Below are 55,389 nucleotides of genomic sequence, written 5' to 3' on the forward strand. Positions count from 1 at the left end.
GCCGCCAAGAAGATCAAGGAAAGCGGCGCATCGGCCTGCGCTTTCACCTCGTCATGGCCGACCTGGACCCAGATCGAGCAGGTTGGCGCCATCCACAATGTCGGTGTTGCCAGCAAAGCCAATGGCTTTGGCGGTCCTGACGCCACACTTGATCTCACCAATCCGCTGTTCGTGCGCCATCTGACGACACTGGTCGAGATGGCCAAGGAGGGCACCTATCGCTATGGCGGGCGCGATGGGGCGGGCGATGCGCTGTTTGCATCCGGCGAATGCGCCATCACGCACGCGTCATCCGGCGCGCGTGCCCGCTATCTGAAGGAAGTCCCCGGTGGCATCGCCAATATCGGTTTTGCCTTCCTGCCCTACTATTCTGAGGTGACGGCGACACCCAATAACACCGTCATTGGTGGCGCCTCCTTCTGGGTGATGAATGCCGGCCCCAACAAGGTGCGTGCGAGGGAAGAACTCACAGGCATTGCTGAATTCTTCAAATATATCTCGCGCGTCGACATCGCCTCGAAATGGCATATCGACACCGGCTATCTGCCGATCACCAAATCGGCGTTCGAAGCGGTCAAGGCAACAGGTTACTACGACAAGAATCCGGGCGCCGATATCCCGATCACCGAGCTTCTGCGCGGCACGATGACGGCCAATTCCATGGGCTTCCGTCTCGGCAATTTCGCCGAAATCAGGGTTGCCATTCAAGAAGAGATGGAGCGCGCCATCCAGGGCCAGCAGACGCCGGCAGCGGCGCTCGAGGCCGCCAACAAGCGCGGCAACGAGATTTTGCGCGCTTTTGAACGCGCCAATCGCTCGTAATCACGCTAGGCTTCTGCCGCGCCACCTGTCTTGCCGGGTGGCGCGGCAGGAATGTCCAGTATGCACAAGCGCGTTATTTTCAACAACAGGCTTCTGCCCTATCTGCTGCTGCTGCCGCAGATGATGATCACGCTTGTGTTCTTTTTCTGGCCGGCCTTCGAGGCGATCCGCCAGTCGGTCTTGCTGCAGGACGCCTTTGGCCTGCGGTCGGAATTTGTCGGCTTTGAAAACTTCGCCCATATCCTGAACGATCCCAACTATTTGACGGCGATGGGCGTGACGATCGTCTTTTCCGCCACCGTCACCCTGCTTGCCATGGTGCCGGCGCTGCTGCTGGCGGTGTTGGCCGATAGCGGTATCCGCGGCGCGTCCCTCTACAAGACGCTGCTCATCTGGCCCTATGCGGTCGCGCCCGCAGTTGCCGCCGTGCTGTGGCTGTTCATGGCGCACCCTTCCATCGGCATCATCGGCAAGGCGCTGAACGCTGCCGGCATCGCCTGGAACTACCAGATCAATGGCGGTCAGGCGCTGACGCTCGTCATCCTCGCTTCGGCATGGAAGCAGATCAGCTATAATTTCCTGTTTTTTCTGGCCGGCCTGCAGTCGATCCCCAAATCGGTGATCGAAGCGGCAAAAATCGACGGGGCGCGGCCCGTGCGCCGCTTCTTCACCATCATCCTGCCGCTGCTGTCGCCAACCACCTTCTTCCTGCTGGTGGTGAACCTCGTCTATGCGTTTTTCGACACGTTCGGCGTCATCGATGCCCTCACCAAGGGCGGCCCCGGCACCTCGACGGTGACGCTCATCTACCGCGTCTACATCGACGGCAATCACAACCTCAATCTCGGTTCCTCATCGGCGCAATCGGTGATCTTGATGGTGATCGTCATCGCGCTCACCGTCATCCAGTTCCGCTTCATCGAAAAGAAGGTGCACTACTGATGGCGGGCGCCGGCAGAACCTGGGTAACCCATGCCGGGCTCCTCATCGGTGTGCTGGTGTTCGCCTTCCCGATCTATCTGGCGCTGATCGCCTCGACCTGGGACGCCAGCACCATCGGGCGTGGCGCCCTGCCGCTCTATCCCGGCCCCGATGCCTGGAAGAATTACAGCCGGATATGGTCGTCGGGCGAGGTCGGGCGGTTCGGTTCGGTTCCGGTTGCCACCATGATGGGCAATTCGCTCATCATGGCGCTGGCGATTGCTATTGGAAAAATAGCGATCTCGATTATTTCTGCCTATGCGGTTGTTTTCTTCCGCTTTCCGCTGCGCATGCTGTGTTTCTGGATGATCTTTCTCACCCTCATGCTGCCCGTCGAGGTGCGCATCATCCCGACCTACCAGGTGGTGGTTGATCTTGGTCTCTTCGACACACGCTTCGGCCTTGTCGTGCCGCTCATCGCCTCGGCCACCGCGACGCTGCTGTTTCGCCAGTTTTTTCTCACCATTCCCGACGAACTGACGGAAGCAGCCAAGATCGACGGCGCCGGTCCGGTCCGTTTTTTCATCGATATCGTCCTGCCGCTGTCGCGCACCAATATCGCCGCCCTTTTCGTCATTCTCTTTATTTTCGGCTGGAACCAGTATCTGTGGCCGCTGCTGATCACCAAGTCGCGCGCGCTCGAGACGGTGGTCATCGGCATTACCAAGATGATCGGCACGGGTGACGCGCAAAGCGAGTGGAACCTCATCATGGCGACCGCCGTTCTGGCCCTTCTGCCGCCTGTGATCGTTGTCCTCACCATGCAGCGCTGGTTCGTCAAGGGCCTGGTGGATCAAGAGAAATAGCCATGGCCACAGTCGAAGTCAGAAATGTCGAGAAGCGCTTTGGATCGGTCAGCGTTCTCAAACAGATCGATTGCGCTTTTGCCGATGGTGAATTCATCGTCATCCTCGGTCCGTCAGGATGCGGAAAATCAACGTTGCTGCGCATCATCGCCGGGCTCGAGCGCCAGAGCGCCGGCGATGTGATGATCGGTGAGCGGATCGTCAACGATGTCGAGCCGGCCGAGCGCGACATCGCCATGGTTTTCCAGACCTACGCGCTCTACCCCCATATGAGCGTTGAGGACAACATGTCCTACGGCCTCAAGGTGCGCGGTATGGGCAAGAGCGAGATCGCGGCGCGCGTCGCCAAGGCTGCCGGCATGCTGGAATTATCGAGCCTGCTGCAGCGTCGCCCGCGCGAACTCTCCGGCGGCCAGCGCCAGCGTGTCGCCATGGGCCGCGCCATCGTCCGCGACCCGCAGGTTTTCCTATTCGATGAGCCGCTCTCCAATCTCGATGCCAAGCTGCGCGTGCAGATGCGCCTTGAGATCAAGAAGCTGCATCAGGCGATCAAGGTGACCTCCGTCTACGTCACCCATGACCAGGTGGAGGCGATGACCCTTGCCGACCGCATCGTCGTGATGAATGCCGGCAGGATTGAACAGGTCGGCACGCCGCTTGATGTCTATCAGCGGCCTGCGAGCGTTTTTGTCGCCGGCTTCCTGGGTGCGCCGGCGATGAACATGATCCCGGTGGGCATCGGCGAGGACGGGCGCACGCTGCGCCTTGGCAAGGGCAATGACGGGCTTGGACTTGATCAGCCGGTGTGGGGAAAAGTGCGGGAAGGCGTTCTGGGCGTGCGTCCCGAGGCGCTGCAGGCGGGCCCTGGCAGCGCGCCCGGCCTCATCTGGGCGAGCGACGTTCGTTTGGTCGAGCCGCTTGGCGCTGAAAGCCTTGTTCATCTGGTGATCCCCGGCGGCCATGACATCGTCATGCGGGTCAACGGCGTGGCAAGCTATGCGCCAGGAGCAAAGATCACGGTCCATGCCCCCTTTGACGTCCTCCATCGTTTCGCCCGTGACAGCGGGCGCCGTCTCGGGGTATGAAGCCGATGACGCGCTCGCCGCGCTGCGCCATCCTGACGAGGGCAGGCCGATGAACATGGGGAGCGGTCTATGAAACGGATGGTGCGCCTGACGGTCCTGCTGGCCCTTGGGCTGAGTCTGTCGAACTGCTCCAAATGTGGTGAGATTTTCGGCTACAAGCTTCCCGGAGTGCCGGCTTCCTGCGGACAGAATGTGACGCCGGCGCAGTAATCGGCGCGCTCCGCCCTTTGCTTTTTGCCCTGTTGGGTGTATAGGCCCGCCGTTGGCTCTGCTGCTTTTTATGAAGCGCCGCGCTGATATCACCCGCCGACCCTGCTGGACGACATCCTGGCCGGGCCGTGACCATCACTCAATCCGCAGCGAAAGGATCGCCGATGTCGATTACCGACAGCCGCAAGGCCGAACTGATCAAGGACTATGCCACGGAGGCCAAGGATACCGGTTCACCGGAAGTACAGGTGGCCATCCTCAGCGAGCGCATCTCCAATCTCACCGAACATTTCAAGATGCATGTGAAGGACAATCATTCACGTCGCGGTCTGTTGCGTCTCGTGTCGCGTCGCCGCTCGCTTCTTGACTATCTGAAGCGCGTTGATCAGGCGCGTTATCGTACCCTCATCGAGCGGCTCGGCATCCGCCGCTGATGCACCGGACCGGCTCCTCCGGTCCATGACCACGTCCGACGCCCCGTCTCGTCAAGCGTCGGACACCGCCAAGACGCCCGCCGGCAATGGTGCCTGCGGGCCTTTGCTGCGTCGTATGAATGCGGCGCGCACCACCCGGGCCCAGAGGCCATGGCAGGATCGTTGGCGGCTTTCATCAGTGCGTGCCTTGCCGCACCGCCGAGAGCCGCTTGCCGTCTTGCCCATGGTAGCCGGGCCATAAGGACAAAGAGCAATACATGTTCGATATTCATCGCGAAGAACTGAACTGGGCGGGCCGCAAGCTCGTTCTGGAAACCGGCAAGATCGCCCGCCAGGCGGATGGCGCTGTATGGGCAAGCTATGGCGAGACCACCGTGCTTGCCACGGTCGTTTCGGCAAAAGAGGCAAAGCCTGGCATCGACTTCTTCCCGCTTACCGTCAACTATCAGGAAAAGACCTTTGCTGCCGGCCGCATTCCCGGCGGCTATTTCAAGCGTGAAGGCCGCCCCTCCGAGCGCGAGACGCTGATCTCGCGCCTCATCGACCGCCCGATCCGCCCGCTTTTCGTTGACGGCTACCGCAACGAAACCCAGGTCGTCGTCACCGTCATGAGCCATGACCTCGAAAACGACACCGACGTGCTTGCCATGGTGGCGGCTTCCGCCGCGCTGACCCTCTCAGGCGTGCCCTTCATGGGGCCGATCGGTGGCGCCCGCGTTGCCGTCATCAACAATGAATTCGTTCTCAATCCGACGCTCGACAAATACGATGAATCAACTCTCGATCTCATCGTCGCTGGCACGAGCGATGCCGTGCTGATGGTTGAATCGGAGGCCAAGGAGCTTCCCGAGGACGTCATGCTGGCCGCTGTCATGTTCGGGCATCGCGCTTTCCAGCCGGTGATCGCCGCCATCACGCGCCTTGCCGAAAAGGCCGCCAAGGAACCGCGCGACGTTACCATTCCTGACATGAGCGCGCTCGAGAGCAAGATGCTCGCTCTCGTCGAGAAGGATCTGCGCGCTGCCTATCAGGTGACGCAGAAGCAGGAGCGCTACAAGCTGGTTGATGCGGCGAAGGCCCGTGTCATGGCCGAGATGCTGCCGGACGGGGTGGAAGCCCCTGCCTACAGCAAGCAGCAGGTCGCCGACGTGTTCAAGGAGTTGCAGGCAAAGATCGTGCGCTGGAACATCCTCGACACCAGCGCGCGCATCGACGGGCGTGATCTGAAAACCGTGCGCCCGATCGTGGCCGAAGCTGGCATTCTGCCGCGCACCCATGGCTCGGCCCTCTTCACCCGCGGCGAGACGCAGGCGCTGGTGGTGACGACGCTGGGCACGGGCGATGACGAGCAATATATCGATTCACTTGAAGGCACCTACAAGGAAACCTTCCTGCTGCATTACAATTTCCCTCCCTTCTCGGTCGGCGAGACCGGCCGCATGGGCTCGCCCGGCCGTCGCGAGATCGGCCACGGCAAGCTGGCCTGGCGCGCCTTGCGCCCGATGCTGCCGCCGGCACATGAATTCCCCTACACGCTGCGGGTCGTCTCCGAGATCACCGAATCAAACGGCTCGTCCTCGATGGCAACCGTGTGCGGCGCTTCGCTGTCGCTGATGGATGCCGGTGTGCCGCTGCGCCGCCCCGTGGCTGGTATCGCCATGGGCCTCATCCTGGAGGGCGAGCGCTTTGCCGTGCTCTCCGATATTCTCGGTGATGAGGATCATCTGGGCGATATGGACTTCAAGGTTGCCGGCACTGAAAAGGGCATCACCTCGCTGCAGATGGACATCAAGATCGCCGGCATCACCGAAGAGATCATGAAGGTGGCGCTCACCCAGGCAAAGGATGGACGCCTGCATATTCTCGGCGAAATGGCCAATGCTTTGACCGGCGCCCGTACTGAAGTTGGCAAATACGCGCCGCGCATCGAGACGATGAAGATCCCGGTCGACAAGATCCGTGAAGTCATCGGCACCGGCGGCAAGGTCATCCGCGAGATCGTCGAAAAGACCGGCGCCAAGATCAATATCGAGGATGACGGCACCATCAAGATCGCCTCGGCCAATGGCGAATCGATCCAGGCGGCCATCAACTGGATCAAGTCGATCGCCTCCGAGCCGGAAATCGGCGTCATCTATGACGGTACCGTGGTCAAGACCATGGAATTTGGCGCCTTTGTCAATTTCTTCGGTTCACGCGACGGCCTCGTCCACATCTCGCAGCTTGCCCCGCGCAAGGTTGCCAAGGTGACGGACGTGATCAAGGAAGGCGACAAGGTCAAGGTCAAGCTGCTGGGCTTTGACGAGCGCGGCAAGGTGCGGTTGTCGATGAAGATCGTTGACCAGACGACCGGCGAGGACCTTGAAAAGACACAGGGTGATTCAGGCGAGCAGCCAGCCGCCGAATAACTCACCTGGACGGTTGAGCGGCAGGGTCGATGCGCCACACGCGCATCGGCCCTGTCGTGTTTTGGGGGGCAGCCACGCCGGGGCCGCGGATCTGGTAGAGCGTGACGGCAAGGCAGGCGAGCGCGAAAACGAACAGGGTCAGCCAGGCAGGGCGCCAGCCGCTCCGCCAGGACCGGTTCGACAACGAGGCTGAGGGCGGTGATCAGCGCGGCAATCGGCAGATCGATGAGCCGCGACCAGTGCATGGCAAGGTCGGCAGGAGGCATGACGCGGTGCAGGACAAGATCATGCCAGGCCTGGCCGGCCATGAGGCCGCGCACCATGACCGTGCGCTTGGCATCATCCGTGTCGTTGAAGCGGCCGGTGAGGAGGATGTCGCGCGCCTGCGGCCATTGCAGGGCCAGCGCCATGAGGCACGCCACACCAATTGCACCAAGAATGATCGTGCCCTCACTGCTAAAGGCAACCCGTTTGGTGGTGGATTGGGCGAGGGCAGGCGACATGGGCGGCTCCGTCGCCCCCTTGTCGCGCATCGAGGTTGCGGCCGGGTTATCGCCAGCCGGTCAGGAGACGGCTGGCAGCGGCACGCCAGGGGGAATGATCTGGGCTTCAACGCGGCGCGGGGCCGCCATATCGGGGGCGTGGGTGAGGATCATCACCAGTCGTGCCAGAATTGCCGGCAGCTCATGGCGTTCCACCACCATGTCGACCATGCCGTGATCGCGCAGATATTCCGAACGCTGGAAACCTTCGGGTAATTTCTCCCGGATTGTCTGCTCGATGACGCGCGGGCCGGCAAAGCCGATCAGCGCGCCAGGTTCAGCCAGATGGATATCACCCAGCATGGCGTAGGAGGCGGTCACGCCGCCGGTCGTCGGATTGGTGAGCACGACGAGATAGGGCAGGCGTGCCGCGCGCAAGGACTGGATCGCCAGCGTCGTGCGCGGCATCTGCATCAACGACAGGATGCCTTCCTGCATGCGCGCACCGCCCGAGGCGGTGAAGATGATGAAGGGCGTGCTGCGTTCAACGGCAGTCATCATGCCCTTGACGATGGCTTCGCCCGCAGCGGTGCCAAGCGAGCCGCCCATGAAGTCCATGTCCTGTGCCGCGATGGTCGTCAGCGCGCCACCAACGAGGCCAACGCCGATTTTGAGCGCGTCCGGCATGCCGGTCTTTGTGCGTGCCTCCTTCAGCCGGTCGGCATAACGCTTCTCGTCGCGGAATTTCAGCGGATCGAGCGGTGCCTCGGGCAGGGCGATCTCTTCGTATTTTCCATTGTCAAACGTGTGGGCCAGCCGCTTCGCCGCGCCCATGCGCATGTGGTAGCCCGACCCCGGCACCACCATGTGATTGGCTTCAAGCTCCTTGATGAACACCATCTGCCCACTCTGCGGACATTTCACCCACAGGTTTTCTTCCGTTTCGCGGCGCGACAGCAGATTCTTGATGCGCGGGCGGAGGGTGTCGGTAATCCAGTTCACAGGGCACCTGTTTGAAAAACCAGAGATGTCATCAGTGTATTGGCCAGAAAATGTGCCTATTCGGCGGCAAGCAATCGGGCGCTGCGAACACCCTTTGCCAGTGCACTGACGAGATCAAGGACCGCATCAACGGTCAGCGGACCCGCCTGGCCGTTGTCGTCGAGACTGTCGCGGATGGCGCTGACAAGGGCGGACCCGACCACCACACCATCACCGACGCGGGCGAAGGCTGCTGCCTGCTCGGGCGTTCGGATGCCAAAGCCAACGCAGATGGGCAGGTCAGTGGCGGTGCGAAAGCGTGCCAATGCTGTCTCCACACTCGCCAGCTCGGCGCTCTTGGCCCCGGTCACACCGGCAATCGACACGTAATAGACAAAGCCTGACGTATGCGCGATCACCGCTGGCAGGCGTCGGGCGTCAGTGGTGGGGGTGGCCAGACGGATAAAATTAATGCCCTTGGCCTGCGCCGGCAGGCAGACTTCATCATCATGTTCAGGCGGGCAGTCGACAATGATCAGCCCGTCAACGCCAGCTTCCTTTGCCGCATCTAGGAAGCGCTCCACGCCGAAGGAATAGACCGGGTTGTAATAACCCATGAGAATGATCGGCGTTGCCTGATCGCCGGCGCGGAAAGCGCGCACCATGGCGAGCGTCTTTTTGAGCGTCATGCCGGCCTTCAGCGCCCGCTGCGAGGAGAGCTGCACGGGCGGGCCTTCCGCCATCGGGTCGGAAAACGGCATGCCGAGTTCGATGAGGTCGGCGCCTGCTGCCGCCAGCCGTGACAGGATTGTGGATGAGGTTGCAAGATCGGGATCACCCGCCGTGATGAACGTCACGAGGCCGGCGCGCCCCTGTCGCTTGAGATCGGCAAAACGCTGGTCGATACGCGTGGTCATTGTCGATTACATCCCCATGCCGAGTTTTTCCGCGACCGCGAAAATGTCCTTGTCGCCGCGCCCGCACAAATTCATCACCAGCAATGTGTCCTTGCTCAGCGTCGGCGCCAGCTTTTTGACAAACGCCAGCGCGTGCGCTGGCTCAAGCGCCGGGATGATACCTTCAATGCGCGTGCACAGCTGGAAGGCGTCCAGTGCTTCCGTATCGGTGACGGCGACGTAGTTGACCCGCCCGCTCTCCTTCAGCCACGCATGCTCGGGGCCGATGCCCGGATAGTCGAGGCCGGCTGAAATCGAATGCCCCTCCAGGATCTGCCCGTCATCATCCTGCAGCAGATAGGTGCGGTTGCCATGCAGCACGCCGGGCCGCCCGCCGGTGAGCGAGGCGGCATGCCCGTTTTCAACGTCAAGCCCGTGGCCGCCAGCCTCCACCCCGTAGATCGTTACCGATTTATCATCCAGGAAGGGGTGAAAAAGACCGATGGCGTTCGAGCCTCCGCCAAGGCAGGCGATCAGCACGTCGGGCAGGCGGCCTTCGGCAGCCATCATCTGCTCGCGGGTTTCATTGCCGATGACACTCTGGAAATCGCGCACCATCGCCGGATAGGGATGCGGACCGGCGGCGGTGCCGATGATGTAGTAAGTGTCCGCCACATTGGTCACCCAGTCACGCAGCGCTTCGTTCATGGCGTCTTTCAGCGTGCCCGATCCAGCGGTGACCGGGCGCACTTCGGCGCCCAGCAGTTTCATGCGGAAGACATTGGGCTTTTGCCGCTCGACGTCGGTTGCCCCCATATAGACAACACACGGCAGGCCGAAGCGCGCGCATACGGTAGCCACCGCCACGCCATGCTGGCCGGCGCCGGTTTCAGCGATGATACGGGTCTTGCCCATGCGCTGGGCCAGAAGGATCTGCCCGAGGCAATTGTTGATTTTGTGCGAGCCGGTGTGATTGAGCTCATCGCGTTTGAAATAGATTTTGGCGCCGCCCAGATGCGCCGTCATGCGCGCTGCAAAATAGAGGGGACTTGGCCGCCCGGCATAATGGGCATTGAGATGGGTGAGCTCACCGAGAAAGGCAGGGTCAGCCCGCGCCGCATTGTAGGCCTGCTCCAGATCGAGCACCAGCGGCATCAGGGTCTCGGCGACATAACGCCCGCCAAAAATACCGAACTGCCCGCGCTCATCCGGACCCGTCCGGAAAGAATTCAACACCTGCACGCTCACCGTCTACCCTCTGTGTCGGCCGCCCTCGCGGCGGCAATAAACGCCCTGATCTTCGTCTCGTCCTTGCGCCCCGGCGCGCTCTCGACGCCTGATGACACATCGACGCCGGCAGGACGCACGAGGCGCATCGCTGCGCCGACATTTTCAGCATCAAGCCCGCCCGATAGCATGAACGGCAGGGGCGGGTCGAGATCGCTCACCAGCTGCCAGTCAAAGGCCAGCCCGTTGCCGCCCGGCAGGGCGTCAGCCTTGCGTGGCGGCTTGGCATCGAGCAACAGGTGGTCAGCAATGCCGACATAGCGCCGCGCAAGCGCGATATCGGCTGCGTCCGACACGCCGATCGCCTTCATGACGGGGAGCCCGAAACGGGCACGAATGTCGGCCACACGCTGCAACGTTTCCTTGCCGTGAAGCTGCAACGTGTCGGGCGCAACCGCCGCTGTCAGCGCCGCGAGGACATCATCATCTGCATCGACGACCAGCGCCACGATCGTCGTGCGACCACGGGCAATCGCCGCGAGGGCAGCGGCCTCGGCCAATGTGACGTAGCGCGGAGAGGCGGCAAAAAAATTCAAGCCAACCATGTCAGCGCCCGCTGCCAACGCCGCCTCGAGGGTGGCGGGCGTCGACAACCCGCAAATCTTGATCTCTATCGCCATGGAGAGCTGTCTAGCGCGCCAGCAGGCGCCACACCAGCATGGCGGCGGCGAGATCCTCGATCGCCGTGCCAACACTCTTGAAGAGTGTGATGTCGCCCTCCCGTTCGCGGCCCTTCGCCTGCCCGCGTGTCAACTCCGCGAGATCGCCGCGAATATCCCCAGCCATGATGATCCCGCGGGCCAGCGGATCGGCAAGGTCGCCGCCCTCTTTCATCGCGCCCGCCCGCGTATCGCAGTAAAGATGAGCGCGCTTCACCGCGTCATCATCGCTTTCGCGCATGCTGGGACGGTAGGCGCCCACGAGATCAAGATGGCTGCCATCCTTCAGCCATGCCCCTTTGACCAGCGGGGTTGCCGACATGGTCGAGCATGAAATGATGTCGGCTGAGCGTGTCGCTGCCTCGATATCATCGCTGTGGCGTATCGCCACGCCCTCACCGCGCATCGCCGCCACGAGCGCTTCCGCGGCCTTCGGCGAGCGGTTCCACACACGCACCTCGGTGATCGGGCGGACACTTGCATGGGCGCGAATGAGAAAGGGTGCGAGCGCGCCGGCACCCACCATGGTGAGGCAGTGCGCATCGGCTCGCGACAGGTAGCGCGATGCCAGCGCCGAGGCAGCTGCGGTGCGCCACAGTGTCAGGCGTGGCCCGTCCATCACCGCCAGCGGCTCGCCGCTGTCGCCATCAAAGAGGATATAGACACCGACGATCGTTGGCTTGTTCTGACGCGCATTGTCGGGGAAGACCGAAACGATCTTCGTGCCGAGAAAGCCGCCGGAGGCAGCCGTCCACGCCGGCATCAACAGTAACGTTGCCTCACTCGCGCCAGGACGAACCATCGCGTGATGCGCGCGCACCGGCACCGTGATCTCGGCGCGGAACGCGTCGTCGAGCGCTGCAATCAGTGGTTCGAACTGCAGGAGGGTATCGATCTCGTCGGCGGAAACGAAGCGCAAGGGCGTGATCAGCGCGCGGAGGGGAGCGCGGGGTCGGAGCGCATCTGCGCGAGTTCGCCCGACAGAAGGCGGACCTCGGCGCGATGCGTTTTCGCTTCCCGCCGCCACCGCCCCTGCGCCATCCATACGGCAAATCCGCCCGCAAGCGCGCCAAGCGCGAACATGACAAAAGCCACGACGAACAGCGGCATCTCTATGCCATCCGAGCGCTCGAACGGGTTCCAGCTGAGAGTGACGAGCGTGCGGTTGGCAACCGCCAGTGCCAGCGCGACGACAGCAACAGGGCCAAGGATCAGCCAGCCAAAAAGCCGTTTTACGAATGCCATCTTGTCTCCGTTGGCCATGTGTGACAGGCGTTCAGGGGCGAAGGAGTGTAGCCTTTCTCTCACCGTCACGCGGAGCAAAAGCGCGACCGCTCGCCTTCGCGATCAGTGGGCGCTGTCGTTCAGCCGCTGGCGCATTTCCTTGCCCGTCTTGAAGAAGGGCACCACCTTGCCGTCGACTTCCACCTTTTCGCCGGTGCGCGGATTACGCCCGATGCGTGCTGGCCGCTTCTTGATGGAAAACGCCCCGAAGCCGCGTAGCTCCACCCTGTCGCCTCGCGCCAGAGCCGCCGTAATTTCCTCAAGAATGGCGTTCACGATCATCTCGACGTCATGCTGATAGAGATGCGGATTGGCGGCTGCGATACGTTGAACTAGTTGCGACTTGATCATGAAACGACGCCCTATCTGCCTTTAATTTCCGGCGCAGCGCACCTGCATGAGATGATCGCTCGAACCACACCCTACGCGAAAGTCAAAAATGAAAACACGACAAAATTGAACGTCTCGTCTCTCAAGGGTGCCAAACCGAAACCAGACCGTCAAGGCGTGGTGCCGCGTCATCGAGAATACGGCTCATCCATTCCGGCAGGCCAAGCACTGCCGCCACGCGCGCGGCAGAAAACCCGAAGAAGCTTGCAACCGTATCCCGCTGCGGTCGATAATCGCGCTCAGTCAGGGTCTCCGGCAGGCTCTTTTCACTGGATAACCACATCCGCGCCACCTTGCCATCGCCCAACTGGTCGACGAGGCGGAGATCAAGCGCCTGCCGCCCGGTAAAGACCCGGCCATCACTCACCGTCGCAACCGCCGCGTCATCCATCTGGCGCCGATCCTTGACCAGCGCCGTAAACCATTTGTAGGAATCATCGATGATCGAGCGCAGCGCCGCCCTGGCTTCCTCCGAGGCTGGTTCATAGCCATTGGGGCTGGCCTTGAGCGGCGAGGTCTTGATTTCCTGGAAGCGGACGCCGAGCGACTTCATCGCCTGATCAAATTCAGCCCATTGGATGAGGACGCCGATGGAGCCGACCAGGGAGGTCTGCGCTGCGAAAATGCGGTCGCTCGCCAGCGCTGCCACATAGGCGCCTGAGGCGCCAAGTGTGCCGACGACAGCGATGACCGGCTTTTTTTCTGCCACCCGCCGCAAGGCGATGTAGATCGCTTCCGATCCTGCGGTGGAGCCGCCGGGCGAGTCGATCATCAGCATGAGCGCCTTGGCCTTCGGATTATCGGCAACCTGCTCCAGAACGCGTATAAAAGGGCGGTCATAAGTAATAAGGCCGTTGAGAGACACCCGGGCGATGTGATCGCTGGTCGTGGTGCTTCCCGGGCGCTTGGCGATCACCCACCCCGTTGCGAGAAGTGCTACGGCAAGAATGGCGAGAGCAAGAAAGCGCCAGCGGCTGACCTGGCTGCGCAGGCGGCGGCGATCAACGATCAGGTCGGCCTCAAGGGCCATGGGCGTTTCCTTTCGCGCGATCAGGCGTGTTCACGCTTCCACGTCCTTCGCTTACCATGCCCAGAACAATTCTCTCAAGAGCCGCGAGCTGTTCAGGGCTCGACAAGCGGTGATCGCCATCCTTGATGAGGGTCATCGTCACGGATGAACGCCGCAGGCGGCCCATCAGTTCCACCGACAGCTCAGCCGGGACGTCAGGGTCGCCGGTTCCATGCACAATATGGATAGGCAGTGGCAGATCGAGGCCGCGATCCAATACGAAGTGGCGGCGCCCATCCTCGATGAGGGCACGGGTGATCGGCGTGGGTTCAGGCGCATAGGCCGATGGGCGCAGCCATACCCCCTTCTCGGTGATCTCGCGTCGGATGGCTTGGCTGAAGCCCTGCCACATCAGCCGCTCCGTGAAGTCGGGCGCTGGCGCGATCAGGACGAGACCGGCAAGTCGCGCGCTGTCGCCTCTGGCGATGAGTGTCTCGGCAAGCCGCAACGCGATCCACCCGCCCATTGATGAGCCGATGAGGAGTTGCGGACCGCTGGTTGCGCGCGTGAGGACCGCAAGCGCGTCGGCGATCCAGTCGCTGAGCGTGAAGTCGGCAAACGCACCGTCCGACTGTCCATGCCCGCCATAGTCAAAGCGCGTATAGGCCAGCCTGTGGCGGGTGGCCACACCTTCCAGATGGCTCGCCTTGGTAGCGGTCATGTCGGAACGGAAACCGCCAAGCCAGACGAGGCCGGGACCCTCTCCGGTCCGCGACATGATCGCAATCCGTCGTTGCCCTACGTCAAGATAGGTGTGTTCTGCCATTTTATCCATTCGTGCCATGCCGTTTTGCCTGAACTAACGGGTCCTGACCCCAAGCCGGCTGCTTCCGCTTTGACCCTTGAGGCCGTATAGAGGCGCACTACGTCACGCCAGCGAAAAGTCGCCGGGCAATTGCGGGGCGATGCAAGGGACCATGAGTTTAACACCATCCCTCATCATCACGACCTATAACCGTCCCGACGCGCTGGACGCGGTGTTGCGCGCGGTGGCGCGTCAGGTTCGCCTGCCGGTCGAGGTGCTGATCGCTGATGATGGGTCGGGCGCCACCACCGCCGACGTCATAGGCTCATGGCAATCGCGACTGGCTGTGCCGCTGCGCCATATCTGGCAGGAGGATCGCGGATTTCGTGCTGCCGAGGTGCGCAACCGGGCAGTGGCGGCGGCCAGCGGCGATGTGGTCATCTTCCTGGACGGCGACTGTCTGCCGCGCCGCGATTTTATCGCGCGCCATACCGCACTTGCCGAACCGGGATATTTCGTCTCCGGCCATCGCCTGCTGCTGTCGCAACGGTTCACCGCCGATGTGTTGGCGGGCCGACTGACCCCTGAAGCCTGGTCTCTATCGCGCCTTGCGCTCGCGCGCCTGTCGGGTCGGATCAATCGCCTGCTGCCGGTGCTGAACCTGCCCGATGGCGGCTGGCGTCGTCACGCTGGCCAGCGCTGGGAAGGCGTGCGCACCTGCAATCTCGCGGTGTGGCGGAGGGACCTCCTGCGCGTTGACGGGCTCGACAGTGCCTTTCAGGGCTGGGGGCTGGAAGATAGCGATCTTGCCATCCGCCTGCTCCACGCCGGGGTCAGGCGCAAGGACGGGCGCTTTTCAACCGGCGTCTTCCACCTCTGGCACGGTGTTGAAGACCGCTCCGCCTTCGCCGCCAACCGCCAGCGGCTTGATGGCGTGATCGCGTCCCGCCGCATCATCGCCGAACAGGGGATATCGACCCTTGACCGCGTTCATTGTGACATCACCACCTCATGAACGGCGCCGTGCCCGTTAATGGTGACAGGTCAACGATCCTGGTCATCACGCTGCGCCGCCTGGGCGATGTGCTGTTGACGACTGCGCTTGTCGCGACGCTGCGGCGCGCCTATCCGCAGGCCCGCATCGATGTGCTGGTTTTTGCCGGCACGCAGGGCATGCTGGCGGGCAATTGCGACGTCAGCAATGTGCTGACGCTGTCGTTGAAGCCGGGCTTGCGCGAATTATTCAGGACTGGTCGAACTCTAGGCCAGCGCTACGATGTGGCGATCTCGACGCAATCAGGTGACCGCCCGACCGGGCTTGCTCTCGCCATGGGGCGACATTCCATCGGCCTGGTGGGCCGGAAGGCAGCCGGTCGCTGGTGGAAATCGCGATTGCTTTCGCAATCCGTCGAAGAACTGGCGAGCGAGCACCGCGTCATCAATCTGGCCCGCCTGTCGGACGCGCTGGGCGTGCCGCGTCACTTGACATTGGCCGCCCCGCAAGGCGCGGCGCCAGCGCACCTCTTTCCCGACCAACCCTATGCGGTGCTCCACGCCAATCCGATGTATGCCTATCGTCGCTGGCATCGTCAGGGGTGGCAGGGATTGGCGCGCATTTTGTCGGCGCGTGGTCTAACCATCGTTGCAACCGGCGGGCCGGGAGCTGACGAGCGCGCCTATCTTGACAGCGTATGGAACGAGGCGGGGGTGCCGATCATGCGGCTTGATGGTCGGCTGGATTTCATCGCCAATGCAGCGTTGCTGGCGAAGGCTTCGATCTATGTCGGCCCTGATACATCGATGAGCCACTTGGCAGCCGCCGCCGGCTGTCCGACGGTGGCGCTTTATGGTCCAGCCTCGCCACATGACATCGGTCCCTGGCCGAACGGGGCTGATGCCACCCCGTGGGTGCCGTCCGGGACGATCCAGATCCATGGCCGTGTCGCCGTTGTCCAGAAGCCGCTTTATTGCCTGCCCTGTCAGCGCACCGGTTGCGATAATCATTATCTGTCGCGCTCGCGCTGCCTTGATGAACTGCCGCTGTCTCAGGTGATTGCGGCCATCGATCGGGTAATGACGGCGGAGCGATGTTAAGCGAGCCGGTCCAATACCGCCGCCGCGACGCGCGCCACATCGAGCTTCACCAGACAATCCGTATGGCCAAGCGGACAATCACGCTTGAAGCAGGGCCGGCAGGAAATATCGGTTGAGAGAATGTGCGCATGCGGGCTGAGTGGGGGGGTACGCTCAGGGCTTGATGAACCGAAGAGCGCAATGAGCGGGCGGTCGAGGGCTGCGGCAATATGCATGAGGCCGGAATCATTGCTCACCACCACATCGGCGCGGGCGAGAAGGCCAATCACTTCCGCAAGCGTTGTCTGTCCGGTCAGATCATGAACAAGGCCCGGCTCAAGACCGGCGGTGATCTCCTGCCCAAGCGCGCGCTCCTTGGCGCCGCCGACGATGATCGAGGCAATGCCTCGCTGTGCCAGCAGCCCGGCAAGTCCCGCGAAATGATAGGCCGGCCAGCGCTTTGCCGGCCCGTACTCGGCGCCGGGGCAGAGAACAACCAGTTTCCGGTCATTGTGAAGATCAAGGCGTGCAATCGATGCTGTCGCTTCATGGCCGGCCCTGAGGCGTGGACGCTCGTCCTCGGCAAGGTCGGACGCGCCGGCGAAACGAACGAACTCATCGACAGTGCGCCGGTTTGCAGACGCTGCGGGCAGGGCGACATTGATCAGGCCGTAACGCATCTCGCCGATCATGCCGACACGGCGTGGAATACCGGCAAGAAAAGGGACTAGCGCTGATTTGAAGCTGCGCGGCAGGATGATCGCCTCGTCGAAGCGCTCGCTGCGCAGGCTTCCTGCCAATTGCCAGCGTTTGTGCAGATGCAGCCGTCCATGAGCGATATCGAGAAGCCAGCCGCGATCGATCTCGGGCATATGGGCAATCAGCGGAAACGTGGCGGCCGGTGCCATCATGTGAACGCTGCCGGCACGGTCGAGCCGTCGGAGGCGGCGGGCAAGCGCCTGCGCCATTACCATGTCGCCGACCCAGGCGGGGCCGATGATAAGCCGTTTCATGGCGCGCCTAGTGCTCCTGGGCCATACGATCAAGATAGATCCGCACGCCTAATGCGACATCCTTGAAAGCGATATCGCATCCCGCTTGCCGCAGACGCGTCAGATCGGCTTGCGTGAAGGGCTGATAGGCAGCCTCGAGCGCAGGCGGAAAGGGAATATAGCTGAGTTTGGTTGCGCCATGCCAGGCAAGGACCGCGCGCGCCACCTGGTTGAAGCTTTCAGCCTTGCCGGTGCCGACATTGAAAATGCCCGACACGTCGGGATGATCGAGGAACCATAAATTCACCGCTGCGACATCGCCGACATAGATGAAATCGCGGAGTTGTTCGCCGTCGCCGTAACCGTGCGAGCCCTTGAAGAGACGTGCCTCGCCGCCTTCGCGCAATTGCCGGTCGAGATGGAAGGCGACGCTAGCCATATTGTCCTTATGGGTTTCACCGGGGCCATAGACGTTGAAATAGCGCAACCCTACCGTTTGCGGCGGCAGATGGTCGGGGTGGGCGCGCACATACTGGTCGAACTGCCATTTCGAATAGCCGTAAGGGTTGATCGGCCCTTCGGCTCCCTCATCCTCGGTGAAGGCCGTGCGCCGCCCGTAAACCGCCGCTGACGAAGCGTAGATAAATCGTATCTTGCGCGCCGCACACCACGCCATCACATCTTTGGAATAATCGTAATTGGCGGCCATCATCGCCTTGCCATCCCACAAGGTGGTGGAAGCGCAGGCTCCTTGATGAAACACGGCGTCAACCGGGCCGAAGGAAGCGCCGTTGACGAGCATGTGGCGGAAGGTGTCCTTGTCCATGACATCGGCCACCTGCAGGCGCGCCAGATTGAGGCATTTGCGCCCGTCGCTCAGATCATCAACGACAAGAATATCCCGCCGCCCGCGCGCATTGAGTGCGGCAACCAGATTAGAGCCGATAAACCCGGCGCCGCCGGTGACAATAATCATTCCATTCGCCTATCGCGCACGCTTCAACAGCAGACGGGCAGTAGCCAGTCATGAATTGACGAAACCATCGCCGAACCTGGCAAGACATGGCTTTTTGCACCCGCGACGTCAATCGTGGCAATTCGCCATCACGCCGTCACCTGCCTTTACGCGCCGTTGGGGCTCTGGCAGGAAGAGACTGAAAATCCAGACGCACAGCGCCTTGACCAGGGACATCCGATGCTCGACGACAACAGCCTGCGCTTGCTTGCCACCGGCCTTGACCGGCTGGGCGCGGTGCGCGCACTCGTCATCGGCGACATGATCGTTGATCGCTATGTCGACGGGCATGTGGCGCGCATCTCGCCTGAAGCGCCGGTGCCGGTGGTGCTGGCGACCGGCGAGCGCCATGCGCTGGGCGGGGCGGCCAATGTGGCCCTCCATTTCGTGGCCTATGGCGGCAGCGCGACGCTTCTTGGCCTGTGCGGCGATGACGCCAATGCCGCGCTGCTCCGCCGCCTCGCGCAGGAGGCAGGATTGGCGGTGGAAGCGATTGCCGACCCCGCAAGGCGCACCACGTTGAAAACCCGCATTCTGTCGCAGCACCAGCAGATGATCCGCATCGATGAAGAAACAACCGGTGCGCCCACAGCCGCCATCGCCCAGAGCCTGATCGAGGCTGCCGCTCGCCACCTTGCTGTTGTCGACGTCGTGATCCTTTCCGACTATGGCAAGGGCGTGCTCGAAGGCAAGGTGGCGGAAGCTGTGATTACGGCCGCAATCGCCGCCGGCAAGCCGGTGTTCGTCGACCCCAAGACCGATGATTTCAACCGCTATCGCGGCGCCAGCCTCGTCAGCCCCAATCGCAAGGAAATTCTGGCCGCCACCGGGATCGCCGCCAATGATGATGCAAGTGCCGAGCGCGCCTGCCGGGCGGCCCTCGAGCGCTTCGATATCGCCGCCATCCTGCTCACCCGCAGCGAACAGGGCATGACGCTGCTGAAGCGCGGCGGGCAGGCCTTCCATGTCCATGCCCTCGCCCGTCAGGTGTTCGATGTCTCGGGCGCCGGTGATACGGCGATTGCAACCGTCGCCGCCGGTGTGGCGAGCGGGCTGCCGCTGGAGCTTGCCGTGCATCTTGGCAATGCGGCAGCCGGCATCGTCGTTGCCAAACCGGGAACCGCGACGCTGAGCGTCGGCGAATTGCGCCACGCTTTGCATCTTGACCAGTCGCACCGCCCGCAGGCGCTCACCGCAGCGCTTGACAGGGTGCGCATCTGGCGGGCGCAGGGCCTGGTCATCGGCTTCACCAATGGCGTGTTCGATCTGCTGCATGGCGGCCATCTGAACTCGCTCGAGCAGGCGGCCGCCCAATGCGATGTGCTGATCGTCGGCGTCAATTCCGACGCGTCCACGCGCCGCCTCAAGGGCCCGACGCGCCCGGTGCAAGATGAGCAGACGCGAGCAAGGCTGATTGCCTGCCTCGATTTCTGCGATCTGTCGATTGTGTTCGACGAGGATACGCCCGCCCGCCTCATCGAAGCCCTTCTCCCCGACCGCCTCTTCAAGGGGGCTGATTATGCCGGCAGGCACGTGGTGGGCGCCGATGTGGTGACGGCGAACGGCGGCAAGGTCGTGTTGCTGCCGCTGGTCGAGGGGGTGAGCACGAGCGCGACGGTGAAGCGCATTCAGGGGAATTGAGGGGGATGTGCATACAATTTACCGCTCCCTTGATGCGCAAAAGCATTCTGCGTGCATAAAGAGGCGCAGAAATGTACCAGAAGTGTGCTGCCGGAAGACTTTGAATTACGCTTTACGGAACGCGTAATTCTTGCTATTGCTATCATCTATGATCGTCAGCTATCGCGATAAGCGAACCGAGCGTTTCGCTGCCGGAGAACACGTCAAAGAGTTTTCCGGTTTCGCGCGGCAAGCCGAAATCCGGCTTGACCGGATGGACGCGGCAACGTGCCTTGCCGATCTTGGCGCTTTGCCTGGCAACCGGCTGGAACGATTGAAAGGCGATCGTGCCGGACAATTCTCGATCCGCATCAACGACCAGTGGCTGATCTGCTTTTCGTGGCCGGGGGGATCGCCCGGTCCCGCAGATATAGAAATCGTCGACGATCACTGAAGGAGCACACCTCATGGCCCGTACACCTATCCATCCTGGTGAGCATCTTGCCGAGGAGTTGCGCGAACTGGGCATGTCCGCCGCCGGGTTGTCACGGCAGATCGAAGTGCCGGTCAACCGGATCACCGCCATCATCAACGGTCAGCGCGGCATCACGGCAGATACAGCCCTGCGCCTTGGTCACTGGTTCGGCACCAGCCCACAATTCTGGATGAACCTTCAACAGCTCTACGAGCTTCGGCTCGTCGCGGGTGAAGTCGGCGAGAAGATCGCCAGGCTTCCGCGTCGCGCCGATCAATCGGCACGCGTTGAGGCGTAGCGGCATCTGTTCTGACAGTTAGCCTGTTTTCAGCTTCGCGAGCTCAGGCCAGCTTTTGCAAAACGCCTCGCGAGTGTCACGATCTGCGACTATGCCCGCGTCCCGACTGACGGAGAGGGCGTGAATACGCAATTGGTGCAGCTTGCGCAGGCGGGAAGCGAGCAGGCGCCGCTTCTGTAATTGAATATTTTGACGCCCATTCTTGACTTCATCGCCATAAACGACAATTTTCTCTCCCCGTCGTGGGGCAAAGATGATAAAGAAGATGGATTGACCCTGCACTTGCCGCTTCCTCAAGGAGACCACCACCATTCGTCGCCCATTCCAGCGCCCCGCCGCCCCTGCCGCCAAAGACGGCCCCCGTATCAACCGCGACATCCGCATTCGTGAAATCCAGCTCATCGATCAGGAAGGCCAGAATCATGGCATCGTCCTGACCGAGACCGCCATGAGCATGGCGGAAGCCGCCGGGCTTGATCTCGTCGAGATTTCCCCCAATACCGCGCCGCCGGTGTGCAAAATCCTCGATTACGGCAAATATAAATATCAGGCGCAGAAGAAGGCCGCCGAGGCCCGCCGCAACCAGAAGATCGTCGAAATCAAGGAAATCAAGTTGCGCCCGGCGATTGATGATCATGATTACGACGTCAAGATGCGCGCCATGCACTCGTTCTTCGAGGAGGGCGACAAGGTGAAGATCACCATGCGCTTCCGTGGCCGCGAAATGGCGCACCCCGATCTCGGCTTCAAGGTGCTGGACCGCGTGAAGGAAGAACTTGCCAAGGTCGCCAAGGTCGAGCTTGAACCGCGCCTTGAAGGCCGCCAGATGGTGATGGTGCTGGCCCCGCGCTGAAGGGGAGCAGATGAAGGGAGGCGATGATGGCTGTCACTGCCGGTGAACTGCGCCGCGATCTTGCCGCCGCCTTCCGCCTTGCCGAAAGCTTTGGCTACAGCGAGGGCATCTGCAACCATTTCTCCCTGCAGGTACCAGGCCACGAGGAGCGTTTCCTCATCAATCCCTATGGCGTCCACTGGTCGGAAATGACCGGCGAGATGCTCTTGCTCATTGACGGCGAGGGGCGGGTGATCGAGGGCGAAGGCGAGGTGGAGGCAACGGCGCGCAACATCCATATCGCCGCCCATCGCGCCAATCCCCGGCACGCCTGCGTGCTGCATGTCCATATGCCGTCTGCCACCTGCCTCACCATGGTGAAGGGCGGACGCCTGGCGATGGCTCACCAGACGGCCACACGCTTCCACCAGCGCATCGCCTATCAGGATCATTTCGGCGGGCTGGCGCTCGATGCCGCAGAAGGCGAGGCGATCACCGCCATCAACAAGGATGACGCCAGTGCCGACGTGGTGTTCCTGGCCAATCACGGCATCACCATCGGTGGCCCGTCAGTGGCGGTCGCGTTCGATGATCTCTATTATCTTGATCGTGCCTGCCACCAGCAGGTGCTGGCCATGTCAACCGGCCTGCAGCTGAACCTCATTCCCGAACCCTTGCTGTCGGAAACCGCGCGCCAGTACATGCAGGTGCTGGAGCATCAGGCGATCCTCCATTTCGCGGCGCTGAAGCGCGTCCACGGCGTCTAGACAAACAGAATGACAACCCCGCGTGAACCGAGGGTCACGCGGGGCTGGTCGGTTATGGCTTGCCGTCGTTCAGGCGATCTTGCGTCAGGCGATCTTGGCACCGATCTGCGGGAAGAGGTTCTTGCGGGCCTCCTCGTCGAAATCGGTCTTGAAGGCGAATTTCGCTTTCAGTGATTCGGCACGCTGGGCTGCCGGCCGGGCGTTGATTTCATCGAGATGGCGTTTCACATGCGGGAATTTCGTCCACGCATCATCACCGATCACGAACGGAACGACACGCGCCCACCCCCACACCGCCATGTCGACGATGGTGTAGGTGTCGCCCAGCATGTAGCGGTTCTTGCCAAGCTGATCGTTGAGGATGCCGTAATGGCGGTTCGCCTCATAGGCGTAGCGCTGCACCGCGTAGTCCTTGGGCTCCGGCGCGAAATGGCGGAAATGCACGCACTGGCCGGAATAGGGGCCGATGCCGGTTGCCACGAACATCAGCCATGACAGCATCGGGCCGCGCGCTGCGAGTGAATTTTCCGGCAGGAACTTGCCGGTTTTTTCAGCCAGATAAAGCAGGATGGCGTTACTGTCGAAGATCGCGACATCATCATCGGTGAGGGCGGGCGTCTTGGCATTGGGATTGATTTTCAGAAATTCAGGTGAAAATTGCTCGCCTTTGCGGGTATCGATCGAGACCGTGTCGTAAGCCAGGCCCGCTTCTTCCAGGAAAAGGGCAATTTTGAGAGGGTTTGGCGAGGGATGAAAGTAGAATTTGATCATGCTCTGTCTCCAGGAGGGTATCAGCGGTCAGGAAACCTCAAACGCCAGCCAATGCAAATCACACTCTCTTGTCGGCTGGAAGACACCCGCCGCGCCTTTCTCCAATGCATGCTTTGCATAAGTGGACTGGCGGTGCTGTCCGCCTGCGCTGGTCCGCCGCGCCGCGATATAACCGCAACGACGAGCGATGAGCCGCAGGCGCTTGCCGCTATCAATGCCTACCGGGCGCAGGCGGGCCTGCAGCCGGTGCGCCTTGATCCGGCGTTGCGCGCCGCAGCCCTGCGCCAGGCGGTGGCGATGGGTGAGGCAGGCCTCCTCTCCCATGAGATTGCCGGCGCGCTGCGCCAGCGTCTGGACGCAGTCGGCGTGCGGGATGTGATTGCCGCTGAAAATATCAGCCGCGGCACTCCCGATGTCACGCGCGCCATCCTGTCATGGCGTGGCTCACCCCCCCATGACCGCAACCTTCGACTGGCGGATGCCACCCGCATCGGCCTTGCCCGCGCCGATGGTGCAGGCGGGCCTTGGTGGGCGCTGGTGCTTGCCGGCGACCAGCGCGAGGGCGCGCGCTGGTCGCTGTGATTGTCCGCTCGCTACACCGACCCGCCGATATCGAAGGCAGCAAGGGCCGCGGCATTGACGATGTCGCTGTCGCGGGCGCCGAGCGGGGCCACCTGCACCGATTTATCAAGACCAACCATGAGCGGGCCGATAACCGTTGCCCCTCCCAGCTCCTGCAGCATCTTGGTGGAGATGGCGGCTGAGTGAAAGGCTGGCATGACCAGCACATTCGCCGGCCCCGACAGGCGGCAGAAGGGATAGCTGGTGCGCATGATATCGCCGTTGAGCGCCACATCGGCGCCCATCTCGCCATCGTATTCAAAGTCGACCTTGCGCTCGCCCAGAAGTTTGACCGCCTCGATGACCTTCTGCGAACGCTCGCCGGCGGGATGGCCGAAATTCGAGAAGGCAAGGAACGCCACGCGCGGCTCGAGACCCAGACGCCGCGCCGCGCCGGCCGCCTCGATGGCGATCTCGACGAGTTCGCGTGCGCTCGGCATTTCGGTGACCGCCGTGTCGGCCACCAGCACCATCTGCTGGCGCGAAATGACAATCGACACGCCGATCACCCGGTGCCCCGGCTTCACATCGATGACGCGGCGCACCTCGTCCATGACGACCGACGAGTTGCGGGTGACGCCCGAGACCATGCCATCGGCATCGCCGCGCGCCACCATGCAGGCAGCGAAGATGTTGCGGTCCTGATTGACCATGCGCTGACAGTCTCGTTGCAGAAATCCCTGACGCTGCAGGCGTTCATAGAGAAACTGGGCATAGATCCGGCTGCGCTCGCTGAGCCGGGCATTGATGACCGAAATGCCATCGTGCAGATCGATACCGGCCTGGCGCGCGATCTCCCTGACCCGGTCCTCACGCCCGACGAGGACGGCGCTGCCAAGCCCGGCGGCAACGAAGGCTTGCGCGGCGCGCATGACCTGTTCTTCCTCGCCTTCGGCAAAGACGATGCGCTTGGGATGGCGGCGCACTTCCGTATGCACCCGTTGCAAGGTCGCAATCACCGGATCGCGCCGCGACGCCAGCTCCATGCGGTAGGCGTCCATATCGGCAATCGGCTTGCGGGCGACGCCTGAGGCCATCGCCGCCTGCGCCACGGCCGGAGGAATGGACGAGATAAGCCGGGGATCGAAGGGGACGGGTATGATGTACTGGGGCCCATAGCGCGGGCGGGCGCCGCGATAGGCCGACACCACCTCATCTGGCACATCCTCGCGCGCCAGCATGGCGAGCGCCTTGGCGGCGGCAATCTTCATCTCTTCGTTGATCTGGGTGGCGCGGACATCGAGCGCACCCCGGAAAATGAACGGAAAGCCCAGCACATTATTGACCTGGTTCGGATAATCCGAACGGCCGGTGGCAACGATAGCATCGCCGCGCACTGCCGCGACCTCCTCCGGCGTGATTTCCGGATCGGGATTGGCCATCGCAAAGATGATCGGGTTCTTGGCCATGCTTGCCACCATCTGTGCCGTGAGCGCACCCTTGGCTGACAGGCCCAGAACGACGTCAGCGCCCTTCATGGCCTCCGCCAGCGTGCGCGCCGGGGTGGAGGCTGCGTGGGCGGCCTTCCACTGGTTCATGCCCTCGGTACGGCCGGCATAGACGACGCCCTTGGTGTCGCACAGGATGATGTTGTCGGCCGACATGCCCATCGCCTTCATCAGCTCAATGCAGGCGATGCCAGCAGACCCGGCGCCGTTGCACACCATTTTCACCTTGCTGATGTCGCGCCCCGTCAGATCGAAGGCGTTGATGAGGCCGGCAGCCGTGATGATGGCCGTGCCGTGCTGGTCATCATGAAAGACAGGGATGTCCATCAGCTCGCGCAGGCGGCTTTCGATGATGAAACATTCCGGCGCCTTGATGTCCTCCAGATTGATACCGCCAAAGGCCGGGCCGAGATGGCGCACGCAATTGATGAAGGTGTCCGCATCCTTGGTGTCGACCTCAAGGTCGATGGCGTTGACGTCGGCAAAGCGCTTGAAGAGAACGGATTTGCCTTCCATCACCGGCTTTGAGGCCAGCGCGCCCAGATCGCCAAGCCCCAGAATGGCGGTCCCGTTCGATATCACCGCCACCATATTGGCCTTGTTGGTGTAATCGAACGCCTTTGCCGGGTCCGCAGCAATCGCCAGAACCGGAATGGCGACACCCGGCGAATAGGCCAATGACAGATCGCGCTGTGTCGCCATTGGTTTTGTGGCGCGGATTTCAAGTTTGCCGGGCTTTCCCTGCGAATGGAAATCGAGCGCTTCCTGATCGGTGAACGTCGGGCGCGAGGAACGGGGCTGATCATTCATGAGCGGACATATCTCCCTGATGTTTTGCGACCATAAACGCAGGCAGCAGCGCTCAAGTCAAAGAGCTTTTGCAGCGCGCGCGCGTGATGGTGTTGCCGCCTCAACCTGCCTAATCTGCGCGCATCCCGCTTTCCTGCCCGGAGTTTCGCCAATGCCTGACATGCACATGCTGTTTGACTATGCCGGCATTATTGTGTTTTCCGCTTCCGGCGCCCTTGTTGCCTCGCGCAAGGAAATGGACATCGTCGGTTTTGCGCTGCTTGCCACCGTCACCGGGGTAGGCGGCGGCACGGTCCGCGATCTGCTGCTGGGCGTGCCGGTGTTCTGGGTTGCCGATCCAACCAGCGTCGTCATCTGCTCCGTGGTTGCAGCCATCGTCTTCTTCACTGCCCATATTCCCGAAAGCCGCTATCGCCTGCTGCTGTGGTTCGATGCCGTCGGGCTGACGGCCGTCGCCCTCAAGGGGTGCGAGAAGGCGCTGGCGGCGGGCAGTCATAGCATCACCGCCATTGTCATGGGCGTCGTGACGGCCAGTTTCGGCGGTATGATCCGGGATGTCCTGGGCGGAGAAAGTCCGCTCATCCTGCGCCGGGAAATATATATCTCTGCCGCCTTCCTCGCCGCCCTCCTTGATGTCTTGATGATCCATGCCGGTTTGCCGGCGGCTTTTGCGACGTCACTGGCGTTTCTGTCGGGATTTGGACTGCGCGCCCTTGCCTTGCGCTTCAACTGGTCATTGCCGGTCTACAAGCGGCGGGCGGGACGCACGCCGGAACAACTTGGCCTGTGAGTGCGTTTTGACTGTGAGCGTTAACACTCTGCTCATGAAATATTTCGTAACATTACGTGACACGACACGCATTCGCCTCAATGATCGACAAAGGTGATGACATGCCCGTCCTTGATCCCCAGGCCCTGAAAGACGACCGCGAAGCGCTGGCTTTTCTCGACGCCGTCCTGGGCGCGCGCCGGGCAGCTGGTTCTTTACCGTGGTTGTCACCGCTGACAACCAGATCGCTGCGCGATGAAAAGGAAAAATCGCTCGTTTTGAATTGAAATCGACGCCAGAAGGCGTGAAAAAAGCGGCGCGACCGAAAAGGTCCGCCGCTTTTTCGTGCGCCATCAGGGACGCAGCGCGATCATGATGTGTGAATAATTATTCAATTTCTTTTTTTGTCTCGTCCGCGGCGGTTAGCTCGCGCTTGTCGCGCTCGACGCGGTCAAGCGGCAGACGACCCAGCGACAGGGCGGCAGCGGCGGTCAGTGCTGCCGTGCTGGCGGTGACGATCATGGGAAACAAATCTTGCATGTGCGGTATCCAATGCCTCTGTGCCGGCGGTCCGGCTCGTTAAAAATGAGAAAAGGCCGTCGACCTTTGATAAATCGTTAATTTTTTCAAATATTCAGCCGACACCGTGTTATTTCAGCAATTCAAGGCAGCAATCAGGCTCCACAATGAAACTTTTGCGACAACGGCAGCGTAAGCCCCGCCTTCTCGTCCGGCATCCTGATGGTGCTGATTGACGAAGGCAGCACGCTGATGTCTTCTGCCCGTTGCGCCAGAACGACCGGTTTTGCGGTCGCCGCAGGGAGTTCAACGATGCCAGCCCGGTATCTGTCTAGCAACAATCCGCAAGTTGGATCCGACCTCTGGAATGTGCTGCGCTGCGACATGACCCGCCGCAAGGCGCGCGTTAGGCTGTCGCGCGGGCCTGTTGGCACCATGTGATGGCATGAGGTCTGCCAGCCGGACACGGCTTGGGCACTAGCGCCCGGAAAGGAAAAGGACCAGACAGCATGGCTGTGACGGGCGACAAGGTGCGGACTTCTTCTGGCGTATTGTCGCGTGTTGCGCCGGGAATAGCCCTCGCGGCTTTGGTCTCGGTCGCTGCTCTCTTCCTTGAACCATTCATCAAGCGATTGAGTGGGGGCGCGGTGATTGTTCCCCCGATGGTGATTGCCCTCCTCATCGGCATCGCGCTCAATCGTCTGGCGAGCCAGCCTGTCTTCGATGGCGGGTTGACCTGGTGTGTCAAGAAGCTGCTGCGCATCGCCATTGCGCTGCTTGGCCTCAAAGTCGCGCTGGGCGATATCGCTGCCCTTGGTTTTGGCATCGCCCTGCTGGTCGTCGTCAGCATGGCCGTCACGCTCGCCTCGGGCCTGGCGTTTGCCCGCTTGCTGAGGTGCCAGAGCGGGTATGGGGCGCTGGCAGGGGCTGCCACCGCCGTCTGCGGCGCATCGGCGGCGCTGGCAACGGCCACGGTCGTTCCTGATTACCGCTCGAAAGCAGCTGACGTGGCCTTTACGGTCGTTGCTGCCAATGGCCTGTCGACGCTCGTCATGATTGCCTATCCGGCGCTGTGCGTTGCGATGGGCTTGTCGCCGCAGGCGACCGGTATTCTCCTTGGCGCTACCATCCATGATGTCGCTCAGGTGGCGGGCGCTGGCTATGCTGTATCCGAGCATGTTGGAACGACGGCGGTGATCGTCAAGCTCTTCCGCGTGTTTTTGCTGCTGCCGGTGGTGCTGGCGGTCGGCTGGTGGTTTATGCGCTCGGGCGAGCGGACGGGCGAAGCGCGGGTGCCCGTGCCGCTGTTTGCGCTTGTTTTCCTCGTGCTGGCTGTCATCAACAGCTTGCTGGTGACACAACCGGCACTGGAACAGGTCTTCGCTCCGCTCAAATCCCTTGTTGTCCAGCTCTCCGGCTGGGGCCTGCTGCTGGCGATTGCCGCTCTCGGCCTTGGTACCTCGGCGCGAGCAATCCTGGCCATTGGCTGGCGTCATATCGCCGTATTCTGCGGCACCACTTTGGTGCTGCTGATCCTGGTTGCCGGTGGGCTGATGGTGCTGGCCTGATATGGCTCGTTTGACGATTGCCGGCGCCCGTGCGCTTGCTGCCGAGGCGCTCGTGCGCGCCGGTTGTCGCGAGGCGATTGCAGCGACCGTCGCCCGCGCCCTCGTCGCTGCCGAGGCGGACGGCCTCAAGGGTCACGGCATGTCGCGGCTGCCGAGTTATGCAGCCCAGGTCAGGGTAGGCAAGATCGACGGGGCGGCAACGCCACGCGCCACCCGCCCGGCGCCTGGCGTGTTGCGCGTTGATGCCGCTCATGGCTTTGCCTATCCGGCGCTTGACGTCGCGGTTGCCGAATTGCCGGCCATCGCCCGCCAGCAGGGCATTGCGGCGGCTGCCATCACCCGTTCCCATCATGCTGGCGCGGCAGGCCTTGTCGTCGAGGCTCTTGCCGAACATCGGCTGGCCGCCCTTCTTTTTGCCAATACGCCTGGCGCCATGGCGCCAGCCGGTGGGCGCCGCGCGCTGCTGGGCACCAACCCCATCGCCTTTGCCTGCATCGATCATAGCGGTGCGCCCCTCGTCATCGATCTTGCGTTGTCGAAAGTGGCGCGCGGTAACATCATGGCGGCCAAGCAGCGCGGTGACACCTTGCCCGAAGGCTGGGCTCGCGACCGCGACGGGCGTCCAACCACCGACCCCGACGAGGCGCTTGCCGGTACCATGGAGCCGATGGGAGAGGGCAAGGGGGCCGTGTTGGCGCTGATGGTCGAACTGCTCGCCGCAGCTCTCACCGGTGCCCGCTTCGCCTCGGAAGCAACGTCCTTTCTTGACGATCAGGGCTCACCGCCCGGCACCGGCCAGCTGATCATCGCCATTGACATGGCGGCCCTCTCGCCGCGCGGGCCGATGCGAGTCGCTGAATTGGCGGATTTGATCCATAATGAACCAGGCGCTCGCCTGCCCGGCGAACGGCGGATGGCGCAGCGCAAGCGCGCCGCGAGCGAAGGCCTGATTATTGATGATCAGCTGATATCCGCCATCCGCGCCATCTAACCTCGCAGGGAGCCTTTCATGTCGCACAAGCTCGATTACAAGCGCGAAGCCAACCTGATCGATGGCCACTGGGTGAGCGCCGACAGCGGCGCAACGATCAATGTCACCGACCCCGCCACCGGCGAGGTCATCGGCACGGTACCGAATATGGGGCGCACCGAAACGAAGCGTGCCATCGCGGCTGCAGCCAAGGCCCTGCCCGCGTGGAAAGCAACGACGGCAAAAGAGCGTGCAAAACTTCTTCATCGCCTGGCTGATCTGATCGAGCAGGAAGTGGAGGGGCTCGGCACCCTGCTCACCGTCGAGCAGGGAAAACCGCTGGCGGAAGCGCGCGGCGAGGTGATGTTTTCGGCCGCCTATGTGCGCTGGTTTGCCGAGGAAGCGCAGCGCGTCTATGGCGATGTCATCCCGTCGCCCTGGCCCGGGCGCAAAATTCTCGTCACGCGCGAGCCAGTCGGCGTCGTGGCGGCGATTACGCCGTGGAATTTTCCATCCTCCATGATCTCGCGCAAAATCGGCCCGGCGCTGGCGGTCGGGTGCACGGTGGTGGTGAAGCCTGCTGAACTGACGCCCTATTCAGGCCTTGCCTGGGGCGCCCTGGCGGAGAAGGCCGGTATCCCGCCTGGTGTCGTCAACATCGTCACCGGAACGCCGGCCGATATCGGCGCTGAAATGACGTCAAACCCGCAGGTGCGCAAAATCTCGTTTACCGGCTCGACGGCGGTTGGCAAGCTGCTGCTGGCACAATCGGCGGCGACGGTGAAGCGCGTCTCCATGGAGCTGGGCGGCAACGCCCCCTTCATCGTTTTTGATGATGCCGACATAGCGCGCGCGGTTGAAGGGGCGATGATCGCCAAATACCGCAATTCTGGCCAGACCTGCGTGTGCACCAACCGCTTTCTCGTGCAGGCGGGCATTTATGATGCCTTTGCCGAAAAATTTGCCGCCGCCGCCTCCCGCATGAAGATCGGCAACGGTCTTGAGCCCGGCACGCAGCAGGGGCCGCTCATCGACGGGCGGGCCTTGGCGAAAGTGGAGCGGCTGATCGCCGACGCGCTCGAGAAGGGCGCGCGGATTGCCACCGGCGGCAAACCCCATGCCCTGGGCGGCACCTTCTATGAGCCGACCGTGCTGACCGGCGTCACCACCCAGATGAAACTGGCGCGCGAGGAAATTTTTGGTCCCGTCGCGCCCCTCTTTCGCTTTGAGCGCGAAGAGGAGGCCATTGCCATGGCCAACGACACTGAATACGGCCTGGCCGCCTATTTCTACACCAGCGATCTTGCTCGCGCCTTCCGCGTGTCGGACGGGTTGAAATACGGGATGGTCGGCGTCAATGAGGGGATGATCACCACCGAGGTGGCGCCCTTCGGCGGCGTCAAGGAATCAGGCCTTGGCCGCGAGGGCTCGAAGTTCGGCGTCGAGGAATATCTCGACATGAAATATCTCTGCCTCGGCGGGCTGGCTTAATCCGCCAGCGCCTTCACGAAGAAATCCTCGGCGCCGAAATTGCCCGATTTGAGCGTGATCGTCAGCCCGCGAACAGCTTCCGGCCCGTCGATGACACGCATCCACGGCACGCCGGGATCGATTTCCGGTCCGATGGAGAGCGCCCGGATGCCAAGCCCCTGCACCACCGCGCCTGACGTCTCCCCGCCGGCAACCACAAGACGGGTCACACCTCGCTCGACCAGAAGTCTGGCGGTGTCGGCCAGCAGATGCTCGATCATGGCGCCCGCCGCCTCGCGCCCGAGCACGCTTTGCACCTTGGCTACCCGTTCCGGTTCGGACCCGGAGTAAATGAGCGCCGGGCTTGGCGCAGCCAGCGCAAACTCAGCAAGCGTGCCTGCGGTGATCTCCCCTCCTGGAAGCGCAAGCGGGTCGATTGCAAACGCCGGCACGCCGGCTGCTTGTGCGGCGGCGATCTGGCGCCGCGTCATCGCTGAGCAGCTGCCGGCGAGGATTGCTGCCTTGCCGGGGGGCAGGTCAAACGGCGAGGCGGTGTGCATCGCCCCCTTCCGCAGCAGCGCCGGCAGCCCAAGGGCGATGCCCGAGCCGCCGGTGATGAGCGGCTGATCGTAAATGGCGGCGGCCAGAATGCGCAAATCCTCATCATCGATGGCATCGGCAACCGCGTAGCGAAAGCCCTCCTGCTTCAGCGCCGCGATCGCCGTGCGCGCCGCCTGCGCCCCCTTGCGGATGGTTGCGAGAGCGAGCAGGCCGACGCGATGGGCGCTTTGGGCGGCCATGAGGCGCCTGAGACTGGCGTCCCGCATGGGGGTCAGCGGGTGATCCCTCATGGCGCTTTCGTTGAGCGGCTCCCCGTTCACGAACAGATAGCCCTGATAGATGGTGCGCCCCGCCGCCGGAAAGGCAGGGCAGACGAGGGCGATATCCGCGCCGACCTCATCCATCAGCGCATCCGCCACCGGGCCGATATTGCCCTGTGGTGTCGAATCGAAGGTCGAGCAATATTTGAAGAGAAGGCGCTGCGCTCCCGCCGCCCGCAGCGCCCGGGCTGCTGCAACCGACTGCGCAACCGCGTCCTCGACTGGCGCGGTGCGCGATTTGAGGGCGACCACCACCGCCTCCGCCGATGGCAGGTCACCTTGCGGCACGCCGATCGTCTGCACCGTGGTGAGCCCGCCGCGCGCCAGCATCAGCGCGACGTCGCTCGCCCCTGTCATATCATCGGCCACCACCCCGATCAGCATGCGCGTCTCCCGTGCCCGTCCAGGCGCCAAGTGATAGCCGCCATGCACGCTCAAGCAAAGGGCGCCGATTGATCATTGCCGGCAATCCGTGAATGATGAGGCATGTCGCAGACAACCCTTGACCATCTTGTCATTATCGCCCCCTCGCTCGCGGCGGGCGTCGCCCATGTCGAGGACATGCTGGGCGTCACACCAGGCGCTGGCGGCGAGCATCCGCTGATGGGGACCCATAATCGCCTGATCCAGCTCGGCAACGACGTCTTTCTCGAAGTGCTTGCCATCAACCCCGCCGCACCAACGCCTTCTCATGCGCGCTGGTTTGGCCTTGACGATCAGCAGCGCCTCAGGCGGGACTGGGACGAGGGGCGGCGCTTGCGTGCCTATGTTGCACGCACACCGCGCCTCAGCGAGCATCTGGCCCGCGAGGCTCCGGTACTGGGTGCGGTGACCCGTGCGAGCCGCGGTGATCTCGTCTGGCATTTCGGTGTGACCGCCGACGGGGCATTGCCCCTCGACGGGGCAGCGCCTTATCTGATGGACTGGGGGTTGATTGGGCCGCAAGCGGCTCGCATGGCGGAGGCTGGGCTGAAGCTGAACCAGCTCATCGTTGAAACGCCCGCCATCGCCGTCGCTTCAGCCTTGATTGATCGGCTCGACATGTGCGCCAGGCCGACGCTGCGGTCAGGTCAGGTCATCCGTCTCCTTGCCGTCATTGACACGCCTGCGGGTCCACGGTTGCTCTGCTGAAGCACGATGCATAGAGTCGCTGCTGTCATGGACATGAGCAACCCACCTCACATCAAGCCGTGCGGCGATGCGGCGCTGGTCATCGAGTATGGTGATACGGTCGATGCCGCCCTCAATCGTCGCGTGCTGGCGCTGGACGCCTATCTGGCCAGGCACCCCGTGGGGGGCATCAGCGAGACGGTGCCGACCTATCGCTCGCTTCTCGTTCATTATGACCCGCTCCGCCTCGACTACGCCGACCTGTCGGCAGCCCTTCTGGAGGCTGCCGCCGTGAGCGGTTCAGATAGCGCAACCGGCACGCGCTGGCGCATTCCGGTCGTCTATGGCGGCGAGTATGGCGTCGATCTGGCCGAAATTGCCGCCCGCCACCATATGCGCGAGGAGGAGGTCATCCGCCGCCACAGCGCCGGCATCTACCGGGTCTATATGCTGGGCTTCATGCCGGGCTTTGCCTATCTGGGCGGACTTGATCCGGCACTCGCCACCCCGCGCCGCGACGATCCGCGCCTTGAGACACCCGCCGGCACCATTTCGATTGGCGGTGTGCAGGCAGGTGTCCAGTGTCTGGCCGCCCCCAGTGGCTGGCATCTCCTCGGGCGCACGCCGGTGCGCACCTATCAGCCGGGGCGTGAGCCGATGTTTCTGGTCGAGCCGGGCGATGAGGTGACGTTCGCGCCTATAGCGGCTGATCTCTTTGCTGGCCTTGAGGCGCGCGCTTCTGCAGGCGAGATGATTGCTGAAAAGGTGCAGCCTTGAGCCAGCTGCGCGTGCTTCAGGTCGGCCCGGTGACATCCGTACAGGATTTCGGACGCTTCGGTGGTCAGCGTTATGGGCTTGGGACTGCGGGCGCGCTTGACCGCTGGTCGCTTGCAGCCGCCAACGCGCTCGTCGGTTCCAGACAAACGGCGCCGGCAATTGAAATCGGCCCCTTTGCCTGCCGCTTCAAAGTAGAGGGCGGCGCGGTGCGGATCGCCCTGTGTGGCGCCTCCCGCCCGGCGTCGATTAACGGGCGGACACTGGCGTTTAATTCCACGGCACTCATCGCTGATGGGGAAACGCTTGATATCAGGGCGGCGCAGGGCGCGGTCTTCTCCTATCTGGCGATGGAGGGCGGGATCGCCGGCGAGCCGATCTTCGGCAGCTTCTCGGTCCATGCGCGGCTTGGTCTTGGCGCTCCTTTTCCCCGGGCGCTTGCCTCGGGCGATGTTCTGACGGTTGGTAATGCCGATCAATCAGCCGGCGAACGCCGGTTGGCGCTGCCCGCTGCCGATAATGGGCCGATCCGCATTGTTCTGGGCCCCCAGGATGATTATTTCACCCCTGCCGCCATTGCGGCACTCCAGGAAACGGTGTGGAGGATATCCGCCACCTCTGACCGCATGGGCTATCGCCTCGAAGGTCCGCCGCTTGCCCACGCCAAAGGTCACAACATCGTATCCGACGGCATCACCAATGGCGCCATCCAGGTGCCGGGCAATGGCCAGCCGCTGGTGTTGCTGGCGGACCGTGGCACCACCGGCGGCTATCCTAAAATCGCTGTTATCCTTTCTTGCGATCTTCACCGCTTTGCCCAGATACCGGCAGGCGGCGCGGTGCGCTTCAAGGCGGTGAGCGTTGCCGAAGCGCAGACGGCCAGCCGAGCCTTTGCCGCAGCGCTCGGCGACTTGCCAGCGCACGTCGGCGATGCCCATGACTGGACGATCTCCGCCGAGGCGCTGCTTGCCGCCAATCTTGCCGGCCAGGCGGTTGATGCGCAAACCGACAACCCGTGAGGACAACGCCATGCAGGTCGATCTCAATAGCGATATGGGCGAAAGCTTCGGCCCGTGGACCATGGCGGATGATGCCGCCATGCTCGATATCGTCACCAGCGCCAATATCGCCTGTGGCTTTCACGGCGGCGATGATCAGGTGATGCTGAAAACGGTGAGGCTTGCCAAAGCGCGTGGTGTGGGCATTGGCGCCCATCCTGGCCTGCGTGACCTCCAGGGGTTCGGGCGGCGCGCGATGATCGGCCTCAGCGAAAGCGAGATCGAAACCATGGTCGCCTACCAGATCGGCGCCCTGCAGGCGATCGCCACCATGGCGGGCGCGAAGGTGACGCATGTGAAGGCGCATGGGGCGCTCGGCAACATGTCCTATGTCGAAGCGCCGGTGGCGCGCGCCGTTGCGAACGCGGTCAAGGCGGTCGATCCCTCGCTCAAGCTGGTGGTCCTGCCGCTGTCGCAGATTGAAAGAGCCGGCGAAGCCTCAGGCCTCATGCTGGCGCGCGAGGTATTTGCCGATCGCGCCTATGAAGATGACGGCACGCTGATGTCGCGCCAAAAGCCGGGCTCGGTCCTGCATGATCCCGCTGTCGTCGCTGAGCGGGCGTGGCGGATGGTGGCTGACAAGGCGATCATCGCCGCCTCGGGAAAAATATTGAAGGCAGGTGTTGATACCATCTGTATTCACAGCGACAGCCCCGGCGCCATCGCCATGGCCCAAGCCGTGCGGGCGCGCCTGGTAACGGAAGGAGTTTCCCTTAAACGCTTTGCCTGACGCAGCAAGAGATAAGTTTATTCTCCGTTCCAACACAGATCGAAATTTTGTTCTATAACCAGCCCGTTCCGACGATGCTCATTCTTTTGTCAGCGAAAGCCCTTGAGCCGGCGCTCGTTGCGGAACATAACCAGCGGCGTGGACAGCTTGATCAATCGCGAGGACGTGGGAGGACGGGTGGCGAAGCTGCGATTTTTTCCGGTCTCCTATGACGTCGACGGGCGCATCGTGCTTGTCGTCGGCGATGGCGCCCAGGCGTTGCAGAAACTGCGTCTCCTGGTGCGCTCGAGGGCGCGGCTGCGGCTGATCTCGGCCTGTCCTGCGGCTGACCTTGCAGCCTTCATTGCCGAGCACGAGGTCGAGCAGGTGGCTCTCGGTCTTTGTCCGTGCCTGATCAAGGGTGCAGCACTTGTTTTCATCGCCAGCGGTGATGAACAGCAGGACGCTGCGCTGTCCGCCATGACGCGCGCCTGTGGCGTGCCGGTTAACGTCGTTGATCGCCCGCACCTGTCTGATTTTGCTGTTCCGGCGATTGTTGATCGCGCACCGATTGCGGTAGCTATTTCAAGCGATGGCTTCGCGCCCGTTCTAGCGCAGCGCGTGCGGGCGCTCATCGAGGCAGCCCTGCCGCCGCAATTCGGACGCCTCGGCGCCCTCGCGCAAGCCATCCGTACAGCCGTGATGACGACGCTTCACGACAGCGCATCGCGTCGCAAATTCTGGGCCTGGATATTTGACGGTGAGGCCGGCCGCCTGGCGCTCGATGGCCATGACGAGCAGGCGCGCATTCTTGCCTTGCAGGGCCTCAGGGAGGCAAGCCTCGCGCCCGCACGCGGCATCGTCTATCTGGTCGGAGCCGGTCCGGGCGCGGAAGACCTGCTGACGCTGCGCGCCCATCGTCTGCTGCAATCGGCCGATGTGATTGTCTATGACGCGCTGGTGCCTGAAGCGGTGCTGGCGATGGGCCGGCGCGATGCCGAGCGGCTGTCGGTTGGCAAGCGCAAGGGCCGCCATTCAATGCCGCAGGACGAGATCAATGCGCTCCTCGTGCGCCTTGCGGGCGAAGGCCATAGGGTGGTGCGCCTCAAGGCGGGCGATCCGCTGGTGTTCGGGCGCGTCGGCGAAGAGATCGCGGCGCTGCGTGAAGCGGCCATTCGCTTCGAAATCGTGCCAGGCATCACGGCAGCGCTCGCCGCCGCCGCTGACAGCCATATTCCGCTGACCCTGCGCGGGGTTGCCTCCCACATCGTCTTTGCCACCGCGCACGGTGCCGAGGGTGAGGAACCGGCGGGCTATGAGGCGCTGGCCGCGTCGGGCGCCACCATTGCGCTTTACATGGGCAAAAGCGTCGCCGATAAAGCCGTCGCCAGGCTGGTCGCCGGTGGTCTTGCCGCCACGATGCCGGCGGTAGCGGTCGAGAATGCGGGGCGCGCTGGTCGACGCATCCTGCGTGGCACCCTTGGCGATCTGCCCCTGCTGGTGAAGCGTGAGGACGTTACCGGACCTGTGCTCATTCTGATCGGGCCGGCGATTGCCCATGCCAGCGACGCGCTTGCCGAAAATCTTGCTGCTGCCCTGTCAGCCGCTGCCTGAAGGATAAATGATGGCCAAACCCGCCCGCAATTTCGAAGCCGTCGTCGCGAGCGCTAACGCGCTGGCGTCCGGCGCCGTTGTGTATCGGACTGCCGAGGGCAGCTGGAGCCCGCACTTTAAGGATGCGCTGATCGCCCGCTCGAAAAGCGAGGCGGAGGCCTTGCTGGCTGCCGCCGATGGCGATGTCAAGGCAACGCTCATCGTCGAATTGGCGCTGATCGAGGTGGCCCTTGAAGAAGGGGTTGCCCCGCGCCCGCGCTCCTTGCGCGAGCGTATCCGCGCCGAAGGACCCACCGTTCCCATCCCGCAGGACCCGCAGCCTGTTATCCGCACCTGAAACGCCGGCCGGATCGCACATCAAGGACAGACCATGTATCGCTATGATGAATTCGACCACCGCTTTGTCATGGAACGGACAAAGGAATTCGCCGGCCAGGTCACCCGTCGCCTGTCGGGTGAGCTCAGTGAAGAGCAGTTCCGCCCGCTACGCCTGATGAACGGCGTCTACCTCCAGCTCCATGCCTATATGCTGCGCATCGCCATTCCCTATGGCACGCTGTCATCGCGCCAGCTGCGCAAGCTTGCCGATATTGCCCGGCGCTACGACCGCGATTATGGGCATTTCACCACCCGTCAGAACCTGCAGTTCAACTGGATCAAGCTTGCCGACATGCCAGCCATCCTTGCTGAACTCGCCGAGGTCGAAATGCACGCCATCCAGACCTCGGGCAATTGTATCCGCAACGTGACTGCAGATCATTTTGCCGGTGCTGCGGCCGATGAAATCGCCGATCCGCGGCCATGGGCGGAAATCATCCGCCAATGGTCATCGCTCCATCCGGAATTTTCCTTCCTGCCTCGCAAATTCAAGGTGGCGGTGACGGGTGCTGCCAAGGACCGCGCCGCCATTCAGGTGCACGATATCGGTCTTGAACTGAAGCGCAACGACAAGGGCGAAAACGGCTTTGCCGTGTGGGTCGGCGGTGGCCAGGGCCGCACGCCGATGATCGCCAAGAAGCTCACCGATTTCCTCCCCGAAAGCGATATTCTGGCGTATTGCGACGCGATTCTGCGGGTCTATAACCTCGAAGGCCGCCGCGACAACAAATACAAGGCCCGCATCAAGATCCTGGTCCATGAAATGGGTGAGGAGGAGATGCGGGCTGCGGTCGAGAAGGAATTCGCCGCGATCAGGGGCAAGACGCTCACTGTCCCGGCGCCGGAAATCGCCCGCATCAATGCTTATTTTGCGCCGCCCGCCTATCAGCTGTGCGATCCGGCAACGCCGGTATTTGTTGCCGCACAAGCAGCCGACAGCCAGTTCCGCATGTTTGCCGAGCGCAACGTCACGCCCCACAAGCAGCCGGGCTACGGTGTGCTGACGATTTCGCTGAAACCAGTCGGCGGACCGCCCGGCGATGCCACCTCATCACAGATGGACCGCATCGCTGATCTGGCTGAGCGCTACGGTCATGACGAAATCCGCGTCAGCCACGAGCAGAACCTGGTGCTGCCGCATGTCCGTCTGGACGATCTTCCGGCCATCCACGCAAGCCTCATCGAGGGCGGACTTGCCACCGCCAATGCCGGCCTCATCACCGATATCATCGCCTGTCCAGGGCTTGATTACTGCACCCTCGCCAATGCCCGCTCGATCCCGGTCGCCCAGCGCATTTCCGAACGCTTCGCCGACATCGCGCGCCAGCGCGATATTGGTGATCTGAAGTTAAAGATCTCCGGCTGCATCAATGCCTGCGGTCATCACCATGTCGGCCATATCGGCATTCTCGGCGTTGATCGCAAGGGTGAAGAATTTTATCAGATCACCCTTGGCGGCTCGGGCGATGAAACCTGCGCCATCGGCGAGATCGCCGGGCGCGGTTTTTCCAGCGACGAGATTGTCGGTGCGGTTGAAACGGTCGTTGATACCTATCTGAAGCTGCGCCAGACGCCGCAGGAAGATTTCCTCGCCGCCTACCGCCGCCTCGGTTCCGCCCCCTTCCAGGAAGCGCTCTACGTCGCCTGACCCCGCTCAAGGATCATCGCATGCCTCTTTACCGCAACGGCCAGTTTGTCAGCGATGACTGGAGTTTTGCTGACGACAACGAGATATTGGGCGCTGGCCCGAGCGTCGTTTCCAAAGCCCGTTTTCTGCAAGATCGCGACGGCTTGCTGGCCCGCAACGCCCCGCTCGGCCTTGTCTTGCAGGCCGGTGAGAATTTCACCGATATCGAGGAGGATCTGCTGCATTTTGCGATGATTGTCCTGACGCTGCCCAAATTCACCGATGGGCGGGCCTATTCGCTCGCCTATCTGTTGCGGGATCGTTACGATTTCAGCGGCGAGATCAGGGCACGTGGCGACGTGCTGCGCGATCAGGTGAGCTTTTTGCTGCGCGCCGGTTTCGATAGCCTTGAGGTCAGCAATGAGCCAACCATCAGGGCGCTCGCCGCAGGCGACGTGAAAGGGGTCTCGGTACGCTATCAGCCGGCCGCCGATGACACAGGCGACACATCGCCTGAGGGCGCCCGGCCATGGCTGCGGCTTGCGCGCTGAAATCGGGTGAGAGTGGGCGGCGTTCCGCCCCCACCCCGGGACGAACGAGCATGGCGCGCACGGCCAAACAAAACGGGTCGTCGTCGGCGCGCGGCAACGGTTAGTTGCAGTGCGGTGGCGTTAGGCGCCGCTGTCAGAAGCGAATGGGCGTCAATTGCAGATTGATGCCTGAAGCCTTGGCGATGTCGACGAAGGCGGCACGATCCGGATAGGACGCGCCTTCCAGCACCGCCACATCATCGCGCACCGGCGCGGCGGCAACGAACTCATAACTGCGGTTGCGCCTCCACAAGGCACCTTGCGATACCCCGTCGAGCAACACCAGGTCAGCCGCAACTTCAGCTTCGATGTCAGCGCTGCGCATGACTGATCGCAGAAGTGCCGAGACGGTGGTGCGGAAATTGGCTTCAAAGCTGGCAGCAATCAGTGTCATGGCAACAAAACCTGTCGACGAAGCGGACCATACCGCAGCTCGAAAGATAGCTCGAAATCAGCCGGACGTAACTGGTTTGGGTTTTTCTTTTTTATGCGTAAGAGAGAAATATATCTTATATTCAGCAAATTATGGAGATGATTAAACCTTCTGCAGCCAACAGCCTTCAATTTGAAAGAAAATTATTCCTTTTGCTGCGATGCCGTCGCTGCACCCTTGCGGTCAAAAAGGAGGCTGGCGCGCCGATACCCGCTGAGCCAGAGAACGAGGCTGTAGGCAAGCATGACGAAAAGGCCGATAACGATCAGGAGGGCTGCCTTTGCAAGGCTGTGTCCCGCAAAGAGTATCTGAACGGCCGGCAGAGCGAGCACGAGCCACATCAGTGCCGCGACGATCAGCGAGCCAAGGACCGTCCGCCATAAAACGGCGTAGAGACGCGGATCAAGCGCAATCAGCTTTGAACGGTGGGCGGCGATGGCAAGGATTACAAAGCTGATCCATGCGGCAATCGCGGTGGCGGCGGCGATGCCGGCAGCCCCCAGACGCTCGGCAAGCACGATTTTGAGCGTGATGCTGACCACCAATACGCCCGCCGCCACACGCACGGGCGTTGTCGTATCGCCTTTGGCCTGAAAGGTCGGCACCAGACAGCGCATGAGGATGCTGGCGGGGATGCCCAGCGCATAGGCTGCGACAATCGCCGCCGTCTGCGTGGCATCGCTTGGCAGGAAGGCACCATACCCGAACAGACCCGACACCGCCGCCTGCGCTCCGATTGCCATCATGGCCGCCACCGGCAGGCTGGTGAGGAGCGCCAACTCATTGGCCTTGGCGAACGCTGATACGGCCGCCGCGTCATCCTTCGTTGCAAAAGCGTGGCTCAACGTCGGGAGCACGACGGTCGACAGCGCCAGGCCGATAACGCCGAATGGCAACTGGTAGAGCCTGTCGGCGTAGTAGAGATATGAAATCTGCCCTGCCGGCAGGAAGGAGACGATGATGGTGTCGGCGAAGGCCGAAATCTGCACGACGCCAGAGCCCAGTACCGCCGGGCCGAGCCGACGCAGAAACGTCTTCAGGCTGTTAGACCACGCAATGATACCCGGCAGCAGGGCTTCACCCGTGCGCCGCAGTGAAAGAGCGACGACGCCTGCCTGGACGAGCCCCGAGAGGGGAACGGCAATCGCCAGCGCCAGGCCCGGATCGCCAAGGCGTGGTGATAAAAGCCACAAGGCGAGAACCAGAATGACATTAAGCAGCACCGGAGCCGCCGCCGCCGCCGCGTAGCGCCCATGCACCTGCGCCAGCGAGGCATAGAAAGCCATGATACTCATGAAGACAAGATAGATGCCGGTATAGCGCAGATAGGTGATGGCCAGCGGCGCGCGTTGCACGTCGTTCACCATGCCCGGCGCCAGGAGTGCGATGGCTTTTTCGGCGAATAGGATCAGCAGCAGCGACACCGTCAGGCTTGCCAGCAGGAGAAGCGACAGGGTCGAGCGCGCGAAACGGCTGGCCTCGCCCCGCTTCTCACCAAGGTGAAGCGCGGTAAAGCTCGGTACAAAGGCTGCCTGAAACGCCCCTTCGGCAAACAGCGCGCGAAACTGGTTGGGAATGCGGAACGCGACCACGAAGGCGTCCGCCACCGGGCCCGCGCCGAGGAGCGCAGCAAATACCGTGTCGCGGACAAAGCCGGTGATCCGGCTTACCAGCGTCAGGAAACCAACCGAGGCAACGGCACGAATCATGATCGGGTGTCTGCGCAAGAGAAGAGGAGTAATGATAGCTGGTCAGCGGCGCCGAGTAACATGTTTGGTGCTCGCAGGGGAGGGCGAAGCCTTTTGATCCCGCCAGCCTCGCATCTGTCGCCTGCGCGGGGTTGCCATGTCGGTTCATGCATATTTGTATCACAAGACGTATCATTGCCCCGCTATGCTGGTATGAGATGAGGAGATCCATGATGTCGCTGTCCTACATGACCGGCTTTGGCAACAGCTTCGAGACCGAGGCGTTGCCCGGCACCCTGCCACAGGGGCGCAATTCGCCACAGAAATGCGCCTATGGCCTTTATGCTGAACAGTTGAGCGGCTCGCCCTTCACCGCGCCGCGCGCCCAGAATGAGCGCTCCTGGCTCTACCGCATCCGCCCCTCGGTGTGCCATACGGGCCGCTTCACCCCTCTCCCCGGTGGCGGCTGGCTGAGCGCGCCCGACCACCACCATGCTGCGCTCATCGGCCAGATGCGCTGGGATCCGACACCAATTCCCGACAAGCCCACGACGTTTCTGGGCGGCGTCCACACCATGACGACGGCGGGTGACACGCAGGGGCAGAGCGGCATGGCCGCCCATGTCTATCTCATCACCGCACCGATGGTTGATGAATGCTTCTACAATGCCGACGGCGAAATGATGTTTGTCCTGCAGCAGGGGCGCCTGCGCTTTGTCACCGAATTCGGCATCATTGCCGCTGAACCCTGCGAGATTGTTGTTATTCCCCGCGGTGTTACATTCCGTGTCGAGCCACTGGAGGGGGTGGCGCGCGGCTATCTGTGCGAGAATTATGGTGCCGCCTTCACTCTGCCCGAGCGCGGGCCGATCGGCGCCAATTGCCTTGCCAATGCGCGCGATTTCAAAGTGCCCGTCGCCGCTTATGAGGATGTGGAGCGGCCGGTGCGTCTCGTCGTCAAATGGGGGGGATGTTTCTATGAAACGACCATCGCCCAATCGCCGCTTGATGTGGTGGCCTGGCACGGCAATTACGCCCCTTACAAATATGATCTGCGATCATTCTCGCCCGTCGGCGCCATTTCATTCGACCATCCCGATCCCTCGATCTTCACCGTCCTCACATCCGCCTCGGAAACCGCCGGCACGGCCAATATCGATTTTGTCATTTTTCCAGAGCGCTGGGCGGTCGCGGAAAATACCTTCCGCCCGCCCTGGTATCATCGCAACATCATGTCGGAATTCATGGGCCTCATCCACGGCGTCTATGATGCCAAGCCGCAAGGCTTCGTGCCCGGCGGCATGAGCCTTCACAACATGATGCTGCCGCACGGCCCGGACGCCGAGGCCTTCGAGCACGCCAGCAATGGCGAGCAGAAACCGGTGAAGCTCTCCAATACGCTCGCTTTCATGTTCGAAACGCGGTTGCCGCAGCACGTCAGCGATTATGCTGCACGATTGCCAACGCTTCAGGACAATTATGTCGATTGCTGGAAGGGCCTGAAGAAGCATTTCAACCCGGCCAAGCCCTGAACCCTGCCACGGAGACAGAACCAGATGACCAGCAAATCCTTCGCCTCGGCAGGCGACCTCAGCGACAAGACCATCACGTTTTCAGCTGTGGGCGAGGGGCTCTACGCCTTCACCGCCGAGGGCGATCCCAATTCCGGCATCATCGTCGGCGACGAGGCGTGCATGGTGATCGACGCCCAGTCGACGCCGGCCATGGCAGGCCAGGTGATCGAGCGGGTGCGCAGCGTCACCGACAAGCCGATCGCCTATGTCGTATTGTCTCATTACCATGCGGTGCGTGTGCTTGGCGCCTCGGCTTACGGCGCCCATACGATTATCGCGTCGTCCGCCACCCGCGATCTCATCGTCGAGCGCGGGCAGCAGGATTGGGATTCGGAATTCGGCCGCTTTCCCCGGCTCTTTCGCGGAGCTGACAGCATTCCCGGCCTCACCTGGCCGACCGTTACCTTTCGCGACGAAATGACAGTGTGGCTTGGCAGGCGCGAGGTGCGCCTGCTGCATATCGGGCGCGGTCATACGGCAGGCGACATCGTTGCCGTCGTGCCCGATAGCGGCGTCGTCTTTTCCGGCGATCTCGTCGAGTATCATTCCGCCTGCTATTGCGGCGATGCGCATTTTGCTGACTGGCCGCAGACCTTGAAAAACCTGCGCGCCTTGCAGCCAACCGCTCTCGTGCCTGGGCGCGGTGCGGCGCTGGTTGGGCCGGACAAGGTTGAGGCAGCCATTGCCGGGACGGATGCGTTCCTGCAGGCGCTCTACGGCACGGTGGAGAAAGCGGTGAAGGCCGGCGCCTCGCTGAAAGAGGCTTTTGCCGCCGTGCGTCAGGCGATGGACGGCCCGTTTGGCACGTACGCGATCTATGAGCATTGCCTGCCCTTCAACGTCGCGCGCGCTTATGACGAGGCGATGGGGATTGCTCATCCCGTCATCTGGACGGCAGCGCGCGACCGCGAGATGTGGAGCGCCTTGCAGGGGTGAGGATGCCACCCGCCGGCTGGGCCTAGCCGCGCACGATGGTGAGCGCCTGACGGGCCGCCTCCTGCCCGCTCTCCCAGGCCCCGCCAACCGTTCCCCACATCGTATCGTGGCCGGCCTCTCCGGCAAAGCGCACCCGTCCCGCATGCCATTCACGCAGGGCCGTGCGTGCCCGGGCCTGGCCAGGAGGGGCAACCGACCAGGCGCCGCCAATATAGGGATTGCGGCCCCACAGCGTCGCAGCGTCACGGCGGATGGCCGGGCCGATACCGCTGCCGAAATGGCTGATCAGCCAGTCGCGGGCATAAGAAACGGCAGTCTCTTTGCCGGCAGCTTCAAGTTCGCGGGCAAAAATGCCGCCCGTTGCCACATACCAGACATTGCTGCCACCCGAGCGGGCAAGCGCTGCGAAGGTCCGCTCATCGCGCGTTGCCGAGAAAACATGGGTGTCATCAGCGATATCAACGACCCCGCTGGCGATTTCAAATCCGATATGCAGGAAATCACTGAGTTTGAGGGTCTGGAAGGCTGCCGTCTGCTGCGCATCAAGCGCCGGGGTGAAGGCGATCATGCCCTTGGCGATGACGTCGGTTGCAACTGTCACGATGGCGATACGGGCGTTGAGAGTGCCTTGCGCCGTTTCGATCCGCACCCCCTCATCACCGGTCGTGATGGCGCTCACCGCCGCGTTGAAGGCAATCGGCAGACCACGCCCGAGCGTGGCGATCAAAGTCCCAAGCCCTGTCCGGCAAAACAGGTCAGGGCCGCTGGCAACGCGGCCGAAATCGAGGATGGACACCTCGGAAAGCGGCCTGCCGATATCAAAGGCGCCGAGGCGGAATGATACCGCCTGGCGCCATTCGGCAGGTTCACGGGGCAGGCTCGCCGCTGCCGCTCCATCATCACCCCGCTCAGCAGCGGCTATGATGCTGGCTTCACCCGTCTCAACCGCATTGCGATAGGCTGTCGTCTCCTCTTCGCTGGGCAGGCGATCGGGTGCCGCCAGCCTCAGCGTGCGCTGATCCTCGTAAAGCGCAAAGCCCAGATCATGGCCGAATTTGACCAGAGGGTTCTTGTCAGCCGCATGCAGCCAATGGGCGCCGTGATCAAAGGGCGCGTTGAAGGTGATCGTGTCGGTGAAGCAGCGCCCGCCAAGCCGCGAGGACGCTTCCAGCACCAGCACGCTGAGGCCGGCGCGAACCAGCACGCGGGCAGCCGCTATTCCCGCTGTTCCAGCGCCGATGATCGCCACATCAACATCACGCTGCGCCAGAGCCATGGCTCGCTGCACTCCTGTCCATGTCCGGCGCCGACCGTACCGTGCCGTCCCATGCCTCTCGGGTAAGGGCGAATCGTGATCGCTCTGTCAGCCTGTTTCTGCCGTCATTAACTCTGGGTAGCAACCCGCATACCATCTGCCGGGCCACCTATGCTATCCTTGCTTCATGACAAGCTGTTGCCGCTGCCTTTGAACCGGCTCGGCTGACAGAATCCTGTGCAGACGCGAACCACCGGATACAAACGGGATAGGACGCCATGGCCGTCGTCAATAGCCTGCTCGACCATATCGGGCGTTTCATTGCCCATCATATCGGCACGCCGTCGGCGTCTGCCAAGCCGCCACCGCCAGAGGCAACCGCGCGCCTGCTGCGCCATCTGCGTCCCTGCGACGTGCTGCTGGTGGAGAGCGTTCCCACCAAGGTGTCCTCCGCCATCAAATATCTGACGCAGTCCAGCTGGTCGCATGCCGCACTCTATATTGGCTCGGCGTTGGGCGAGACATCGCCGTCGGGCGAGTTGCTGAACCTCATCGAGGCTGACGTCGAAACCGGCGTTGCGGCCATACCATTGAGCAAATATGCCGGTCTCAATGTCCGCATCTGCCGCCCCATCCGCCTGCGCGAAGCAGATGCGAAACAGGTCATCGCTGAGGCCATGTCGCATATCGGCGACAAATACGATCTGCGCAATATCGTTGATCTCGTCCGCTACCTCCTGCCGATGCCGCCGCTGCCTTACCGCTTCCAGCGCCGCAAGATGCTGGCCATGGGTTCGGGGGACCCGTCCCGCGCCATCTGCTCGACGCTGATCGCCAAGGCCTTCGAATGTGTCAATTATCCGATCCTGCCGGAGATTGAGCGCATCCAGCGGGACAGCGAACAGCAGGAAATCTGGCGCATTCGCCACCATTCCCTGTATACGCCGCGCGATTTCGATCTTTCTCCCTATTTTGCCGTCATAAAGCCGACCATCGAGGAAGGTTTCGACTATTATTGCGCCCCTTGGTCTCATCGCGACCAGCCGGCTGATTGCTCGTGCGATCACAGTCTCGATATCAGCCAGCCAACACTTGACGAGGTCACCTGAGCGGAGGTTTGAAAGCCTTTTGCCGCCAACATCGCCTTTGACGGCGGGCAAAGCAGTGCTATCTCGACGCCATGACGCGCGCACCCTTGTCTGACATCCGTAATTTCTCGATCATCGCCCATATCGATCATGGCAAGTCGACGCTGGCCGACCGGCTGATCCAGCGCACCGGCGGGCTTGCCGCCCGCGACATGGTCGAGCAGGTCCTCGATTCGATGGATATCGAGCGCGAGCGCGGCATCACCATCAAGGCCAACACGGTGCGCCTCAACTACAAGGCAAACGATGGCAAGACCTATATCCTGAACCTCATCGACACGCCCGGGCATGTTGATTTCGCCTATGAGGTGAACCGCTCGCTGGCGGCTTGCGAGGGTTCGCTCCTGGTGGTGGATGCAAGCCAAGGGGTGGAAGCGCAGACACTCGCCAATGTCTACCAGGCCATCGACAATAATCACGAGATCGTCCCGGTTCTCAACAAGATCGACCTGCCGGCGGCCGAGCCCGAGCGCGTCAAGCAGCAGATCGAGGAGGTGATCGGCATCGATGCTTCCAATGCGGTCCCGATTTCGGCCAAGACCGGGATCGGCATCGATGAGGTGCTGGAGGCTATCGTCACCCGCCTGCCGCCACCGATGGGTGACAGCGAGGCGCCGCTCAAAGCCCTCCTGGTTGACAGCTGGTATGATGCCTATCTCGGCGTCGTCGTTCTGGTGCGCGTGCTCGATGGCGCGATCAAGCGCGGCTCGAAGATCAAGCTCATGGGCACAGGTGCTGCCTATGAGGTCGACGAGGTCGGCGTGTTCCTGCCCAAGAAGACCAAGGTGGAGATGCTGGCGCCCGGCGAGATCGGCTATCTCATCGGCTCCATCAAGGAGGTGGCCGATACCCGCGTCGGCGACACCATCACGGATGAGCGCAAACCCACCGCCGAGGCACTCCCGGGCTTCCGCCCGGCCCAGCCGGTGGTGTTCTGCGGCCTTTTTCCGACGGATGCCGCCAATTTCGAGGATCTGCGCGCCGCCATGGGCAAGCTTAGGCTGAACGATGCGAGCTTCTCCTTCGAGATGGAGACGAGCGCGGCTCTGGGTTTCGGCTTCCGTTGTGGCTTTTTGGGCCTGCTTCATCTCGAAATCATCCAGGAGCGTCTGGAGCGCGAATTCAACCTCGACCTCATCGCCACCGCGCCCTCCGTCATCTACAAGATGGCGCTGTCGAATGGCGATCACATCGAATTGCACAACCCGGCCGACATGCCCGATGTCGCCCGCATCACCGAGATTTCGGAACCGTGGATTGAAGCGTCCATTCTCACCCCTGACACCTATCTGGGCTCCATCCTCAAACTCTGTCAGGACCGGCGCGGCGAGCAGCTTGATCTCACCTATGTCGGCTCGCGTGCCATGGTGAAATATGCCCTGCCGCTCAACGAGGTGGTGTTTGATTTCTACGACCGGCTGAAATCGGTGAGCCAGGGCTATGCGTCATTTGACTATCACATCACCGGTTATCGCGAGGGCGATCTGGTGAAGATGTCGATCCTGGTCAATGGCGAGGCGGTGGACGCGCTTTCCATGCTGGTGCACCGGGCGCGCGCTGAAATGCGCGGGCGCGTCATGTGCGAGAAGCTGAAAGACCTCATCCCCCAGCACATGTTCCAGATCCCCATCCAGGCAGCGATCGGCGCCAAGGTGATCGCCCGCGAGACCATCCGCGCCATGCGCAAGGACGTTACCGCCAAATGCTATGGCGGCGACATCTCCAGAAAGCGCAAGCTCCTCGACAAGCAGAAAGAGGGCAAGAAGCGCATGCGCCAGTTCGGCAAGGTTGATATCCCGCAGGAAGCTTTTATCGCGGCGCTGAAGATGGATGCGTGAGAAGGCAACGGAGAATGGCATGACCGGGAAATTCGCATCGCCCGCCTGGCTCGCCTCGGGCATTTTTCTCGCGTCCGTCCTGGCACCCGCTCACGCCGCCCCGCGCGCAGCCAGCGCTCCCGCCGAGGTGATCACACTGAAGGCTGCATCCGGCGGCACGGAAATCCCCATCTATCTGCACATGCCGGCAGGCGCCGGGCCTTTCCCGCTTCTTGTCATGTCCCATGGCAGCCCGCGTGATGCAGAGCGGCGATCGCGGCTGGGATCGCAAACCTTGTCCGCCCAGGCTGAGGATTATGCGCGCTCAGGGGTAGCCGTTGCGGTGCCGATCAGGCGCGGCTATGGCGGCAGCGGGCCATGGGCCGAGAATTATGGTGGCTGTGCTGTTGGTAATTATACCTCCGCCGGTCTTGCCTCGGCGCAGGATATCCGCGCTGCGCTTACGGTTGCCAAATCGCAGGCCGGCATCGATGCCAGCCGCGTGGTGTTGATCGGCGTCTCGGCCGGTGGTTTTGGTTCGGTCGCCGCCGGTGGTACGGGCGGCATCAAGGGCGTGGTCAATTTTGCCGGCGGGCGCGGTTCGCGCGGCCCGAATGACGTCTGCCAGGAAGAGAAGCTGGTCGCCGCGATGGGCCGCTATGGCGGGTCTGCACGGGCGCCTCAGCTATGGATTTACGCCGAAAACGATCTCTTCTTCGGCCCGCAACTGGCGCGCCGCATGTATGATGCGTTCACCAGATCGGGCGGGCGCGCGACCTTCATTGCCGCCCCCTCCCACGGCTTTGATGGCCATGAATACTTCTATTCAGGCTCCTGGCGCGCGACAGTCGATCCTTTCCTGAAGCGCATCGGCGTGCTCCGATAGGCGAAACGAAATCGCCAGCCAGGCGTTATTCGTGACAAATGCGCACGGCACTCCGGATGGATCGCCTGTTTATCGATAAATCAGGCATGGTCATATGGTCTCATCATTCACAGGAGACACTCATGCCTCATCTGCTTCGTATCGATGCCAGCTCACGCCTCACCGGCTCCACCTCGCGCGATCTTGGTGACGCCTTCGCCCAGGCATGGATGGCGCGCGGCCCAGCCTATACCGTTCAGGAGCGCGATATCATCGCCCAGCCGATCCGCCACATCTCGCAAGCGACAATCGCCGGTTATTATACGCCGGCTGATCAGATGAATAACGAGCTGCGCGAGGCAACGGCACTGTCGGACGCGCTGATCGCCGAGTTGCAGCAGGCTGACGAACTGCTGATCACGCTGCCGATGTATAATTTTTCGGTGCCATCTGCGCTCAAGGCATGGATCGACCAGATCGTGCGCATCGGCCACACATTTGCGTATGACGGGCAAAACTTCAACGGTCTGGTCAAGGCCCGGAAAGCGACCATCATCGCCGCCTATGGTGCGGGTGGTTATCTGAATGGAGGCCCGTTCGCGGGCGCTGATTTCTGCGGACCCTATCTCAAATTCCTTCTGGGTTTCCTTGGCGTGAAATCAATCGAGCAGATCGCCGTTGAGGCAACCACGGGTGATGCGGCAGCCCTTGCCGCCGAGGTCGCCCTCGCCAAGGGCCGTATCCGCCGAGCGGTCGCTGCCTGATGTGAGACGCTGGATGGGTGCGGCGGCGCGGGTGACAAATCCGCCGCCGCGCCATCGTGGACTGTCGGCGCTTTGCTTGAACCCGATGAGTGCCTTGCGCTAGACCTGCCTCAGCCAAGGGGTGGGATGGATGAGCTTTCAGACAAGATGGATCAACGTCGTCATCCTCGTGCTGGCACTGATCGGGCAGCTTGCACCTGAGGCGCAGGCTCAGACGCCGCCCCAGACGCTGTCAACGTTGACGATTGCCACCCGCCTCGTCCAGCCCTTCGTCATGCGCGACAATGATGAGCTGCAGGGGTTCAGCATCGATCTATGGAAAGCGCTGGCGCGCGAGATGGGCGTCAACAGCCGGCTGGTTGTGAAGGACACACTGCCCGAGCTGTTTGCCGAAGTGCGCGAGGGGCGTGCCGATATGGCGATTTCCGCCATTTCGATTACCGCCGAGCGGGCGCGCATCTATGATTTTTCGCAGCCGATGTTCGATTCCGGCCTGCAGATCATGATCACCGCTGATCGCTCCCAGGCCGGTTCATCGCTCGGCAGCCTCTTCACCCTCTTTTCGTCCAAGGCCTTGCGCGAATTATTGATTGTGCTGGTGATTCTGATCGCCCTGCCAGTGCCTTTTGTCTGGCTTGTCGAGCGTCGGCACCCGAAATCTTTCGTGCCGTCGGACAAGAAAAGAAACGAAGCGGTAAAATCGCTGTGGTGGACCTCCTCCACGCTTGCCGGTCAGGCAACCGACATGCCGGCCAGTTTTCTTGGTCGCATCATCGCCGTCGTCTGGATGTTCGTCGGCGTCGTCTTCGTCTCCTACTTTACCGCAACCGTGACGGCTTCGCTGACCGTCAAACAGCTCACCGGCGAAATTTCCGGCCCTCAGGACCTTGTCGGCAAGAGGGTCGCTACCGTGTCTTCAAGCACGGCCTTTACCTATATCCGCCAGCTCGGCGTCGAGCCGCGTGGTTTTGATCAGATCGCCCAGGCCATCGCCGCGCTTCATGCCGGAACTGTGGACGCCGTCGTCTATGACGCGCCAGTACTGCAATATCACGCGATTCATGAAGGCAAGGGCAAGGTTCAGGTCTCCGGCGCCATCTTCCGGCCTGAAACCTATGGCATCATGTTGCCTGCCGACAGCAGGCTGCGCAAACCTGTGAACGAAGCGCTGCTGAAATTGCGCGAGAGCGGGGAATACCAGGCGATCCACGCCCGCTGGTTTGGCGTAAGCAATGACGGAAATTGAGCGCGCACAAGGATTAAGCCGATGGCGGTTGGTTGGAAAGTGATCGGCGGGGTGATGCTGAACCTGATCGGCATCCGTACAGCCGAGGAACCGGCCTTTGCCATCATCACCCGCCTGTCGCCAGAGGCGGAAATCCGCCTCTATGCGCCGCGCCTTGCGGCTGAGACCGCGATGGAGGATGGCAGCGAGGCCGCGACCAACGCCGCCTTTCGCCGCCTTGCCGGGTATATTTTCGGCGCTAACAGCGCGAAGGGCGATATCGCCATGACAGCCCCCGTCGAGACATCCCCCGAGATTGCCATGACGGCGCCTGTCGAGACGGCGACACGCGATGGCAAGCCGGTCATGCGCTTTTTCCTGCCCGCGGCCCTCACCCGCGACAAGGCGCCTGTCCCGGATAATCCGGCCGTTCTGCTCTCACCTGTCCCCGAGCAGAAACTCGCCGTGTTGCGTTTTTCGGGCACCTCCGGCCCTGAGCGGGTTGCCGAAAAGACGGCCGAGCTGCGCGCGCTTTTGAGCCTGGAAGGGCAGCAAACGGCGGCGCCGGCGCGGCTTTACCGCTATGATCCGCCGATGACGCCGCCCTTCCTGCGGCGCAACGAGGTCGCCATTCCGCTCGATTGACATGTGCTGTCTGACATGGACGTTTGCCCCACGCGGGATTTCCACCGGGGCGGCATGGCGCTATCATGTCGCCGGTGAACAGGGGCAGGACAGGGGCGGGACAAGGTCGATGTGGCGGAGCGCAATCCTCCTGTGCCTGGCGTTCGTGCTGCCAGCAGCAGCATCCGCCCAGGAAAACAGCCGTGAAGAGGCAGCGCGGCGGGCTGCCCAGCTGTCACGACTTGGTCCGGATGCCGCGCGGCGCATTTTTTTTGAAAACAATGATCCGGCCCCGCTCGCGGCGCGCGCTATCGGTTCTTATGGCCGTGGCTGCCTTGCCGGGGCGCAGGCGCTCAGCCCCGATGGCCCGACCTGGCAGGTGATGCGCCTTACCCGCCAGCGCAATTGGGGGCATCCGGCGCTCATCTCATGGATCGAACGCTTTGCCCGTGATGCGCATTCCGAAGGCTGGCCGGGCCTGCTGGTCGGCGATATCGCCCAGCCGCGCGGCGGGCCGATGCTCACCGGCCACGCCTCGCATCAGCTGGGGCTGGAGGCTGATCTGTGGCTGACGCCTGCCAGAACGCGCCTCAGCAGCGAGGAGCGCGAGGAAATGCCAGCCATCGACATGGTTCGCCGCGATCTGTTGAGCGTTTATCCTGACCGCTTCACCGACGCCCATATAAAATTGCTGTTGCGGGCGGCAAGCTATCCGCAGGTCGACCGCATCTTCGTCAACGCCGCGATCAAGAAGGCGATGTGTGCCCGCACCCCGCCGGAAAATCGCGCCTGGCTCGCCAAGATACGTCCGTGGCATGGCCACACCTTTCATTTTCATGTGGCGTTGCACTGTCCGCCTGGCGAGGAAAGCTGCGTCAACAAGCGCGCGACGCCGCAGGGGGAAGGCTGTGGTGCGGATCTTCAGGCCTGGTTTCGCGACAGCGTACGCTTTCCCAAGCCGCGCACCGGAGCGCCGGGGCGCGAACTGACGCTCGCCGATTATCCCGAAGCCTGCCGCAAGGTCGCCGTGACCCGCTGATCGGTTCTCTTCATCCTTCCTCAAGTCGCCTCGTGCTTTTCTGTTGTTCGCACGACGGACGGGAGAGGCATGAGCATAAACCGTGAAGCTGGAGCGATGGCGGCTGCACCTGGCAACCGGTTAAACGGCCCTGTCGCCGTGACGCTTTTCGGCTGGCTTTCGTTTGCTGCACTCGGCCTTTATCATGGCTGGGCGGCGGTGACAGGGCCGGGGCTGGTTGACCCTGATGCGCTGGTGCGGCTGGCACAGATCCGCGATTTTCTCGGCGGGCAGGGCTGGTTTGACCTGACGCAGCAGCGTCTCGACGTCCCCAATGGCGTTGCCATGCACTGGTCGCGAATCGTTGATCTGCCGGTAGGCGGTCTTATTCTGGCTGCTTCTTTTCTCGTTGAGCGCGAATCTGCCGAAAAAATCGCTCTCATCATCTGGCCCGTGTTGCTGGCACTTGGCTATGTCGGCGGGGTGGTCGCCAATGCGGTTGGGCTCGCCGGCAGGAAAGCCGCTTTCCCGGCAGTGATTCTGACACTCCTTTGCGTTCATGTCCGTCATGCTTACGCGCCGGGAAATATTGATCACCATAATCTGCAATTGGTACTCACCCTGTGGCTTGCGGCTGCCCTCATGCGCCTTGATCGCGGCCTGCGGTCGGGAGCGCTTGCCGCACTTTGCGCTGCGCTGATGATGTCGATTGGCATGGAAACCATCGGGCAGGTGGCGCTCGCCGGCATTGTGGTCGCGCTGGCGCAAACCCTCGACCCGCAGCGTTTCCGCTTGGGCGCCGGCGCTTTTTCCTGGTCGTTTGCAGCCTTCAGCCTGATCGCTTACGGGCTGTTTGCCGTGCGAACCGGTCCTGGCGTTCTGGTCTGTGATTCATTGTCACCGCCCTACCTTGCCGCAGCCCTCGTCGGCGGCGGCGGGCTTGGCCTGGTCAATGCCGCCTCATGGCGCTGGGCGTTCTCTTTGCCGGCACGCCTGGCGGGAATAGCGGTTGTGGGCGCTGCGGCGCTTGTCGCGGCTGGCGTGCTCGCCCCTGAATGTCTCGCCGGTCCCTATGCCGAGCTCGACTCCCGTCTGGTAAGCCGCTGGCTCGTTGACGTTGATGAAGCACGCCCGCTTCTATCCCTGCTCGCGCTCAATCCAGCGCTTGCGATCAACGCCGCAGGCACAGTGATGTCCGGCGTGCTGATTGCGCTCCTTGTGCTGACAGGCACGCCACGACGCGATATTTTTGCTCCCGCAGTTCTCTTTGCCTTTCTCGCCATCAGCGTTGCTGTCACGCTCGTGCAGATCCGCGGCACGGTCTTCGCTGCCACCCTGTCGCTGCCCTATGCCGCCTGGCTGATTGCGCGCGCCCGCGATCATGCAGCCTCCCGCCCTGGAATTGCTGCTCAGGCGCTCCTGATTGCAGCCTGGCTGGCGCCTCAGAGCCTGGTTTATGAAGGCATCGGCAGGCTATTGACCAGGCTTGGTGTGGTGGCAGCGCCCACCCGTGCTCTTGGCGATGATGAGGTGAAAGCGGCAGCCGCCTTGCCCGCGATCAATGCCTGCTTTGAGCGCGCGCTCTACGCCCCGCTTGCCGCCCTGCCACGAGGTCGTGTGATGGCAACGATCAATCTTGGCTCAGCCCTTCTGGCCTATACACCACATGGCGTGGTTGGGGCGCCCTATCACCGGCAGGTTGGCGGAATTCTCGATAGTCTCGATACGTTTGCCGGCACCGTGC

The 55,389-nt window shown here is 62.4% G+C and carries 58 protein-coding genes (1 of these 58 only partly in view); 39 read left to right on the forward strand and 19 right to left on the reverse strand.

The genetic code is table 11. The features are described from left to right. From ACINK1_RS13205 to pnp, 7 genes are all read left to right on the forward strand, one after another. The coding region (locus tag ACINK1_RS13205; protein WP_395760154.1) for an extracellular solute-binding protein at window positions 1-822 on the forward strand (822 nt) is incomplete at its 5' end. A gap of 60 nt (window positions 823-882) precedes the next feature. Further along, window positions 883-1,764, forward strand: coding sequence for a sn-glycerol-3-phosphate ABC transporter permease UgpA (gene ugpA, locus ACINK1_RS13210; protein WP_376802072.1), 882 nt, complete (start codon window positions 883-885; stop codon window positions 1,762-1,764). Beyond that, window positions 1,764-2,609, forward strand: a complete 846-nt coding sequence (ugpE, locus tag ACINK1_RS13215) for a sn-glycerol-3-phosphate ABC transporter permease UgpE (protein WP_376801998.1) — start codon at window positions 1,764-1,766, stop codon at window positions 2,607-2,609. Before ugpA ends, ugpE begins: the two co-directional genes overlap by 1 nt. Window positions 2,610-2,611: 2 nt before the next feature. Beyond that, window positions 2,612-3,694: a sn-glycerol-3-phosphate ABC transporter ATP-binding protein UgpC gene (ugpC, locus tag ACINK1_RS13220; RefSeq protein ID WP_376801999.1), complete on the forward strand. Its 1,083-nt coding sequence runs from the start codon at window positions 2,612-2,614 to the stop codon at window positions 3,692-3,694. Between the two features lie 69 nt (window positions 3,695-3,763). Beyond that, the gene (locus tag ACINK1_RS13225) at window positions 3,764-3,904 is read left to right on the forward strand and encodes a hypothetical protein (protein ID WP_376802000.1); all 141 of its coding nucleotides are present in this window, start codon (window positions 3,764-3,766) and stop codon (window positions 3,902-3,904) included. A 164-nt stretch (window positions 3,905-4,068) separates the two neighbouring features. Further along, window positions 4,069-4,338, forward strand: coding sequence for a 30S ribosomal protein S15 (rpsO, locus tag ACINK1_RS13230; protein WP_376802001.1), 270 nt, complete (start codon window positions 4,069-4,071; stop codon window positions 4,336-4,338). Between the two features lie 257 nt (window positions 4,339-4,595). Further along, window positions 4,596-6,746 (forward strand): polyribonucleotide nucleotidyltransferase, encoded by a 2,151-nt coding sequence (gene pnp, locus ACINK1_RS13235; protein WP_376802002.1) that lies wholly within the window; start codon window positions 4,596-4,598, stop codon window positions 6,744-6,746. Between the two features lie 563 nt (window positions 6,747-7,309). Here the strand turns inward: pnp and accD are convergent. From accD to ACINK1_RS13280, 9 genes are all read right to left on the reverse strand, one after another. Continuing rightward, the gene (gene accD, locus ACINK1_RS13240; protein WP_376802003.1) at window positions 7,310-8,230 is read right to left on the reverse strand and encodes an acetyl-CoA carboxylase, carboxyltransferase subunit beta; all 921 of its coding nucleotides are present in this window, start codon (window positions 8,228-8,230) and stop codon (window positions 7,310-7,312) included. Between the two features lie 56 nt (window positions 8,231-8,286). Then, window positions 8,287-9,126: a tryptophan synthase subunit alpha gene (gene trpA, locus ACINK1_RS13245; protein WP_376802004.1), complete on the reverse strand. Its 840-nt coding sequence runs from the start codon at window positions 9,124-9,126 to the stop codon at window positions 8,287-8,289. A 6-nt stretch (window positions 9,127-9,132) separates the two neighbouring features. Then, entirely contained in the window at window positions 9,133-10,341 is a 1,209-nt protein-coding gene (trpB, locus tag ACINK1_RS13250; RefSeq protein WP_376802005.1) for a tryptophan synthase subunit beta, read from the reverse strand. 8 nt (window positions 10,342-10,349) lie between these two features. Then, on the reverse strand, window positions 10,350-11,012 hold the full coding sequence (locus ACINK1_RS13255) for a phosphoribosylanthranilate isomerase (protein ID WP_376802006.1): 663 nt from the start codon (window positions 11,010-11,012) through the stop codon (window positions 10,350-10,352). A gap of 10 nt (window positions 11,013-11,022) precedes the next feature. After that, window positions 11,023-11,970: an ornithine cyclodeaminase family protein gene (locus ACINK1_RS13260; protein ID WP_376802007.1), complete on the reverse strand. Its 948-nt coding sequence runs from the start codon at window positions 11,968-11,970 to the stop codon at window positions 11,023-11,025. 8 nt (window positions 11,971-11,978) lie between these two features. Then, window positions 11,979-12,296, reverse strand: a complete 318-nt coding sequence (locus ACINK1_RS13265; RefSeq protein ID WP_376802008.1) for a LapA family protein — start codon at window positions 12,294-12,296, stop codon at window positions 11,979-11,981. A gap of 102 nt (window positions 12,297-12,398) precedes the next feature. Then, window positions 12,399-12,686: an integration host factor subunit beta gene (ihfB, locus tag ACINK1_RS13270; RefSeq protein WP_376802009.1), complete on the reverse strand. Its 288-nt coding sequence runs from the start codon at window positions 12,684-12,686 to the stop codon at window positions 12,399-12,401. A 121-nt stretch (window positions 12,687-12,807) separates the two neighbouring features. Beyond that, window positions 12,808-13,755 carry a signal peptide peptidase SppA gene (gene sppA / locus ACINK1_RS13275; protein WP_395760155.1) on the reverse strand — a complete coding sequence of 316 codons (948 nt, stop codon included), beginning with the start codon at window positions 13,753-13,755 and terminating at the stop codon, window positions 12,808-12,810. Continuing rightward, window positions 13,745-14,512, reverse strand: a complete 768-nt coding sequence (locus ACINK1_RS13280) for an alpha/beta hydrolase (protein WP_376802011.1) — start codon at window positions 14,510-14,512, stop codon at window positions 13,745-13,747. Before ACINK1_RS13280 ends, sppA begins: the two co-directional genes overlap by 11 nt. 199 nt (window positions 14,513-14,711) lie before the next feature. Here ACINK1_RS13280 and ACINK1_RS13285 point away from each other — a divergent pair, with 199 nt between their 5' ends. Together ACINK1_RS13285 and ACINK1_RS13290 are read left to right on the forward strand one after the other, a co-directional pair. After that, the gene (locus ACINK1_RS13285) at window positions 14,712-15,554 is read left to right on the forward strand and encodes a glycosyltransferase family 2 protein (RefSeq protein WP_376802012.1); all 843 of its coding nucleotides are present in this window, start codon (window positions 14,712-14,714) and stop codon (window positions 15,552-15,554) included. After that, entirely contained in the window at window positions 15,551-16,633 is a 1,083-nt protein-coding gene (locus ACINK1_RS13290) for a glycosyltransferase family 9 protein (protein ID WP_376802013.1), read from the forward strand. Before ACINK1_RS13285 ends, ACINK1_RS13290 begins: the two co-directional genes overlap by 4 nt. On the opposite strand, the gene waaF is transcribed toward ACINK1_RS13290, so the two are convergent. Beyond that, entirely contained in the window at window positions 16,630-17,625 is a 996-nt protein-coding gene (gene waaF, locus ACINK1_RS13295) for a lipopolysaccharide heptosyltransferase II (protein WP_376802014.1), read from the reverse strand. The two genes, ACINK1_RS13290 and waaF, sit on opposite strands and share 4 nt — an antisense overlap. A gap of 7 nt (window positions 17,626-17,632) precedes the next feature. Next, complete coding sequence (gene rfaD, locus ACINK1_RS13300; RefSeq protein ID WP_376802015.1) at window positions 17,633-18,580, reverse strand: ADP-glyceromanno-heptose 6-epimerase; 948 nt, start codon at window positions 18,578-18,580, stop codon at window positions 17,633-17,635. 114 nt (window positions 18,581-18,694) lie between these two features. Here rfaD and rfaE1 point away from each other — a divergent pair, with 114 nt between their 5' ends. From rfaE1 to ACINK1_RS13315, 3 genes are all read left to right on the forward strand, one after another. Continuing rightward, entirely contained in the window at window positions 18,695-20,260 is a 1,566-nt protein-coding gene (gene rfaE1, locus ACINK1_RS13305; RefSeq protein ID WP_376802016.1) for a D-glycero-beta-D-manno-heptose-7-phosphate kinase, read from the forward strand. A gap of 148 nt (window positions 20,261-20,408) precedes the next feature. Beyond that, window positions 20,409-20,693, forward strand: coding sequence for a type II toxin-antitoxin system RelE/ParE family toxin (locus ACINK1_RS13310; protein ID WP_376802017.1), 285 nt, complete (start codon window positions 20,409-20,411; stop codon window positions 20,691-20,693). 13 nt (window positions 20,694-20,706) lie between these two features. Next, window positions 20,707-21,012 carry a HigA family addiction module antitoxin gene (locus ACINK1_RS13315; protein WP_376802018.1) on the forward strand — a complete coding sequence of 102 codons (306 nt, stop codon included), beginning with the start codon at window positions 20,707-20,709 and terminating at the stop codon, window positions 21,010-21,012. A gap of 18 nt (window positions 21,013-21,030) precedes the next feature. On the opposite strand, the gene ACINK1_RS13320 is transcribed toward ACINK1_RS13315, so the two are convergent. After that, complete coding sequence (locus ACINK1_RS13320) at window positions 21,031-21,414, reverse strand: hypothetical protein (RefSeq protein ID WP_376802019.1); 384 nt, start codon at window positions 21,412-21,414, stop codon at window positions 21,031-21,033. Here ACINK1_RS13320 and infC point away from each other — a divergent pair. Then, complete coding sequence (gene infC / locus ACINK1_RS13325; protein WP_376802073.1) at window positions 21,323-21,865, forward strand: translation initiation factor IF-3; 543 nt, start codon at window positions 21,323-21,325, stop codon at window positions 21,863-21,865. The two genes, ACINK1_RS13320 and infC, sit on opposite strands and share 92 nt — an antisense overlap. A 26-nt stretch (window positions 21,866-21,891) precedes the next feature. Next, window positions 21,892-22,611, forward strand: a complete 720-nt coding sequence (locus ACINK1_RS13330; protein ID WP_376802020.1) for an aldolase — start codon at window positions 21,892-21,894, stop codon at window positions 22,609-22,611. A gap of 84 nt (window positions 22,612-22,695) precedes the next feature. On the opposite strand, the gene ACINK1_RS13335 is transcribed toward ACINK1_RS13330, so the two are convergent. Next, complete coding sequence (locus ACINK1_RS13335) at window positions 22,696-23,382, reverse strand: glutathione S-transferase family protein (protein ID WP_376802021.1); 687 nt, start codon at window positions 23,380-23,382, stop codon at window positions 22,696-22,698. Window positions 23,383-23,490: 108 nt separating this feature from the next. On the opposite strand from ACINK1_RS13335, the gene ACINK1_RS13340 reads away from it, so the two are divergent. Then, window positions 23,491-23,964, forward strand: coding sequence for a CAP domain-containing protein (locus ACINK1_RS13340; protein ID WP_376802022.1), 474 nt, complete (start codon window positions 23,491-23,493; stop codon window positions 23,962-23,964). 11 nt (window positions 23,965-23,975) lie between these two features. On the opposite strand, the gene ACINK1_RS13345 is transcribed toward ACINK1_RS13340, so the two are convergent. Continuing rightward, a complete protein-coding gene (locus ACINK1_RS13345) occupies window positions 23,976-26,261 on the reverse strand; it encodes an NADP-dependent malic enzyme (protein WP_376802023.1) in 2,286 nt (761 codons plus the stop codon). Window positions 26,262-26,412: 151 nt separating this feature from the next. Between ACINK1_RS13345 and ACINK1_RS13350 the strand changes: the two genes are divergently transcribed. Both ACINK1_RS13350 and ACINK1_RS13355 read left to right on the forward strand, forming a co-directional pair. Beyond that, entirely contained in the window at window positions 26,413-27,051 is a 639-nt protein-coding gene (locus ACINK1_RS13350; RefSeq protein ID WP_376802024.1) for a trimeric intracellular cation channel family protein, read from the forward strand. Window positions 27,052-27,131: 80 nt separating this feature from the next. Then, window positions 27,132-27,317: a hypothetical protein gene (locus ACINK1_RS13355; protein ID WP_376802025.1), complete on the forward strand. Its 186-nt coding sequence runs from the start codon at window positions 27,132-27,134 to the stop codon at window positions 27,315-27,317. 100 nt (window positions 27,318-27,417) lie between these two features. Here the strand turns inward: ACINK1_RS13355 and ACINK1_RS13360 are convergent, their stop codons facing one another. Continuing rightward, window positions 27,418-27,552, reverse strand: a complete 135-nt coding sequence (locus ACINK1_RS13360) for a hypothetical protein (protein ID WP_376802026.1) — start codon at window positions 27,550-27,552, stop codon at window positions 27,418-27,420. A gap of 219 nt (window positions 27,553-27,771) precedes the next feature. Here ACINK1_RS13360 and ACINK1_RS13365 point away from each other — a divergent pair, with 219 nt between their 5' ends. The 4 genes from ACINK1_RS13365 (at window position 27,772) to ACINK1_RS13380 (ending at window position 31,578) form a co-directional block, all read left to right on the forward strand. After that, a complete protein-coding gene (locus ACINK1_RS13365) occupies window positions 27,772-27,990 on the forward strand; it encodes a hypothetical protein (RefSeq protein WP_376802027.1) in 219 nt (72 codons plus the stop codon). 68 nt (window positions 27,991-28,058) lie between these two features. Next, window positions 28,059-29,117 (forward strand): YeiH family protein, encoded by a 1,059-nt coding sequence (locus ACINK1_RS13370; protein WP_376802028.1) that lies wholly within the window; start codon window positions 28,059-28,061, stop codon window positions 29,115-29,117. Between the two features lies 1 nt (window position 29,118). Then, a complete protein-coding gene (locus ACINK1_RS13375) occupies window positions 29,119-30,108 on the forward strand; it encodes an Ldh family oxidoreductase (RefSeq protein WP_376802029.1) in 990 nt (329 codons plus the stop codon). Window positions 30,109-30,126: 18 nt separating this feature from the next. Beyond that, a complete protein-coding gene (locus ACINK1_RS13380) occupies window positions 30,127-31,578 on the forward strand; it encodes an NAD-dependent succinate-semialdehyde dehydrogenase (protein WP_376802030.1) in 1,452 nt (483 codons plus the stop codon). On the opposite strand, the gene otnK is transcribed toward ACINK1_RS13380, so the two are convergent. Beyond that, entirely contained in the window at window positions 31,575-32,822 is a 1,248-nt protein-coding gene (otnK, locus tag ACINK1_RS13385) for a 3-oxo-tetronate kinase (RefSeq protein ID WP_376802031.1), read from the reverse strand. The two genes, ACINK1_RS13380 and otnK, sit on opposite strands and share 4 nt — an antisense overlap. A 102-nt stretch (window positions 32,823-32,924) precedes the next feature. On the opposite strand from otnK, the gene ACINK1_RS13390 reads away from it, so the two are divergent. The 8 genes from ACINK1_RS13390 (at window position 32,925) to ACINK1_RS13425 (ending at window position 40,259) form a co-directional block, all read left to right on the forward strand. Beyond that, complete coding sequence (locus ACINK1_RS13390) at window positions 32,925-33,569, forward strand: VOC family protein (protein WP_376802032.1); 645 nt, start codon at window positions 32,925-32,927, stop codon at window positions 33,567-33,569. Window positions 33,570-33,602: 33 nt separating this feature from the next. After that, a complete protein-coding gene (gene pxpB / locus ACINK1_RS13395) occupies window positions 33,603-34,325 on the forward strand; it encodes a 5-oxoprolinase subunit PxpB (RefSeq protein ID WP_376802033.1) in 723 nt (240 codons plus the stop codon). Beyond that, the gene (locus ACINK1_RS13400; protein WP_376802034.1) at window positions 34,322-35,341 is read left to right on the forward strand and encodes a biotin-dependent carboxyltransferase family protein; all 1,020 of its coding nucleotides are present in this window, start codon (window positions 34,322-34,324) and stop codon (window positions 35,339-35,341) included. The genes pxpB and ACINK1_RS13400 overlap by 4 nt, the downstream gene beginning before the upstream one ends. A gap of 10 nt (window positions 35,342-35,351) precedes the next feature. Continuing rightward, the gene (locus ACINK1_RS13405; RefSeq protein WP_376802074.1) at window positions 35,352-36,110 is read left to right on the forward strand and encodes a LamB/YcsF family protein; all 759 of its coding nucleotides are present in this window, start codon (window positions 35,352-35,354) and stop codon (window positions 36,108-36,110) included. Between the two features lie 177 nt (window positions 36,111-36,287). After that, window positions 36,288-37,703, forward strand: coding sequence for a siroheme synthase CysG (gene cysG, locus ACINK1_RS13410; protein WP_376803593.1), 1,416 nt, complete (start codon window positions 36,288-36,290; stop codon window positions 37,701-37,703). A 7-nt stretch (window positions 37,704-37,710) separates the two neighbouring features. After that, window positions 37,711-38,040 carry a DUF2849 domain-containing protein gene (locus ACINK1_RS13415; protein WP_376803248.1) on the forward strand — a complete coding sequence of 110 codons (330 nt, stop codon included), beginning with the start codon at window positions 37,711-37,713 and terminating at the stop codon, window positions 38,038-38,040. Window positions 38,041-38,073: 33 nt separating this feature from the next. After that, window positions 38,074-39,729: a nitrite/sulfite reductase gene (locus ACINK1_RS13420; protein WP_376802037.1), complete on the forward strand. Its 1,656-nt coding sequence runs from the start codon at window positions 38,074-38,076 to the stop codon at window positions 39,727-39,729. A 20-nt stretch (window positions 39,730-39,749) separates the two neighbouring features. Continuing rightward, the gene (locus ACINK1_RS13425) at window positions 39,750-40,259 is read left to right on the forward strand and encodes a DUF934 domain-containing protein (RefSeq protein ID WP_376802038.1); all 510 of its coding nucleotides are present in this window, start codon (window positions 39,750-39,752) and stop codon (window positions 40,257-40,259) included. Window positions 40,260-40,392: 133 nt separating this feature from the next. On the opposite strand, the gene ACINK1_RS13430 is transcribed toward ACINK1_RS13425, so the two are convergent. Together ACINK1_RS13430 and murJ are read right to left on the reverse strand one after the other, a co-directional pair. Further along, window positions 40,393-40,692 (reverse strand): hypothetical protein, encoded by a 300-nt coding sequence (locus tag ACINK1_RS13430; RefSeq protein ID WP_376802039.1) that lies wholly within the window; start codon window positions 40,690-40,692, stop codon window positions 40,393-40,395. A gap of 182 nt (window positions 40,693-40,874) precedes the next feature. Next, complete coding sequence (gene murJ, locus ACINK1_RS13435) at window positions 40,875-42,440, reverse strand: murein biosynthesis integral membrane protein MurJ (RefSeq protein WP_376802040.1); 1,566 nt, start codon at window positions 42,438-42,440, stop codon at window positions 40,875-40,877. A gap of 209 nt (window positions 42,441-42,649) precedes the next feature. Between murJ and hmgA the strand changes: the two genes are divergently transcribed. After that, the gene (gene hmgA / locus ACINK1_RS13440) at window positions 42,650-43,951 is read left to right on the forward strand and encodes a homogentisate 1,2-dioxygenase (protein WP_376802041.1); all 1,302 of its coding nucleotides are present in this window, start codon (window positions 42,650-42,652) and stop codon (window positions 43,949-43,951) included. A 24-nt stretch (window positions 43,952-43,975) separates the two neighbouring features. Next, window positions 43,976-44,929, forward strand: coding sequence for an MBL fold metallo-hydrolase (locus ACINK1_RS13445; protein ID WP_376802042.1), 954 nt, complete (start codon window positions 43,976-43,978; stop codon window positions 44,927-44,929). Between the two features lie 22 nt (window positions 44,930-44,951). Here ACINK1_RS13445 and ACINK1_RS13450 read toward each other — a convergent pair whose 3' ends face one another. Next, window positions 44,952-46,205: a flavin monoamine oxidase family protein gene (locus tag ACINK1_RS13450; protein WP_376802043.1), complete on the reverse strand. Its 1,254-nt coding sequence runs from the start codon at window positions 46,203-46,205 to the stop codon at window positions 44,952-44,954. Window positions 46,206-46,462: 257 nt separating this feature from the next. Between ACINK1_RS13450 and ACINK1_RS13455 the strand changes: the two genes are divergently transcribed. From ACINK1_RS13455 to ACINK1_RS13490, 8 genes are all read left to right on the forward strand, one after another. Beyond that, window positions 46,463-47,293 (forward strand): lipo-like protein, encoded by an 831-nt coding sequence (locus tag ACINK1_RS13455; RefSeq protein ID WP_376802044.1) that lies wholly within the window; start codon window positions 46,463-46,465, stop codon window positions 47,291-47,293. Window positions 47,294-47,364: 71 nt separating this feature from the next. Next, the gene (gene lepA, locus ACINK1_RS13460; RefSeq protein ID WP_376802045.1) at window positions 47,365-49,170 is read left to right on the forward strand and encodes a translation elongation factor 4; all 1,806 of its coding nucleotides are present in this window, start codon (window positions 47,365-47,367) and stop codon (window positions 49,168-49,170) included. A gap of 19 nt (window positions 49,171-49,189) precedes the next feature. Then, window positions 49,190-50,035 (forward strand): alpha/beta hydrolase family protein, encoded by an 846-nt coding sequence (locus ACINK1_RS13465; protein WP_376802046.1) that lies wholly within the window; start codon window positions 49,190-49,192, stop codon window positions 50,033-50,035. A gap of 122 nt (window positions 50,036-50,157) precedes the next feature. Next, window positions 50,158-50,778 carry an FMN-dependent NADH-azoreductase gene (locus tag ACINK1_RS13470; RefSeq protein ID WP_376802047.1) on the forward strand — a complete coding sequence of 207 codons (621 nt, stop codon included), beginning with the start codon at window positions 50,158-50,160 and terminating at the stop codon, window positions 50,776-50,778. 130 nt (window positions 50,779-50,908) lie between these two features. After that, the gene (locus ACINK1_RS13475) at window positions 50,909-52,024 is read left to right on the forward strand and encodes a transporter substrate-binding domain-containing protein (protein WP_376802048.1); all 1,116 of its coding nucleotides are present in this window, start codon (window positions 50,909-50,911) and stop codon (window positions 52,022-52,024) included. 21 nt (window positions 52,025-52,045) lie between these two features. Next, window positions 52,046-52,648, forward strand: a complete 603-nt coding sequence (locus ACINK1_RS13480; protein WP_376802049.1) for a heme-binding protein — start codon at window positions 52,046-52,048, stop codon at window positions 52,646-52,648. A gap of 109 nt (window positions 52,649-52,757) precedes the next feature. Beyond that, window positions 52,758-53,666: a penicillin-insensitive murein endopeptidase gene (gene mepA, locus ACINK1_RS13485; protein WP_376802050.1), complete on the forward strand. Its 909-nt coding sequence runs from the start codon at window positions 52,758-52,760 to the stop codon at window positions 53,664-53,666. A 69-nt stretch (window positions 53,667-53,735) separates the two neighbouring features. Further along, window positions 53,736-55,389, forward strand: the 5' portion of a protein-coding gene (locus ACINK1_RS13490; RefSeq protein ID WP_376802051.1) for a hypothetical protein. It continues 188 nt past the right edge of the window; the window shows 1,654 of its 1,842 coding nt (coding positions 1-1,654); the start codon lies at window positions 53,736-53,738; its stop codon lies off the right edge, out of view.

It is taken from the genome of Raskinella chloraquaticus (SeqCode) (assembly GCF_021731865.1).
Classification (GTDB): Bacteria; Pseudomonadota; Alphaproteobacteria; order Rhizobiales; family UBA4765; genus Raskinella; species Raskinella chloraquaticus.

Excerpts from the sequence above, each read along its gene's own strand:
- ACINK1_RS13360 (WP_376802026.1), bottom strand. The coding sequence starts at position 27,552 with ATGATCGTCACCGCCAGCACGGCAGCACTGACCGCCGCTGCCGCCCTG.
- ACINK1_RS13415 (WP_376803248.1), top strand. The coding sequence starts at position 37,711 with ATGATGGCCAAACCCGCCCGCAATTTCGAAGCCGTCGTCGCGAGCGCT.
- ACINK1_RS13405 (WP_376802074.1), top strand. The coding sequence starts at position 35,352 with ATGCAGGTCGATCTCAATAGCGATATGGGCGAAAGCTTCGGCCCGTGG.
- ACINK1_RS13420 (WP_376802037.1), top strand. The coding sequence starts at position 38,074 with ATGTATCGCTATGATGAATTCGACCACCGCTTTGTCATGGAACGGACA.
- rpsO (WP_376802001.1), top strand. The coding sequence starts at position 4,069 with ATGTCGATTACCGACAGCCGCAAGGCCGAACTGATCAAGGACTATGCC.
- lepA (WP_376802045.1), top strand. The coding sequence starts at position 47,365 with ATGACGCGCGCACCCTTGTCTGACATCCGTAATTTCTCGATCATCGCC.
- ACINK1_RS13450 (WP_376802043.1), bottom strand. The coding sequence starts at position 46,205 with ATGGCTCTGGCGCAGCGTGATGTTGATGTGGCGATCATCGGCGCTGGA.
- ACINK1_RS13390 (WP_376802032.1), top strand. The coding sequence starts at position 32,925 with ATGTCGCAGACAACCCTTGACCATCTTGTCATTATCGCCCCCTCGCTC.
- ACINK1_RS13340 (WP_376802022.1), top strand. The coding sequence starts at position 23,491 with ATGCTTTGCATAAGTGGACTGGCGGTGCTGTCCGCCTGCGCTGGTCCG.
- sppA (WP_395760155.1), bottom strand. The coding sequence starts at position 13,755 with ATGGCCCTTGAGGCCGACCTGATCGTTGATCGCCGCCGCCTGCGCAGC.
- ACINK1_RS13335 (WP_376802021.1), bottom strand. The coding sequence starts at position 23,382 with ATGATCAAATTCTACTTTCATCCCTCGCCAAACCCTCTCAAAATTGCC.
- ACINK1_RS13290 (WP_376802013.1), top strand. The coding sequence starts at position 15,551 with ATGAACGGCGCCGTGCCCGTTAATGGTGACAGGTCAACGATCCTGGTC.
- ACINK1_RS13225 (WP_376802000.1), top strand. The coding sequence starts at position 3,764 with ATGAAACGGATGGTGCGCCTGACGGTCCTGCTGGCCCTTGGGCTGAGT.
- ACINK1_RS13430 (WP_376802039.1), bottom strand. The coding sequence starts at position 40,692 with ATGACACTGATTGCTGCCAGCTTTGAAGCCAATTTCCGCACCACCGTC.
- otnK (WP_376802031.1), bottom strand. The coding sequence starts at position 32,822 with ATGCTGATCGGGGTGGTGGCCGATGATATGACAGGGGCGAGCGACGTC.
- ACINK1_RS13310 (WP_376802017.1), top strand. The coding sequence starts at position 20,409 with ATGATCGTCAGCTATCGCGATAAGCGAACCGAGCGTTTCGCTGCCGGA.
- ihfB (WP_376802009.1), bottom strand. The coding sequence starts at position 12,686 with ATGATCAAGTCGCAACTAGTTCAACGTATCGCAGCCGCCAATCCGCAT.
- ACINK1_RS13470 (WP_376802047.1), top strand. The coding sequence starts at position 50,158 with ATGCCTCATCTGCTTCGTATCGATGCCAGCTCACGCCTCACCGGCTCC.
- ACINK1_RS13425 (WP_376802038.1), top strand. The coding sequence starts at position 39,750 with ATGCCTCTTTACCGCAACGGCCAGTTTGTCAGCGATGACTGGAGTTTT.
- ACINK1_RS13255 (WP_376802006.1), bottom strand. The coding sequence starts at position 11,012 with ATGGCGATAGAGATCAAGATTTGCGGGTTGTCGACGCCCGCCACCCTC.
- ACINK1_RS13480 (WP_376802049.1), top strand. The coding sequence starts at position 52,046 with ATGGCGGTTGGTTGGAAAGTGATCGGCGGGGTGATGCTGAACCTGATC.
- ACINK1_RS13445 (WP_376802042.1), top strand. The coding sequence starts at position 43,976 with ATGACCAGCAAATCCTTCGCCTCGGCAGGCGACCTCAGCGACAAGACC.
- ugpA (WP_376802072.1), top strand. The coding sequence starts at position 883 with ATGCACAAGCGCGTTATTTTCAACAACAGGCTTCTGCCCTATCTGCTG.
- ACINK1_RS13380 (WP_376802030.1), top strand. The coding sequence starts at position 30,127 with ATGTCGCACAAGCTCGATTACAAGCGCGAAGCCAACCTGATCGATGGC.
- pxpB (WP_376802033.1), top strand. The coding sequence starts at position 33,603 with ATGAGCAACCCACCTCACATCAAGCCGTGCGGCGATGCGGCGCTGGTC.
- ACINK1_RS13280 (WP_376802011.1), bottom strand. The coding sequence starts at position 14,512 with ATGTCGCGGACCGGAGAGGGTCCCGGCCTCGTCTGGCTTGGCGGTTTC.
- ACINK1_RS13355 (WP_376802025.1), top strand. The coding sequence starts at position 27,132 with ATGATCGACAAAGGTGATGACATGCCCGTCCTTGATCCCCAGGCCCTG.
- ACINK1_RS13375 (WP_376802029.1), top strand. The coding sequence starts at position 29,119 with ATGGCTCGTTTGACGATTGCCGGCGCCCGTGCGCTTGCTGCCGAGGCG.
- ACINK1_RS13455 (WP_376802044.1), top strand. The coding sequence starts at position 46,463 with ATGGCCGTCGTCAATAGCCTGCTCGACCATATCGGGCGTTTCATTGCC.
- ACINK1_RS13320 (WP_376802019.1), bottom strand. The coding sequence starts at position 21,414 with ATGAGCTGGATTTCACGAATGCGGATGTCGCGGTTGATACGGGGGCCG.
- ACINK1_RS13265 (WP_376802008.1), bottom strand. The coding sequence starts at position 12,296 with ATGGCATTCGTAAAACGGCTTTTTGGCTGGCTGATCCTTGGCCCTGTT.
- waaF (WP_376802014.1), bottom strand. The coding sequence starts at position 17,625 with ATGAAACGGCTTATCATCGGCCCCGCCTGGGTCGGCGACATGGTAATG.
- ACINK1_RS13350 (WP_376802024.1), top strand. The coding sequence starts at position 26,413 with ATGCCTGACATGCACATGCTGTTTGACTATGCCGGCATTATTGTGTTT.
- ACINK1_RS13285 (WP_376802012.1), top strand. The coding sequence starts at position 14,712 with ATGAGTTTAACACCATCCCTCATCATCACGACCTATAACCGTCCCGAC.
- ACINK1_RS13370 (WP_376802028.1), top strand. The coding sequence starts at position 28,059 with ATGGCTGTGACGGGCGACAAGGTGCGGACTTCTTCTGGCGTATTGTCG.
- ugpE (WP_376801998.1), top strand. The coding sequence starts at position 1,764 with ATGGCGGGCGCCGGCAGAACCTGGGTAACCCATGCCGGGCTCCTCATC.
- ACINK1_RS13365 (WP_376802027.1), top strand. The coding sequence starts at position 27,772 with ATGGTGCTGATTGACGAAGGCAGCACGCTGATGTCTTCTGCCCGTTGC.
- ACINK1_RS13330 (WP_376802020.1), top strand. The coding sequence starts at position 21,892 with ATGGCTGTCACTGCCGGTGAACTGCGCCGCGATCTTGCCGCCGCCTTC.
- ACINK1_RS13465 (WP_376802046.1), top strand. The coding sequence starts at position 49,190 with ATGACCGGGAAATTCGCATCGCCCGCCTGGCTCGCCTCGGGCATTTTT.
- trpA (WP_376802004.1), bottom strand. The coding sequence starts at position 9,126 with ATGACCACGCGTATCGACCAGCGTTTTGCCGATCTCAAGCGACAGGGG.
- hmgA (WP_376802041.1), top strand. The coding sequence starts at position 42,650 with ATGATGTCGCTGTCCTACATGACCGGCTTTGGCAACAGCTTCGAGACC.
- ACINK1_RS13475 (WP_376802048.1), top strand. The coding sequence starts at position 50,909 with ATGAGCTTTCAGACAAGATGGATCAACGTCGTCATCCTCGTGCTGGCA.
- rfaD (WP_376802015.1), bottom strand. The coding sequence starts at position 18,580 with ATGATTATTGTCACCGGCGGCGCCGGGTTTATCGGCTCTAATCTGGTT.
- ugpC (WP_376801999.1), top strand. The coding sequence starts at position 2,612 with ATGGCCACAGTCGAAGTCAGAAATGTCGAGAAGCGCTTTGGATCGGTC.
- ACINK1_RS13345 (WP_376802023.1), bottom strand. The coding sequence starts at position 26,261 with ATGAATGATCAGCCCCGTTCCTCGCGCCCGACGTTCACCGATCAGGAA.
- murJ (WP_376802040.1), bottom strand. The coding sequence starts at position 42,440 with ATGATTCGTGCCGTTGCCTCGGTTGGTTTCCTGACGCTGGTAAGCCGG.
- ACINK1_RS13315 (WP_376802018.1), top strand. The coding sequence starts at position 20,707 with ATGGCCCGTACACCTATCCATCCTGGTGAGCATCTTGCCGAGGAGTTG.
- pnp (WP_376802002.1), top strand. The coding sequence starts at position 4,596 with ATGTTCGATATTCATCGCGAAGAACTGAACTGGGCGGGCCGCAAGCTC.
- mepA (WP_376802050.1), top strand. The coding sequence starts at position 52,758 with ATGTGGCGGAGCGCAATCCTCCTGTGCCTGGCGTTCGTGCTGCCAGCA.